Origin of the sequence: Cryobacterium sp. MDB1-18-1 (genome assembly GCF_004402735.1) — a bacterium.
GTDB lineage: Bacteria > Actinomycetota > Actinomycetes > Actinomycetales > Microbacteriaceae > Cryobacterium > Cryobacterium glucosi.
This window is the reverse complement of the sequence record NZ_SOFR01000046.1, coordinates 1-56310: the sequence shown is the minus strand read 5'-3', so window position 1 is coordinate 56310 and position 56310 is coordinate 1. Positions and strand designations below refer to the sequence as shown.

Sequence of the window (56310 nt, the reverse complement as noted above, 5' to 3'; positions counted from 1 at the left end):
ATCTTTCGTTTCCAGCTAATGACAGGCAAACTTTCGTGACTTTCTCCGAACTCAATATCGACCAGGACCTGGTTGACGCTCTCGCCAGCAAAGGCATCCTCGAGCCGTTCCCGATCCAGCTCCAGACCATCCCGCTCGCGATGAGCGGGCAGGACATCATCGGCCAGGCCAAGACCGGCACCGGCAAGACCCTCGGCTTCGGCCTCCCCCTCATCCAGCGTCTCGGACTCGACCCCGAGCCCGGCGTGCAGGCGCTCGTGGTCGTCCCGACCCGCGAACTGTGTGTGCAGGTCAGCGAGGACCTCGAGATGGCCTCGCAGAACCGCAACACCAAGATCGTGTCCATCTACGGCGGCAAGGCGTACGAGGGCCAGATCGAGCAGCTCAAGGCCGGCGCCCAGATCGTCGTCGGCACCCCCGGCCGCCTGCTCGACCTCGCGAGCCAGCACCTGCTCAGCCTCGCCAACGTGCGCGAGATGGTCCTCGACGAGGCGGACAAGATGCTCGACCTCGGCTTCCTGTCCGACATCGAGCGGCTCTTCGCCCAGACGCCGTCGACCAGGCACACCATGCTCTTCTCCGCGACGATGCCCGGCCCGATCGTGGCCCTCGCCCGCCGGTTCATGAACCGGCCCATCCACATCCGCGCGCAGGAGCCCGACGAAGGCCTCATGCAGGCCAACATCCAGCACATCGTCTACCGTGCCCACAGCATGGACAAGGACGAGGTCATCGGCCGCATCCTGATGGCGGAGGGCCGCGGCAAGACCGTGATCTTCACCCGCACCAAGCGCGCGGCCGCCAAGCTCGTCGAGGAACTCGGCGACCGCGGCTTCAACGCGACCGCCGTCCACGGCGACCTCAACCAGGACCAGCGCGAACGCGCCATGGCCGCGTTCAAGGCAGGCAAGAAGGACATCCTGATCGCAACGGATGTCGCCGCTCGCGGAATCGACGTCGACGACGTCACCCACGTGATCAACCACACCATCCCCGAGGACGAGAAGGCGTACCTGCACCGCGTCGGGCGCACCGGGCGCGCGGGCAAGACCGGCATCGCGGTCACGTTCGTCGACTGGGACGACATGCACAAGTGGACGCTGATCAACACCGCACTCGACTTCGGCGTTCCGGTCCCCGTCGAAACGTACTCGTCCTCACCGCACCTGTACTCCGACCTCAACATCCCGGTCGGCTCGAAGGGGCGCCTGCGCATCTCGCCCGTGCGCGAGCACGCCGCGGGAAGCGGTCACTCCGACTCCGGCCGTTCGGACGGTCGCTCCGGTGGCGCCGGGCGCACCGGCGGCGCCGGCCGCTCCGGCGGATCGGGCCGCGGCGGAGACGGGGCACGCTCGGATTCGGGTCGCACCGCAGACGCCGGCCGTTCGGCTGCAGCACGCACCCGCACCCGTGTCAGCCAGTCCACCAACCCCGACGCCCCTGCTGTGACCCCCGCAGCGGGCACCCACGACGGCGGCGGAGCCCAGCACCACGACGGCAACAGCGCACCGCGCCGACGCAGCCGTTCGCGTCGCTCGGCTCCTGCGGCCGGCGGCGTCAACTAGCCGCTCCGGCCTCCAGCCGCCACTTTCGACAGAGAAGGGCGCGCCCGCTTCTGCGGGCGCGCCCTTCTGCGTGCCGCGACCGACAGCATCCGCGGCGGGTAGCTCGCTGAGGTGTCGCAGATCGAGGTTCCCGCAGCGCGCGAACCTCGATCTGCGACACCTCAGCGGGCCCTAGGCGAAGACGGGCTCCGAGCCGGTCGCCTGCTGCAGGATGCGGTCGAGCACCTCGGGCGTCGTGGTGTTCTCCCCGAGACGGTTCGGTTTGCCCTCGCCGTGGTAATCGCTCGACCCCGTGACGACGAGACCGTACTTGGTCGCGAGCGAATAGAGCCGCGCCTTCGCGGCCGTCTTGTTCTCGCGGTGCTCGAGTTCGAGCCCGAAAAGCCCCGCCTCGACGAGGCGGGCGAGCCTGGCCTCCGGGATGACGTCGCCCGCTCCGCGGGTCGCGGGGTGCGCTATGACCGGCACTCCCCCCGCCGCGACGACGAGGCCGACGGCGCGCAGCAGGTCGGGGGCGTAGTGCGGCTGGTAGTAGCCGGACTCCCAGTGCAGGATGCCCGCGAAGGCCTCGCTCCGAGTGAGGGCGAAGCCCCGGGCGACCAGGGCGTCGGCGATGTGCGGGCGGCCCACCGTCGCATCCGGTGTGGTCTGCGCGAGAACGTCATCCCAGGTGAGGGCGTAGTCGACACCGATCCTCTCGACCATCTCCTCGGCGCGGACGAGGCGGGCCTGCCGCACCCGCGCTGTCTCCGCGACGATTCCGGCATCCGAAGGGTCGAAAAGATATGCCAGCAGGTGCACGCTCGCAGACGACACCCGAGTACTGAATTCCATTCCGGGAATGAGCGTGATGCCGGCGGTGCGGGCAGTTGCGGCCGCCTCGTGCCAGCCTGCCGTGGAGTCGTGGTCGGTCAGCGCGACGGTGCCGAGACCAGCGGCGGAAGCGGCCCGCACCAGCTGGGAGGGGGTCTCCGTGCCGTCTGAAACGCTCGAGTGCGCGTGCAGGTCGATGGGACCCCTGAATTGCCGTTCGCCTGCCATGACCCCATGCTAGTTGCGCACGGACCGCCCACCGCCCGGTGCCCGCCCTCCCCTCGCCCCGGCGGCTCTCGCCGAAGATCCAGCGGGCAATGGGACAATGGGGCCATGGCCAATTCCACCGAAACCGTGCCCACCGTCACCGCCAAGCCCCGCCCGAACGAGAACCGTTCGACGACGCCGGGGTCGGACGGCTTCAAGTCCTACATCTCGAGCGGCTGGGCCGAGCGCGTCGACACGCTTCCGCCGGCCCGCGAGCAGGCGCCGTTCGCAGCGGCACGGCGTGCTCGCGTGTCCGCGATGTACCCGGGGCAGCGCCTCATCGTTCCGGCCGGCCGCCTCAAGCAGCGCTCGAACGACACCGATTACGCCTTCCGCGCCCACTCCGCCTTCTCGCACCTCACCGGCTGGGGCAGCGACGCCGAGCCCGGAGCCGTGCTCGTGCTCGAGCCGACGACGACCGGGCACGACGCGACGCTGTACTTCCGTGAGCGCGCCGGACGCGACTCCGACGAGTTCTACGCCAACGCGGACATCGGCGAGTTCTGGATCGGCCCGCGCCCCTCCATCGCCCAGGTGGCGAGCGACCTCGCCATCACCGTGCGCGGGATCGCCGACCTCGACTCTGTGCTCACGGTCGTCGACTCCGAGACGCTCGTCATCCGCGAGGCAGACCCGGCGTTCACCGTGGCCGTCGACGAGGGCCGCCTCCGCTTCGCCGCGGACAAGGTGCTCGGCGACAACGCCACGAACACTCCGTTCAGCCTCGAGGTCAACGGCGAGCACGAAACGGACGACCGTTTCGCCCGCGACCTGTCCGAGCTGCGCCTCGTGAAGGACTCCTACGAGATCGCCCAGATGCGCCTCGCGATCGCGGCCACCGGGCGGGGCTTCGAGGACGTCATTCGCGACCTGCCCCGGTCGAGCGCCCACGAACGCGGCGAACGCCTCGTCGAGGGCGTCTTCAACACCCGCGCCCGCTCCGACGGGAACGCGGTCGGGTACGACACGATCGCGGCCTCCGGCCCGCACGCGTGCATCCTGCACTGGACTCGCAACGACGGCCCGCTCAACCCGGGCGACCTGATCCTGCTCGATGCGGGTATCGAGGTCGACAGCTATTACACCGCTGACGTCACCCGCACCCTCCCCGTCGACGGCACCTTCTCCCCCGTGCAGCGTCGCGTGTATGAGGCCGTGCGCGAGGCAGCGGATGCCGCGTTCGCCGTGGCCAGGCCCGGCGCGATCTTCCGTGAGGTGCACGCCGCAGCCATGGCGGTCATCGCCCGCCGGACCGCGGAGTGGGGCATGCTCCCTGTCACCGCCGAGGAGGCGCTCAAGCCGGAGAACGGGCAGCACCGCCGGTACATGGTGCACGGCACGAGCCATCACCTCGGCATCGACGTGCACGACTGCGCCCAGGCCAGGCGCGACATGTACCTGGACGGCGTGATCGAGGCCGGGATGATCTTCACGATCGAACCGGGCCTGTACTTCCAGCCGGACGACCTCACCGTGCCGTTCGAGTTCCGCGGCATCGGTGTCCGCATCGAGGACGACGTGCTGATCACGGCGACGGGCGCCGAAAACCTGTCCGTCGGCATCCCCCGCACCGCCGACGACGTCGAGGCCTGGATCGCCTCTCTCACCGCCTGACCCGCCTCACCCGCCGCGAAAGCGGGTGAATCGTCGTTCTCACGAGGTCAAACCGACGATTCACCCGCCTTCGCGAGCCTGCGTGGGCTGTGGAGCTGCGGCTAGTCGGTGGATGCGGTGGGCGAGGCTTCCGGGGCGGGCGTGACCGCCGGAGGGGCGAACTGGCCGTACGGCGGGGCAGGCTGGTCCGGACGGGCCGCCGGGGCCGTGGGCTCCGGCTGGGCAGGCTCCGGATCGACGGACCTGACCGCGACGGGTTCCACTGTGCCGTGCAGGAGGTTGCGCGCCTTGTTCACGAGCGCGGCCTCGACGATGATCTGGTAGTTGCTCGCCATCACCTGCATCGTCGAGGTGAAGTCCCGGCGCCTGCGGTTGAGCGCGTAGCTCACAACACCGAACAGCATCCCGAATCCGGCGCCCATCAGCACCGCAGCGAGGACGAAGGGCAGTCCAGCCCCGGTCGGCGAGAAGATGAAGAACAACAGGCCGAAGAAGATTCCGAGCCAGGCGCCGGAGGCCGCACCGGCGAGGGCGACGCGTCCCCAGGTCAGTTTCCCGGTGACCCGCTCGACGGTCTTGAGGTCGTTGCCGACGATTGAGAGCTGCTTGACCGGGAAATCAGCCTTCGCCAGGGTGTCGACTGCGGCCTGCGCCTCGGCATACGTCTCATAGGTCGCGAGCACCTCGCCCTTGGGTAAAACGGGGAACAGGGCCGGACCGCGATTGCCAAAAGGGTTCTGATTGCTCATGCCGCCATTCTTCCACAGCACGCCGAAGGGCCGCAGGTGGCCTACATTTGTAACGTGACTGCCACCAGAGTCTTCGTCGCCCGATTGGCCGGGTGTTCCGTCTTCGACCCCGCGGGCGACCGCGTCGGCAAGGTCCGTGACGTGCTCGTGGTCTACCGAAAAGACGATCCGCCCCTCGCGGTCGGACTCATTGTGGAAATCCCGGGCAAGCGCCGCGTCTTCGTGTCGATGAGCCGGGTCACGAGCATCGGCTCCGGCCAGATCATCACGACCGGCCTGATCAACGTGCGCCGCTTCGAACAGCGCGGCGGCGAGGTCCGCGTCATTGCCGAGCTCCTGGGCCGCGAGGTCATCTTCAACGACGGCTCCGGCGAGGCGACCGTCGAGGACGTGTCGATCGAGGAGACCAAGCAGGGAGCCTGGGAGATCGCCCAGCTCTTCGTCCGCCGTCCCAAGGCGAGCGTGTCCCTCTTCGCGAAGGGCGCGACGACGTTCGCCACCTGGAGCGACGTCCGCGAGAAGACCACCGTCGGCCAGGCCCAGTCCGCCGAGCAGCTCATCGCGACCTATTCCGACCTCAAGCCCGCCGACCTCGCCAACACGATGCTCGACCTTCCGCCCGAGCGCATGCACGAGGTCGCGAGCGAGCTTCCCGACGGCCGCCTCGCCGACGTCCTCGAGGAGATGCCGGAGACCGAACAGGTCGCCATCCTCACCCGGCTCGGCGACGCCCGCGCCGCCGACGTGCTCGACCACATGCAACCGGACGACGCAGCCGACCTCATCGCCCAGCTGCCTGAGGAACACGGCGAGCAGCTGCTCGACCTGATGGAGCCGGAGGAAGCCGACGACGTGCGCTTCCTGCTCACCTACGCGCCGGACACGGCCGGTGGCCTGATGACGACGGAGCCCATCATCGTCTCCGCCGACGCGACCGTCGCAGAGGGCCTCGCCCTGATCCGCCGCCACGACCTCGCGCCAGCGCTCGGAGCTGCGATCTGCGTCACCCTCCCGCCGTACGAGCCGCCGACCGGCCGTTTCCTCGGCATGGTGCATTTCCAGCGGATGCTGCGCTACCCGCCGCACGAGCGCCTCGGCACGCTGCTCGACCAGGGTCTCGACCCCGTCACCGCAGACACCTCGGCCGCGGAGGTCACCCGGATCCTCGCGAGCTACGACCTCGTCTCCGTTCCCGTTGTCGACGACAACCACCGACTCGTCGGGGTGGTGACAATTGACGATGTCCTCGACTACCTGTTGCCAGACGACTGGCGAAGTCACGACGGCAATGACGATGTACGCCGCCGGGCAGCCGCCCGCAGCGAGCTGAAGACGGGAAGCATCCCGCTGCCACACGGACGGAGGACCGGCAATGGCCCGAAGTGATCGCTCGGATCAGCGCCTCGACTCGCCCAAGGGCCTGCGCGTCGCTCCCCTGTCGCGAACCAGGAACCGCAATCGCAACCGCGACCGGCCGTCGAGCGACCGTTTCGGCCGGCTGACAGAGGCCATCGCCCGCGGCATGGGCACCCCGTGGTTCCTGCTCGGGCTCACGCTTTTCGTTCTCTTCTGGATGGGCTGGAACACCCTCGCCCCCGTCGCATGGCGCTTCGACTCCGTCGCGCTCGGCTTCATCGCACTCACCCTCGTGCTCTCGATGCAGGCCTCCTATGCCGCCCCGATGATCCTGCTCGCGCAGAACCGTCAGGACGACCGCGACAGGGTCCAGTTCGAACAGGACCGGCAGCGCGCCGAACGCAACCTCGCCGACACCGAGTACCTCGCCCGCGAGGTCGTCGCCCTCCGCCTCGGCATGAAGGACCTCGCCTCCCGCGACTTCCTCCGCAGCGAACTCCGCGCCCTGCTCGAGAACCTCGAACAGCGTGAGGACGAGGAGAAGCGCAGCCGCAAACGCTCCCGCAAGGGCGACCGCGAGCGGGAAATCGACCACGACCACGACCACGACCGCGAGGCAGGCCAGGACAGGGCAACAGCCACGGCGCAGGCGACGGCACGGGGCGTCGAACCCACAACCGCACCAGCTGCGTCAGCCGTACCCGCACCATCAGCCGCACCGGCAACGCCCGCCTCACCCCCGGCATCCGCCAGGACCATCGAGGAGCGACCCCCGATTGGCCGCTGACTCGCCCCTGGCACCGGGTACGGCAACCGCCGACCCCGCCGGGATCGACGCCAGGGTCGGCGCTGCGCTCTCCCGGGTGATCGACCCGGAGATCCGCAAGCCGATCACCGAGCTCGGCATGGTCGCCGGGGTGCACACCGGGACCGGGCACACCACCGTCGACCTGCTGCTCACGATCGCCGGATGCCCCGCCGCACGCCAGATCGAACGGGACGTGCTCGAGACGGCAGAGTCCGTCGCCGGTCCAGGACACGTGACCGTGTCGGTCGGCGTGATGACCCGTGAGCAGCGCCGCACGATGACCGAGAAACTCCGCGGCGGCGCGGCCGCGCGCACGACGCAGTTCGGTGCGGGTTCCCTCACCCGGGTCTACCTCGTGACGAGCGGCAAGGGCGGCGTCGGCAAGTCGACGATCACGGCGAACCTCGCCGTCGCGCTCTCCGGCCGCGGCCTCAAGGTCGGCGTCGTCGACGCGGATGTCTACGGTTTCTCCATTCCCGGACTGCTCGGCCTCGTCACGCCCGGCGTCGACGGCGCCAAGGGGACAGCGGTCAAACCGACCAGGGTCGGCGACATGATCCTGCCGCCGATCAATTACGACGTGAAGGTCATCTCGATCGGCATGTTCGTGGAGGACGGCGGCGTCGCGGTCGCCTGGCGCGGGCCGATGCTGCACCGGACGATCACCCAGTTCCTCACCGAGGTCTACTTCGGCGACCTCGACGTGCTCCTGCTCGACCTCCCGCCAGGGACCGGCGACGTGGCGATCTCGATCGGTCAGCTGCTGCCCCAGGCCGAGGTCATCGTCGTGACGACCCCGCAGCCCGCCGCGGCGGACATCGCCGAACGCAGCGGCGTCGTCGCCCGCCAGACCGGGCAGACCATCTTCGGCGTGATCGAGAACATGTCCGGCGCCCTCCAGCCCGACGGCAGCCTGCTCGAGCTCTTCGGCGCCGGAGGCGGAGCCGAGGTCGCGCGGCGACTCTCGGCCGGCCAGGACACGCCGGTGCCGCTCCTGGCGAGCGTCCCTCTCAGCGTTCCGCTCCGCACCGGCGGCGACGACGGTCGCCCGGTCGTGCTGAGCGACCCGCTCGACCCGGCGGCCCTCGCGATCGACGCGGTCGCCGAGCGGCTGTTCTCCCGCGCCCGCGGCCTCTCCGGCCGCAGCCTCGGCGTCTCCCTCAAATAACGCCGGTCACCGCGCCGCGCGCCCGGGCGTGAGGTGTCGCATATCGACGTTCACACGGCCCGCGAACGTCGATGTGCGACACCTCAAGGTCGGGACGACGCTAGGGCTCGAGGTCGGCGAACAGCTCGGGCTGCGGGTCCGCGAACAGTTCGGGCTGCGAGGTCGGCGCGGCCGTACTCGTCGGCGGCTGCGGACGCCGCACGTGCACGGCCGCACCGGCGGCGAGGTACACCTCCCGCGGCTTGCCGGCATCGGACTGCTTGACCGAGGAGATCCAGATCGCCTCCGGGTGAACGTCACGGCCCGCACGGACGTCCTCCGCGGTCCGGAGCTTGGCCACGCGGTGGAGCACGCCGCCGAACCAGATCTTCGCGACGATGTCGGCGACGGTGAGCATGATCTGCATGACCACGACGAGCGTCCCACCGGAGCCGACGAGCGGCATCGCGTACACGATCGGGTACACCGCCCACGAGGACAGCAGCAGGATGGTCGCGGAGCGCAGCAGTGCGGCCGAATCCACCGTGAGCACGGGCAGGGAGCGCCGCACCACGCTCGCGAGCAGGGCCGTCGTCGCCAGCCAGAACACTCCGGCGGCGATCCCCCACCCGACGAGCGCGGCGGCATCCGTGCCCCCCGAGGCGACGATCGCGCCCAGGTACGCCAGGAACACCATGAAGAAACCGCCGGCCATCGCGATCAGGCGGATGCGCCGGGCCACGCCGCCGAGGACGACGCACACGGCGAGGAGCTCGATGACGACGAGGGGAACCGCAACCGACCACTCGACGTAGCGCACGCCGAAGGTGAGGAGCGCAAGCCCGTTGGGCACGAACTCCGCGCCTTCACGGGTATACCCGAAGAGAAGACCGGACAGGAGGACGAGGTAGGACAGGAACATGGCGCTCATGATGCCGAGCCGCGCGACAACGGCGGTCCGGTACCGGGCGCCGACCTCCCCCCGGGTCACCCAGGCCCGCAGGAAACCCACGAAGAAGCACAGGGCGCCCATCCCCACGAAATAGCAGATGAGCTGGTACTGGGCCGGGGAGAGTCCGGCCTCCCACGGGGCGGCCAGGGATCGGACTAACACGGATACCCTTCATCAGCGACGGTGTCTTCGAAACGTGAGTGCGTCAGGAACGAGCAGGAGAGCCAGGAGCGAACGGTCGTGGAACGAGTGTCAGGATCGTGATTTCAGGACAGGGACGACCGGCGGCGGTTCCACGGAGAAGAACAGGCCGCCCGCGCTGTTCGCCGACACCATCAGCCGCTCGATCCAGTCCCGGTTGATGTTCGGCACCCGGCTGACCGAATAGCGGTAATAGAGTGTGCTGCTGGCATCGAGCCAGATGGCGCTGCGCCCGCTCTCGGTCTCGTCATCGGCCGACTCCGTCCACGAAAAAATGAAGCCCTCCCTGCGCCGCAGTTTCGTCGTAATGACGATCTGCAGGTGCATCAGGGCACGATCCTCAAAACTGACCACAATTCCTGGACTGCCGTACAACAACGTACCCATGAGCTCCCCCTCCGGATGGCTTACTCTAACGGACGAATCCCCCGCCGCCTAGCAGCTGCTATCCGGACGCGTCACCGGCTCCACCGAGCGTAGCCGCATGGTCGGGGACGGTGCGGTTGAGTTCGCGCGGCGGACGCTCGTAGTCGGCGCCCTGCGGCCGATGCGGAATCGAGACCCGCGGCGGTTCACGGTGCTCGTACGGCACGATCGAGAGCAGATGGTTGATCATGTTGAGCCTGGCCGCGAGCTTGTCCTCGCTCTCGACGACCCACCAGGGCGCCTCGGCGATGTCGGTGTGCACGAACATCTCATCCTTGGCCTTGGAGTAGTCCACCCACTTCGTGATCGAGAGCAGGTCGGTCTCCGAGAGCTTCCAGCGACGCATCGGGTCCTTGAGCCTCGAGCGGAACCGGGCCTCCTGCTCGTGGTCGGATACGGAGAACCAATACTTGACGAGGAGGATCCCGTCCTCGACCAGCATCCGCTCGAAGAGGGGCGCCTGGTGCAGGAACCGGCGGTACTCGTCGGGGGTGCAGTACCCCATCACGCGTTCGACGCCGGCCCGGTTGTACCAGGAGCGGTCCATCAGCACCATCTCCCCCGTCGACGGCAGGTGCTCGATGTACCGCTGGAAATACCACTGGCCACGCTCACGGTCTGTCGGCACCGGCAGCGCGACGATCCGGGCGATCCGCGGATTCAGGTACTCCGTGACCCGCTTGATGGCCGAGCCCTTGCCCGCAGCATCGCGGCCCTCGAAGATCACGACGATGCGGGCGCCCGACTCGCGCACCCACTCCTGCATGGCGACGAGCTCCGTCTGCAGCCTGCGCAGCTCGGCGTTGTATTCGGCCTTGCGGATCCTGCCTGGTGTGGGTTTCTTCTTCGCCATCCCCGACCTTTCGTTCGCGTGATGACAGCCTAGGAGCCAGAACGACCCGGATGGCTCTATCCGGCGCGGGCGAGTCTGTCTATCCTGTTCCGAACAGTCGCGGGCGACAGGTTAGGAGCGGGATGGCGCTGGAACACCGCACCCTCATTTCCTCGGTCCAGCGCGCCCTGAGGATCGTTGACATCGTCTCGGGCGCCCCCCGGCCGATGCCCGTCAAGGCGGTCGCCCAGGCCTCGGGGCTCAGCCTCGGCACGGCGTACAACCTGACCAGGACCCTCGTGCACGAGGGCTATCTCGGCACGGAGCCCGACGGCCTCGTCCTCGGGCTCCGGTTCCCGAGCCTCCGCGACGCAGACGCCGGCGTCTTTCTCGCCCGGGTGCGCCACACCCTCCGCCAGGTTGCCGGGGAGAACGGCGCGACGGCGTACCTCGCGCGCTTCAGCGACGGGAGGGTGGGCCTCATCGACATCGTCGACGCCGCGGGCACCCCGAGATCCGAGCCGTGGACAGGGCTCAGCGCCAGCCCGTACGCCTCCGCACTCGGCCGCCAGATCCTCTCCCAGCTCAGCCGCGAGCAGCGCGCCGACTTCCTCGCCGCGCACGGCCGTCCGCCGGGGGCCCACGCCGCGCCGGGGGCGCCAGACGCCCGTGGCATCCCCGCCGCGCACGCTGCCCATGCCGCATACGCCGCAAACGGTTCGAACGCTGCGCACCTGGCAGGCCCGGCGAGCGTGACGAACGCGGGCACGGCCGCCGGCACACACACGGCAACGCACCTCTATGGCACGGTCACGCTCCCCCGCCCGGCGGATGCCCGCGGCACGCACCAGGGAGCGGCCCACGGCAACGCGTGCCTCGCGGTCCCGGTGCGGGCGCCCGGCGTGATCGCCGCCCTCGGTGTCGCCGTGATCGGGGAGTGGGGGACAGCCGAACTCGGCGCGCTCACGCTGCGGTTGCGCGCATCGGCGAACGCTCTCGCGGCGCAGCTCGGCGCCGAACGGCCCGTGCAGGCCCGTGCCTGAGCGGACGGCCGTTGTCGGGTGCTGCTACGTGGCCTCCGAGTCGAACGGAGCGGGTTCCGCCGGCGCGAGGGCGTTCTCCTTCGCCCGCTTCCTGGACAGGTATGCGCCGTTCGGGTTCGGCGACACCCGGGACACGACGGCGGACTGCTCCTTGACCGGTTCATCCTCGATGAGGGCCTCACGGATGATCCGGCGCGGGTCGTACTGGCGCGGGTCGAGCTTCTTCCAGTCGACGTCGTCGAATTCGGGGCCCATCTCGTCGCGCATGCGTTCCTTGGCGCCGTTGGCCAGGTCCCGGAGCTGCCGGACGAGCCGGGCGAGCTGGGCCGCGTAGTGGGGAAGCTTCTCGGGTCCGAGCAGGAAGACGGCGACGATCCCGACCAGGAGGAGCTTCTCGAACGTCAAACCAAGCATAGGTTGAGGATAACGCGCGGCGGGGCCTCCGCCGACCGGCGGGGAGCCCCCTTAAGCTGGACCCATACAAAACTGGAGTTGCACCGTGTCTGACAAAGATTTGAACTGGAAGTTTTCCGACGACTCTGTCGTTGAGAGCGAGGCCGTCATCCGGGCGCGCCAGCAGTCGCTCGAGCTCGGCATCGACGCGATCTCCCCGGCGGTCGGTGCCCAGTCGGCCGTGATCGCCGCAGCGACCGGAGCACGCAGCATCCTCGAGGTCGGCACGGGGGCCGGCGTCTCCGGCATCTGGCTCCTGACCGGGGCGCCAGGGGCTACCCTCACCTCGATCGACACCGAGGTCGACCACCAGCAGCACGCCCGCGCCCTGTTCACGGAGGCGAAGATCCCGGCGAACCGGGTACGGCTGATCACGGGCAAGGCAGCGGATGTCCTCCCCCGGATGAACGAGAACTCGTACGACATCGTCTTCATCGACGCCGACCCGCAGTCGGTCATCGAATACGTCGAGCACGGGCTGCGGCTGGCCCGGCCGGGCGGAACCGTGCTCGTGGCCCACGCCCTCTGGCGCGGCCGCGTCGCGAACCCGGCGCAGCGCGACGAGGTCGCCACCGGCTTCCGCACCCTGCTGAGCGAGATCAGCGGCTCGACCGCCGTGATCAGCGCCCTGTCGCCCGTCGGCGACGGCCTGCTGCAGATCACCAAGCTCCGCGCGTAGCGCAACGGCACGAAAAAGATCGGCCGTGCAGCAGGGCTGCACGGCCGATCCGTAATTCTCCTCGGTTACGAGGTGGAGACGTGATCTCCGACGCTAGGCAACCGGGCGTACTACGCCGGCGAGTGCATCGTGAAGCTCCTTGGCTTCCGCGTCGTTCACAGAGACGACGAGTCGTCCTCCGCCCTCGAGCGGAACACGCACAATGATCAGGCGCCCCTCCTTTACAGCCTCCATTGGCCCGTCTCCGGTCCGTGGCTTCATGGCCGCCATGAACTCCCCTTCCACTCATTCGTCTGAACTTCTATTATCGACCATCGCGGCCCGAGACGAAAATTCACGAGGTCCGGGCGGGTAACGAAGGCGGTCGCGCACGGTTAGGGCGGCGTCCAGTCCTTACCGTCGACGCCCCAGCAGATCAGCAGCCACCCCCACTGGCCGAGGACGCACAGCACCACGATCCCGATCCGGTACCAGAGCCGTTTCGGCTGCGCGATCGCGCCGAGCACCGGGAACATCGGCATCAGCAGCCGGAAGGTGCTCGATTGCGGGAAGAAGACCGCGAAGAGGTAGAGCCCGTATGCGGCGAGCCAGAATCTCAGGTCCACGCCGAGCCGGCGGACCGCGGGAGTGAACAGCAGGACGGCGAAGCCGACGACGAGCGCGAGCACCACGACGATGCCGAGCGGTGTGCCGAGCCACCAGATCCCGCCCTGGAACCAGGCTGTGAAGGGCACGAGTTCCTGGTAACCGATGTACGAGGACCGCCAGGCGAGCTCGGTGTCGGTGTATGCGGTCGCCGAGCCGGTCGCGATCCAGGCGATGAGCGGCCAGGCGAAGCCGCTGAGGGCGCTGAAGACGGTGACGGATGCAGCGGTGAGGCGTTCTGCCGCTGGGAACGGGTCGCTGCGACGGGTCAGCCAGCGATGCACGATGTGGAACCCGAGTGCGAGGGCGAAGGCGAGGCCGCTCGGCCGGGTGAACGCCATCACCGCGACCACGGGGAACAGCAGCACGTAGCGCCGTTCGAGGAGCAGCAGGAGGGCGAGGGTGAGGAAGAAGAGGTACATCGCCTCGGCGTAGCCGAACTGCAGGATCGGGGTCAGGGGCGCGACGCAGAACAGCACGACGGCGAACAGTGCGGTGCCGCGGCCCTGGACGCGCAGCATCAGCCGGTAGAAGACCAGGGTGGCCCCGAGGCTGAAGGCGAGCGAGACGACCACGGCGGCCGGCGCCCACGGCGCCCCGGTGAGGAACATCAGGACGCGCACGACGGCGGGGTAACCGGGCAGGAACGCCCACGCGTTCTCGCCGATGTGGCCGGTGCTCGTGACGGGCAGCACCGCCGGGTAGCCGGACACGGCGACGATGTTGTACCAGCGGGCGTCCCAGATGTTGGCGAAGTCGAAGTACCCCGGGCTGGCGCCGGTCCACGGGTTCGCGCCCTGGACGCGCGCCAGGATCAGGACGAGGGTGGTCGTCACAACGCGGGACAGCACCCAGATGCCGGCGACACCGGCCCACCATGGGGCCAGCCGGGCGCGGGCCCGCCAGCGGGCCGGCAGCATCCGCTGCAGCGCCTGGGACGGTGGGACCCGCGGCGTTGGCGACGTCCCGCGCAGCGAGCGCGGCGGTCTCCCCCTCGGAGGACGAGGCGGGGCCTCCGCGGCCACGGCTAGAGCTTCCGGCCCGGGGTGGCGGTCAGCCAGGACCGGAGGGCGACCTCGCAGTCCGTGATCTGGTGCACGGCGACGCGCTCGTCGTCGGCGTGGGCCTTGAGCGGGTCGCCGGGCCCGTAGTTGACGGCAGGGATGCCGAGGGCGGAGAACCGGGCGACGTCCGTCCAGCCGTACTTGGGCCGGGCTTCGGCTCCGACGAAGGCGAGGAATTCCTGCGCGAGCGGGGCGTCGAGTCCCGGGCGCGCGCCCTCCGCGCGGTCGACGACGGTGATCTCGTACCCGGCGAACAGTTCGCGCACGTGCTCGAGGGCCTCCGCGGAGCTGCGGCTCGGGGCGAAGCGGTAGTTGATGTGCACCATGCACTCGTCGGGGATGACGTTGCCGGCGATGCCGCCGCTGATCCCGACGGCGTTCAGGCCCTCCCGGTAGACGAGGCCCTCGACCTCGACGGCGCGAGGCTCGTAGCCGGCGAGGATGGCGAGGATCGGGGCGGCCTTGTGGATGGCGTTCTCGCCCACCCAGCTGCGGGCGGAGTGCGCGCGCAGCCCGTGGGTGCGCACCTCGAACCGCAGGTTGCCGTTGCAGCCGCCCTCGACCTGGCCGTTGCTGGGTTCGCCGAGGATGGCGAAGTCGCCCTCGAAGAGGTCGGGGCGGTTCCGGGCGAGCCGGCCGAGGCCGTTGAGCTCGTCGGAGACCTCCTCGTGGTCGTACCACATCCAGGTCACGTCGAGGCCGGGGTCTGTGAGCTCGGCGGCGAGCTTCAGCTGAACGGCGACGCCGGCCTTCATGTCCACCGTGCCGCGGCCCCACAGGTGCTCGACGCCGTCGACGGTCTCGAACCGGGTCGGCAGGTTGTCGTTGACCGGGACGGTGTCGAGGTGGCCGGCGATGATGACCCGCCGGTCGCGGCCGAGGCGGGTGCGCGCGACGACCGTGTCACCGTCGCGGATGACCTCGAGGTGCGCGAATCCGGTGAGCGCCTGCTCGACGGCGTCCGCAAGGGGGGTCTCATCACCGGAGACGGACTCGATGTCGCAGATCGCCTGCGTGATCGAAACGGAGGACGCGGCGAGGTCGAGCTGGCCGGCGCGGCGGGCGCCCGCTGCATCCGGTGCGGGGTTCACGTACGGGTTCACCGGCGGGGATGCGGGCACGGACACGGGCTGGGGGGTCGAAGGCACCCTACTAATCTAGAGGAATGACCGAGACAGAGTCCCCGCAGTCCGCCGTCCCCACCACCGCCTGGGGCTACGGCCTGGCCACCGTCGCCGAGGACGGCACGGTCCTCGACACCTGGTTCCCCGCTCCCCTGCTCGGCTCGCTGCCCGCCGGCCGCGACCGGTGGATCGTGCCCGCCTCGGTCACCGAACTCGCCGGGGCGGACCCGCGGCGTGCCGTGCGCCTCGAGACCGTGACGATCGAGATCGACCTCACCGCGCCGCCGGCCGGCACTGCGGATGCCTACCTGCGGCTGCACCTGCTCTCGCACCTGCTCGTCAGGCCCAACAGCATCAACCTCGAGGGCATCTTCGGCCACCTGCCCGTCGTGGTGTGGACGAACGCCGGCCCGATGCTGCCCGCCGACTTCGACCGGCTGCGCCCGGCCTTGCAGCGCGCGGGCATCCAGGCCAGCGGCGTTGACAAGTTCCCGCCGCTGCTGAACTACGTCACCCCCGACCGGGTGCGGATCGCGGACGCCTCGCGGGTCCGCCTCGGCGCCTACCTCTCCCCCGGCACCACGGTCATGCACGAGGGCTTCGTGAACTTCAACGCGGGCACCCTCGGCGTCTCCATGGTCGAGGGGCGCATTTCGCAGGGGGTCGTCGTCGGCAACGGCGCTGACATCGGCGGCGGCGCCTCGATCATGGGCACCCTGTCCGGCGGCGGCACCGAGCGCGTGCGCATCGGTGAACGCGCCCTGCTCGGCGCGAACTCCGGCATCGGCATCTCGATCGGCGACGATTCCGTCGTCGAGGCCGGCCTCTACGTCACGGCAGGCACGAAGGTATCCCTGCCCGACCAGCCGCGCACCGCGGACGGCCGCATGCAGACGATGAAGGCCGTCGAGCTGTCCGGGGTGCCGAACCTGCTCTTCCGACGCAACTCGATGTCGGGCGCCGTCGAGGTTCTCGCCCGCAGCGGGAACGGCATCGTCCTGAACGAGCAGTTGCACGCCTGACTCTGGTCCGACGAAAGCGGATGCCCGGCACGCGATCGCGTGCCGGGCATCCGTCGTTCTGCGGGTGTGCAGCTAGCGACGGGGGAAGTCCCTGGCCGGGGAGCCCGTGTACAACTGCTGTGGGCGGCCGATCTTCGTCGTCGGGTCCGCGTTCATCTCGCGCCAGTGCGCGACCCAGCCGGGAAGGCGGCCCACGGCGAAGAGGACCGTGAACATGCTCGTCGGGAAGCCCATCGCCTTGTAGATGACGCCGGTGTAGAAGTCGACGTTGGGGTAGAGCTTGCGCTCGCGGAAGTAGTCGTCGTTGAGGGCGATGTGCTCGAGCTCCTTGGCGATGTCGAGGAGGTCGTCCTTGACGCCGAGGGCGGCGAGCACCTCGTCGGCGCTCTCCTTGACGAGGGTCGCGCGCGGGTCGTAGTTCTTGTACACCCGGTGGCCGAAGCCCATCAGGCGCACGCCCTGCTCCTTGTTCTTGACCCGTTCGACGAACTTCTCCACGCTCTCGCCGGAGGCCCTGATCTCGCCGAGCATCTTGAGCACGGCCTCGTTCGCGCCGCCGTGCAGCGGACCGGAGAGAGCGCTGATGCCGGCGGACACGGAGGCGAAGAGGTTGGCCTCGGTGGAGCCGACGAGGCGCACGGTCGACGTCGAGGCGTTCTGCTCGTGGTCTTCGTGCAGCATCAGCAGGCGTTCGAGCGCCTTGCTCACCACGGGATCGACTTCGTACGGCTCCGCGAGGGTCCCGAAGATGAGCTTGAGGAAGTTGTCGACGTAGCCGAGGGAGTTGTCCGGGTAGAGGAAGGCCTGCCCGACGCTCTTCTTGTGGGCGTACGCCGCCATGACCGGAAGCTTGGCGAGCAGGTGGATCGTGGCGATTTCGACCTGGTCCGGGTCGTTCGGGTCGAGCGAGTCCTGGTAGTACGCGGCCATCGCGGAGACGCCGGAGGCGAGCACGGACATCGGGTGCGCGTTGAACGGCAGCACGTCGAAGAAGCGGCGCATGTCCTCGTGCAGCAGGGTGTGCTTGCGGATGCGCTTGTCGAAGGCCTCGAGCTCGCCTGCGCTCGGCAGTTCGCCGTAGATGAGCAGCCACGCGGTCTCAAGGAAGTTGGAGTTCTGGGCGATCTGTTCGATCGGGTAGCCGCGGTAGCGCAGGATGCCCTTGCCGCCGTCGATGTACGTGATCGCCGAACGGGTCGCCGCGGTGTTCACGAAGCCGGAGTCCAGGGTGACGAGCCCGGTCTGCCGGGTCAGTGTCGAGATATCGATGCCGGAGGGGCCCTCGGTCCCGTGGGCGATCGGGAACTCGGCGATGCCCCCTGGGAAGGCGAGCGTCGCCCCCAAGGGGTCGATGGACGGTGTTCGCTGTACGACGTCGCTCACGGCGCCTCCCTGAATATCACTGAGTGTCACTGAATCACTGCCTTACGGACTGGGGGTGGCCGCCATGGCACACCGGTGTGGCTAGAGACGTCCAAGCGGATACAGCCTAATCGGCCCCACCACCTACTGTTGCATCCGCCAAACTTTCGGCAGTTTCACCGGAGGAGTGCCACAAGAATGTCGATGTTACCCGCTCCGGGTACACCGTGGGCAGTTGCTACTCTAGCGACCGGAGCCGAGCGGCGGCTGCGTGGATGCGCTCATCCGTCGCCGTGAGCGAGAATCGAACGTGCTGCGGGTACCCGTCCCCGTAGAAGGATCCCGGTCCGGCGAGGATGCCGAGGCCGGCGAGTTCGGCGATCGACTGCCAGCAGTCGACCCCCTTCGTCGCCCACAGGTAGAGGCCGGCCTCGCTCCTGTCGATCCGGTACCCGGCGGCCTCGATCGCCGGCAGCAGCACGGCTCGCCTGCCCCGGTACCGTTCACGCTGGGCCGCAACGTGGGAGTCGTCGCCGAGGGCGGCCACCATCGCGGCCTGGAGCGGCTGCGGGAGCATCAGGCCGGCGTGCTTCCGCACGGTGAGCACGCGGGCGAGCACGTCGGCGCAGCCGGCCGCGAAGGCGCCGCGGTAGCCGGCCATGTTGGACTGCTTGCTGAGGGAGTAGATCGCGAGCACGTTGCGCCGGTCGGTGCCGATCACGCGCGGGTCGAGGATGCTGGGAATCGGCTCGGACGCCCAGGGTCCCGCCCAGCCGAGCTCGGCGTAACACTCATCGGACACGATGACGGCCCCGAGGTCCCGCGCGCGCGCGACGGCGGCACGCAACTCGGACACCGACAGCACGCGGCCGTCGGGGTTTCCCGGGCTGTTCAGCCAGATGAGCTTCGTCGTTGCCGGCCACGCGGCCGGGTCGTCGGAGGCGAACGCGTCGCATCCGGCCATCGCGGCGCCGATCGCATAGGTGGGGTATGCCGCGAGCGGGTGGACGACGGTGTCGCCCTCGCCGAGGCCGAGCATGAAGGGCAGGAGGGCGACGAGTTCCTTGGAACCGATCGTGGGGAGCACGTTGGCCGGCGTCAGCCCGGCGACCCCGCGACGGCGCGCATACCAGTCGACGATCGCGGCCTGCAGCTCAGGCGTGCCGACGGTCTGCGGGTACGCGTGGGCATCCGTTGCCGCGGCGAGGGCGGTGCGCACGACGTCCGGGGTCGGATCGACGGGCGAGCCGATCGACAGGTCGACGATGCCGTCGGCGTGCGCGCGGGCCTGGGCCGCGAACGGTGCCATCTGGTCCCACGGGTAGTCAGGGAGCGGCTTGAGCACGACCGGTCAGACCTGCGGGGGCAGGACGGCGATGATCGGGTGGTCCTTGTGGATCACGCCGACCTTCGCGGCGCCGCCGGGAGACCCGATGTCATCGAAGAATTCGACGTTGGCCTTGTAGTACTCGGCCCACTGCTCGGGGACGTCGTCCTCGTAGTAGATGGCCTCAACGGGGCAGACCGGTTCGCAGGCGCCGCAGTCGACGCATTCGTCCGGGTGGATGTAGAGGGAACGGTCGCCCTCGTAAATGCAGTCGACCGGGCATTCGTCCACGCAGGCGCGGTCTTTCACGTCGACACACGGCAGGGCAATGACATAGGTCACGAGCGGGGAGCTCCCTTCACGAGCTGAACGTCCAGTCTAGGTCAAGCGCCCCGGGTCAGGCGTCGTGGCTCAGGCGTCGTGGCTCAGGCGCCCTGGCCCGACCGGCCCCTTCGCTGCGGGAGCCGCGGCCAGGCCAGCACGAGCGAGGCGACGAGGGTCGGCAGCACCGTCCACAGCGTGCCGGCCAGTCCGGCGGGCACGAGCACGGAACCGCCCGTGCTCTTGAGCGACAACAGGAAGATCGATCCGACGAGGCCGATCGTGCACGCGAGCACGACCACCCGGTCGTCGAGCACGAGCCGGAGGCCGACGAGGAGGGCGCTCGCAGCCAGTGTCGCGAGAACGAGGCCGACGGGCAGGGTCACGGGGCCGAGCACGAGTGTGGCCTGGTGCGCCACCGTGCCGAGCACCCCGAAGACCACGCCGGCGGCGAGAGCGAAGAGGCTCGCGACGGCGCGCAGCGCTCCGGTCGCGAAGGCGCCGGCCGGCGCCGGGTCCGCCGGGTCCGCCGGGTCTGTCGGGTCCGCCGGGGACGGCTGCTTCGCCGCGCCCTCCGGGTCCGCTCCGGGCTGCGGTGCCTGAACGGCGGATGCCGCGGCCCGGCCTGCGGGCGCGGCCGGCGGCGGTATGGCCCGCAGGTAGGTTTCGGTTCCCGTGACCGACCCGGCGGGGTCCCCGGGACGGACGGCCGTCACGACGCGTCCGTCAACGGTCCAGCGGTCCGGGTATGCGGAGAGGGCGGCGAGCTTCTGCTCGATGTGGTCGCTGACGTCGATCGCGACGATCCGCTGCCCGATGGCCTCGGTGACCCCGCGACTCACGAAGACCGGCACCCGGGAGGCGTGCGCGGCATCCACTGCAGCAGCCTGGAGCAGCTCGCTGCGGGCGCCGATCACGATCGCCGTCGCCCGGACCTCGTCGAGCACGGCGCGCACGGCCGCGGCGGGGTCTGTCGAAGGGGGCAGGACACGCCAGTCGCTGACGCCGAGTGCGGAGAGTGCCGCACGCACATCGGAGCTCGCCCCCGAGGTGCTGTCACCGGTGTCACCCGGCGCCCGGGCGCCGAAGAGCACGACGACCCCTGCGTCATCGCCGCGCAGGCGGGCAATGGTCCCGCCGGTGAACCAGGCCTCGTCGCCGGGACGGTCGTGCACGAAGACGATGCGTTCTGCACTGCCGGACATGACCATCGATGAGCTCCCCAGGGTCGGATTGGCGGACACCCACCTCAGAATAATAACTGGACATTCGCGGCCGACCGCCGGTAGAGTCGCTCGAGTAAGGATAGCCTTACCAAACTCAACCGCTCCCGAAGACCAGGAAACCGTGCTCGCAAACTATCTGATCGGCCTCCGTGAGGGCCTCGAAGCCGCACTCATCGTGACGATCCTCGTCGCCTATGTCGTCAAGATCGGGCGGAAGGACGTTCTGCCGCGAATCTGGGCGGGCGTCGGACTCGCCGTGCTCCTCGCGCTCGCCATCGGCGCCCTGCTCACCTACGGCACATACGGCCTCTCGTTCGCGGCCCAGGAGACGATCGGCGGACTGCTCTCGATCGCCGCAACCGGGCTCGTGACCTGGATGGTGTTCTGGATGCTCCGCACCGCGCGCACCCTCTCGAGCCACCTCCGCGGCAGCATCGACAAGTCCCTGCTCGGCTCCGGCATCGGGCTCGTCGTCGTCGCCTTCATCGCCGTCGGCCGGGAGGGCATCGAAACGGCGCTGTTCCTCTGGGCCGCCGTGCAGGCGACCGGGGAGACCACCCTGCCGCTCCTCGGCGCCTTCCTCGGCATCGTCACGGCTGCCGGCCTCGGCTGGCTGATCTACTCGGGGATGCTGCGGATCAACCTCACGAAATTCTTCACCTGGACCGGCGGCATCCTCATCGTCGTCGCGGCCGGCGTGCTCTCCTACGGCGTGCACGATCTGCAGGAGGCCGGCGTCCTGCCGGGCCTGCACAGCATCGCCTTCGACGTGAGCGCCGCCATCCCGCCGGACAGCTGGTACGGCACCCTGCTCAAGGGAACGCTCAACTTCTCCCCCGCGACGACCTGGCTCGAACTCCTGGTCTGGGTCGCCTACGTCGGAACCACGCTCACCTTCTTCGCCCGCGCAGTCCACCGCGGCCGCACCCGAACCACCTCGACGGAGGATCTGCCCGACACCGTGCTGGCAAGCGCCTGATCGCTCCGCAACCCGAAAACTCCCGTCGGCTCGGTTCGAATCGGCTCGGTTCGAATCGGCTCGGTTCGAATCGGCTCGGTNTCGGCTCGGTTCGAATCGGCTCGGTTCGAATCGGCTCGGTTCGAATCGGCTCGGTTCGAATCGGCTCGGTTCGAATCGGCTCGGTTCGAATCGGCTCGGTTCGAATCGGTTCGGGCTCCCTCGCTCGCCCGTCGCACACCGGGCGCGCCCGGCATCCGCGCCGCGGACCATGTTCCCGCCCCACCACCCCTAAGGACTCCATGCAGCCCCGAATCCTCCCCCTCGCCGGGAGCGTCACCCTCGGCCTCGTCTCCCTGCTCGCCCTCACCGGCTGCGTCCCGAACGCCTCGGCGCCCGGCGCCGCGCACGCCGCCCTGACCGTCGACAGCAGCGCGACGGCGTGCACCGTGTCCGGAGCGGAGGCCCCGGCCGGCAACGTCACCTTCACCGTCTCGAACTCCGGAGACCAGGTCACCGAGTTCTACCTCCTCGGCGACGACCAGCTCCGCATCGTGGGTGAGGCGGAGAACATCGGCCCCGGCCTCAGCCGTACCCTCGTCGTCGACCTGAGCGCCGGCAGCTACTTCACGGCGTGCAAGCCCGGCATGACCGGTGCGGGCATCGGCCAGGCCCCGTTCACCGTGACTCCGGCGAGCGCTGCGGATGCCGCGACGAACGCCCCCGGCGACGCCGAACTCAGCGCGCGCATCGACACCGCGAACGCCAACTATGCGTCCTACGTGAAAGACCAGATCGGCCAGCTCGTCACCGGGACCGCCGCGTTCGCCGCCGCATACACCGCCAGCGACGACGACACCGCCCGCGGACTCTACGCGGCCACCCGCGCGCACTGGGAGCGGGTCGAGACCGTCGCGGAATCCTTCGGCGACCTGGATCCGAAGCTCGACCTCCGCGAGGCCGACCTCGAAGAGGGCCAGGACTGGACCGGCTGGCACGCCATCGAGAAGGACCTCTGGCCGACCGAGGCCGAAGCTGGCTTCGCCGCATACCCGGCCGCCGAGCGCGCTCGCCTTGCCGGACTGCTCGTCACGGACACGGCGACCCTGAACGAGAAGGTGCAGCCGCTCACGTTCACTCTTTCCCAGCAGACCAACGGCGCGATCGGTCTCCTCGACGAGGTCGCGAGCGGCAAGGTCACCGGCGAGGAGGAGGTCTGGTCACACACCGACCTCTGGGACTTCCAGGCCAACGTCGACGGCGCCCGGGTGCTCTACGCCGGGGTGCGGGAGGTCCTCGTGCAGAAGGATGCCGCCCTCGCTGCAACCCTCGACACCCGCTTCACCGCCCTGCAGAGCCTCCTCGACGCCCAGCGAGTCGGCGACGGCTTCGTCCTGTACACCGACCTGTCCACCGGCACCGTCAAGGGCCTCGCCGACCAGGTCAACGCCCTCGCCGAACCCCTCGGCCGGCTCACCGCGGCTCTCGTCCTATGATGAAGGGCGGCGATTCGCGAGAGCGGAAAAATGGCCCCTTCCCGCGCGCCGAAGGGGCCGAAACTCCGCTCTCGCGGGAGGAAGGGGACGACCAGGCGGATGCCGGCGCGAGCGCGTCGGGGACGGCGCCCGCCGTCGGGGCGCCAGCGAAAGCCCCGCGCGGCATCTCCCGGCGCGGCCTCCTCGGCCTCGCCGGGGCAGGCGTCGCGGGCCTCGGCATCGGTATCGCCGCTGACCGCGGGGTCCAGGCCCTCGCAGCGGCGGGCGCCCCGGCAGCGGGCAGCACCGTCTACCCGTTCTACCAGGATCACCAGGCCGGCATCGTGACGCCCGCCCAGGACCGGCTGCACTTCGCGGCGTTCGATCTGACCCCAGGAGCCAGCCGCGCCGACCTGGTCTCCCTGCTGCAGGACTGGACGACCGCGGCCGCAGCCCTGACCGCCGGTCACGACATCGGCCGGTACGGGGCCGTCGACGGGCCGTACGATGCCCCGCCAGAGGACACCGGCGAGGCGTTCGGGCTGCCTCCGGCCGGCCTGACGATCACGGTCGGCTTCGGCCCGACGCTCTTTGCGACGAGCGCAGGCGAGGACAGGTTCGGCCTCGCATCCGCTCGCCCGGACGCCCTCGTCGACCTGCCGCACTTTCCAGGAGACCAGCTCGATGCCGCGCGCAGCGGCGGCGACCTCTGCGTCCAGGCCTGCGCCGACGACCCGCAGGTCGCGGTGCACGCGATCCGCAACCTGTCCAGGATCGCCTTCGGTCGCGCGGCGATCCGCTGGTCGCAGCTCGGCTTCGGTCGCACCTCGTCGACGAGCACGAGCCAGGCCACCCCGCGCAACCTCTTCGGGTTCAAGGACGGCACCGCCAACATCAAGGCCGAACAGCCGGCCGTCGTCGACGACCAGGTCTGGGTCGGCGCGGGCGACGGCCCCGCGTGGCTCACCGGGGGCTCCTACCTCGTCGCCCGGCGGATCCGGATGACGATCGAGACCTGGGACCGCACCGCACTGCGCGAACAGGAAACCGTGTTCGGCCGCACCAAGGGCGAAGGCGCCCCGCTCTCCGGCGGCACCGAATTCACCGAGCCCGACTTCGCCGGCACCGGCAAGGACGGCGCCCCGCTGATCGACCCGGCCTCACACGTGCGCCTCGCCCACCCCGCCCAGAACAAGGGGGTGCAGATGCTGCGGCGCGGTTACAACTTCGTGGACGGCAACGACGACCTCGGCCGGCTCGAGGCCGGGCTGTTCTTCATCAGCTACCAGCGCCGCCCCTCGCAGTTCACGACCGTGCAGCTCGCCCTCGCGCGGCACGACGCCATGAACGAGTACGTCCGGCACGTCGGTTCAGCCCTTTTCGCCGTCCCGCCCGGCGCCGCCCGCGGCAGCTACCTCGGCGCCGCCCTCTTCGCCTGACCGCCGCCGCGGCGCATCCGCCCGCGCTTCCTGCCGCGAGAGCGCACTTGTGGCCCTGAAAACGCGGTGAGAAGGGCCACAAGTGCGTTCTCGCGGACCGTCCGGGGGTCTCGGAGCAACCCTCGCGGATTCTCAGGATCGTGGAGCGATCGGTAAGGGTAGGCTAACCATCCCCGTGCTATCGTGATGCTGCATCAGTATCCAGACCAGAACCGGAGTGCCGTGCTCGCCAACTACCTGATCGGACTCCGAGAGGGGCTCGAAGGTGCCCTCATCGTCACCATTCTCGTCGCCTACCTCGTGAAGATCGCCCGCCGCGACCTGCTCGGCCGTCTCTGGACGGGCGTCGGCCTCGCCGTGCTCCTCGCCCTCACGATCGGCGCCGTGCTCACCTTCGGCACCGCGAGCCTTCCGGAATCGGCCGAACCGGCCATCGCCGGCACGCTCTCCATCGCCGCGACCGGCCTGGTCACCTGGATGGTGTTCTGGATGCTGCGCACGGCCCGCGACCTGAGCGGCCACCTCCGCGGCACGATCGACCGCTCCCTCGTCGGCACCGGCGTCGGCCTCGTCCTGATCGCCTTCCTCGCCGTCGGGCGGGAGGGCATCGAAACGGCCCTGTTCATCTGGGCCGCCGTGCAGTCCACCGGCGAGACCACGCTGCCGCTCATCGGGGCCGCGCTCGGCATCCTCAGTGCGGTCGGCCTCGGAGCGCTCATCTACTTCGGCATGCTCAAGATCAACCTCGCGCGGTTCTTCACCTGGAGCGGGGCGATCCTGATCGTCGTCGCGGCCGGGGTACTCTCCTACGGTGTGCACGACCTGCAGGAGTCCGGGATCCTCCCCGGCGAGCACAACCTCGCCTTCGACGTGAGCGCCGCCATCCCGCCGGAGAGCTGGTACGGCACGCTGCTGAAGGGCACCCTGAACTTCTCGCCGGAGACCACCTGGCTCTCGCTGCTGGTCTGGCTCGCATACGCCGGAACGGTGCTCACGATCTTCCTCGTGTCGAGCGCCCGCAACCGGGCCGGGCGTCCGGTCGTCGCCCCCCGCGTCGATGCCGTGAAGATGGCCGCCACCGCCCGCTGAGCCCGCTGAACGCGCTGAACCCGCCGCACCGCCGCACCGTCGCCAAAGGAGACCACAGATGCCCGAATTCGTCCGGTCGGCCGATGGCACTCGGATCGCGTACGATTGCCTCGGTTCCGGGGACCCGGTCATCGTCGTCGGCGGTGCCTTCAACACCCGGTCCTCCCCGTATCCGCTCGTGACCCTGCTCGCCGAGCACGTCACGGCGTACACCTTCGACCGGCGCGGCAAGGGCGAGAGCCCGGAATCCGGGCCGTACGCGGTCGAACGCGAAATCGAGGACCTGGCCGCCCTCGTCGCCGTGGCCGGAGGCGCAGCCGGCGTGTACGGCCATTCCTCCGGAGCGATCCTGGCGATCGAGGCCGCCGCCGCCGGCGTGCACATCACCCGGCTCGCAGTCTACGAGCCGCCATACACCGCCGATCCGGAGCACCCGGCCCCGGCGGACGACCTCGGCCTCCAGGCCGCCCTCGACGCCGGAGACCCCGCTGCCGCAGCGGCGCTCTTCCTCCGCATCACCGGAATGGACGACGCGGCCGTGCGCTCCATCACGTCCGCACCGTTCTGGCCTGGACTCGTCCACCTCGCCCCCACCCTGCCGCACGAACTCGCCCTGACGGGCGACGGCCTGCCCCCTCGTGAACGCCTGGCCGCGATCACGGCACCCACGCTGGCACTCGCCGGTGGCAGGAGCCCGGCCTGGGCAGCCCGTGCAGCCGTGGCCGTGGCGTCCTGCGTCGCCGACGGTACGGTGCTGACCGTGCCCGGCCAGGGTCACGACGTCGACCAGGCCGTGCTGGCCCCGCTGCTCGCCGACTTCTTCCTGGGCCGCTGACCTCGTTCCGCCGATTCCGTGCCGCCGCGGGAACCTTTTCCGCCGCCGGGGCGTTGGAACCTGCATGAGAGCAATCGTCTACAGCGAAACCGGCACCCCCGACGTCCTCCGTCTCGTCGAACGCGATCTTCCGCAACCCGGACCCGGCGAGGTACGGGTGCGCATCCTCGTCTCGGGCGTGAACCCCACCGACTGGAAGTCGCGCGCGGGCAGCCGGCCCGGCGAAGCGCTCTTGTTCCCCGAGGTCGTGCCGAACCAGGACGGCGCCGGCATCGTCGACGCCGTCGGCGCGGGCGTCGAGCGCCTGGACGTCGGCGACCGGGTCTGGACGGCCATCGCCGCGTACGGACTCGCCTCCGGCGGCACCGCCCAGGACTTCACCGTGCTCCCGGCCGAACGGGTGTACCCGCTGCCGGACTCGGCGAGCTTCGACCTCGGCGCGACCCTCGGCGTTCCGGCCATGACAGCGCACCGCGCGCTCACCGTCGCCGAAGACGGACCCCGGCGCCTCTCCCCCGGTGCACTCACCGGACGGACTGTGCTCGTCGCCGGTGGCGCAGGCGCGGTCGGCCACGCGGCCATCGAGCTGGCCCGCTGGGCAGGGGCGACCGTCATCACGACGGTGAGCAGCGCGGAGAAGGGCGCACTCGCATCCGCCGCCGGCGCGCACCACGTCGTGAACTACCGCGAGGCGGATGCCGCCCGCGCCATCCGGGCGCTGGCGCCCGAAGGCGTCGACCTTGTCGTCGAAGTCGCTCCCGCGCAGAATGCGGTCCTCAACACGGCCGTGATCCGCACCCGCGGCTCGATCGCGGTGTACGCGACGACGGGAAAGCCGCTCGCGCTCGACATCCGTTCCCAGATGACCCTCAACGTGCGCTACCAGTTCCAGTTGCTCTACACGCTCGGCCAGGACCTCCTCGACGCCGCAGCCGCCGACATCGGTTCGGCCATCGGTGACGGCGCCCTCCACGTCGGTGCCGAAGCCGGCCTGCCCCTGCACCGCTTCCCCCTCGAGAGCACCGCGGGCGCGCACGCCGCCGTCGAGGCCGGCCTGGTCGGCAAGGTCCTCATCGACGTCGCCCCCTGAGGAATTCGGCGGGCAGGCGCCGTTCGGGGCCCGGCGGTCAGGAGACCGGCGTGACCGTATAGAGCAGGCCGTCCGTGTTTCCAGCGACGAGCACCGCGTAGTGGTCGTTCTTCATCGAGACGAGACCTGCGGAGCCCACCGTCGCCGAGACGTCGCTCCCGGCCACGAAACCGGCGGCCGTCAGGGTCCGGGTGGCCTCGGCTACGGGATCGGCGGCGGTTGCCTTGACGGTCACGGTCCAGCCGGGCTTGTCACCCTTCTGGGCCGACGCGAACAGGATTTCGCCGTCGACGATGGGCACCTCGGACGGCCAGCCGGCCGGGAGCGCGCCGCCCAGGCTCACGTCTCCGTTTGTCGCACCCTGCACGGCCCCGTTCACGGCCTTCTGCGCGGCGTCGGCGCTGCATCCGGTCAGCAGCGTGCCGCCGACCAGGGCAAGCGCGATCGTCGCCAGGACGCGGGCGTGCAGGAGGGGTGTCGTCATCTTCTTCTCTTCCTCAGTCGTGGGGCAAAACAAACGGCGCCGGCGGTGCCGCTCTGGTCTACCAGAGCGTAACCGCCGGCGCCGCCGACAAGCTGGGACTAGTTCGCGTCCTGCTTCTTGATGCGCGAGACGTTGCGTGCGCGAGCGGATGCCGCGAGCTCGACCTTGCGGATACGCACGATCGCGGGGGTCACCTCGACACACTCGTCTTCACGGGCGAATTCGAGGCACTCCTCGAGCGTCAGCTGACGCGACGGCGTCATCGACTCGAAGGTGTCGGAGGTGGACTGACGCATGTTGGTCAGTTTCTTCTCCTTGGTGATGTTGACGTCCATGTCGTCGGCGCGCGAGTTCTCGCCGATGACCATGCCTTCGTAGACCTCTTCGGTCGGGTTGACGAAGAAGGACATCCGCTCCTGCAGGGCGATGATCGCGAACGGCGTCACGACGCCGTTGCGGTCGGCGACGATCGAGCCGTTGTTGCGGGTGATGATCGGGCCGGCCCAGGCCTCGTAGCCGTGGAAGATCGCGTTGGCGATACCGGTACCGCGGGTGTCGGTGAGGAACTGGGTGCGGAAGCCGATCAGGCCGCGGGACGGAACGATGAATTCCATCCGGACCCAGCCGGTGCCGTGGTTCGCCATGTTCTCCATGCGGCCCTTGCGCGCGGCGAGGAGCTGGGTGATCGCGCCGAGGTACTCTTCGGGCGAGTCGATGGTGAGGTGTTCGTACGGCTCGTGGATCTTGCCGTCGACGCGGTGCACGACGACCTGCGGCTTGCCGACGGTGAGCTCGAAGCCTTCGCGGCGCATCTGCTCGACGAGGATGGCGAGGGCGAGTTCGCCACGGCCCTGGACCTCCCAGGCGTCCGGGCGTCCGATGTCGACGACCTTCAGGGAGACGTTACCGACGAGTTCGCGGTCGAGACGGTCCTTGACCATGCGGGCGGTGAGCTTGTGGCCCTTGACCTTGCCCATGATGGGCGAGGTGTTGGTGCCGATCGTCATCGAGATGGCGGGCTCGTCGACCGTGATGGTCGGCAGCGCGCGGGGGTCGTCGGGGTCCGCGAGGGTCTCACCGATGGTGATGTCCTCGAAGCCGGCGACGGCGACGATGTCGCCGGGGCCCGCGCTCTCGGTCGGGTAGCGGTCGAGAGCCTTGGTGATCAGGAGCTCGGTGACGCGCACGTTGTGCACCGAACCGTCGTGCTTGATCCAGGCGACGGTCTGGCCCTTGCGGATCGTGCCGTGGAAGACGCGGAGCAGCGCGAGGCGGCCGAGGAACGGCGAGGCGTCGAGGTTGGTGACGTGGGCCTGCAGCGGGTGCTCGTCGTCGTAGACGGGGGCCGGGATGTGCTCGAGGATCGCTTCGAAGAGCGGCTCGAGGTCGGCGTTGTCGGGCAGCTGGCCGTTCTCGGGCTGGTTGCGGCTCGCGGCACCGTTACGGCCGGACGCGTAGACGACGGGGACGTCGAGAATGGCGTCGAGGTCGAGGTCGGGGTGCGTGTCGGCCATGTCGCTCGCGAGGCCGATGAGCAGGTCCTGGCTCTCCGCGACGACCTCTTCGATGCGCGCGTCCGGGCGGTCGGTCTTGTTGACCAGAAGGATCACGGGCAGGTGGGCCTCGAGCGCCTTGCGCAGCACGAAGCGGGTCTGCGGCAGCGGGCCCTCGCTCGCGTCGACGAGGAGAACGACACCATCGACCATGGACAGGCCGCGCTCGACCTCGCCACCGAAGTCGGCGTGGCCGGGGGTGTCGATCACGTTGATCGTGATGGGGCCGTCGGTGGCGTGGATGCCCTTGTACGAGATCGCCGTGTTCTTGGCGAGGATGGTGATGCCCTTTTCGCGCTCGAGCTCGTTCGAGTCCATCGCGCGCTCGTCCACGTGCGAGTGGTCCGAGAACGAGTTGGTCTGCTGGAGCATCGCGTCAACCAGCGTGGTCTTGCCGTGGTCGACGTGGGCGACGATTGCGACATTTCGGAGGTTATTGCGCGTGGCAATCGCCATGAAGTGAATCCTTACGAAGAATGATGCCGCGGACAAACGGATGCGGCGAAGAATGGATGTATGTGGTCAAGGTCCGACCCAACGGATAATCCTACCGCACTCTCCCTGCCGGGAGGCTGGGAGCCCCGTTGCGGCCGCGTCTCCGGGGTGTTCCGGGCATCCGCTTGGACGACGAACGGGGCGGGGACCGCAGTCCCCGCCCCGTTTCCCGGCGCTGAAGCCGGTCGGTCCGGTCTAGCGCCCGAACTCGAAGTTGCCGCCAGGGATCGCGGCGAGCAGCTCCTGCGTGTAGGTCTGGCGGGGATTGTCGAAGACCTCGTCCGTCGTTGCGGCCTCGACGATCCGGCCCTGCTGCATGACGCAGACGTTGTCCGCGACGAGGCGGACCACGGCGAGGTCGTGGGTGATGAACAGGTAGGTCAGGTCGAGTTCCGTCTGCAGCTCGGTCAGGAGGTTGAGCACCTGGCCCTGCACGAGTACGTCGAGGGCGGAGACCGCCTCGTCGAGCACGAGCACGTCCGGCTTGAGCGCGAGCGCCCTTGCGATCGCGATGCGCTGCCGCTGGCCGCCCGAGAGTTCGCTCGGGTAACGGTGCCGGGAGGCCCAGGGCAGGGAGACCTGGTCGAGGAGCTCGCGCACCCGTTCCTGTCGTTCCTTCGCCGTGCCGACCTTGTGCGCGAGCAACGGCTCTGCGATCGTGTTGCCGACGTTGTACTGCGGGTCGAGCGAGCCGTAGGGGTCCTGGAAGACCGGTTGCACCCGGCGCCGGAACTTGAGCAGGTCCGCGCCCTTGAGGCCGGCGACGTCCTGGCCGTCGAACTCGATCCGGCCGCTCGTGATGGTCTCGAGCTGCAGGATGAGCTTGGCGACGGTGGACTTGCCGGAGCCGGACTCGCCGACGAGAGCGGTCGTGGTGCCCTTCTGAATGCCGAAGGACACATCGTTGACCGCGAGCAGGTCGTTGTACTTCAGGCCCTTGGTGCGGATCCGGTACATCTTGGAGATGCCCTCGACCGAGATGAGGTCCTTGGTCGGGGCGGCGTCTTCCCGCTCCCTGGCGCGCTTGATCAGGACATCGTCGTTCGCCCCTGCCACGGACGTGGCGGGAGCGGCGACGACGGGATGCTTGGCCGACTGGATCCGACGCGATGCGAGGCTCGGAGCCGCCGCAACGAGACGCTGCGTGTAGGGATGCTGCGGGTTGGCCAGGATCTCCTGCGAGGGCCCGGATTCGACGACCTTGCCCTTGTACATCACCACGAGCTGTTCCGCACGCTCGGCGGCGAGGCCGAGGTCGTGGGTGATGAACAGCACGGACGTGCCGTAGTCACGCGTGAGGGTGGCGAGGTGGTCGAGAATCTGGCGCTGGACGGTCACGTCGAGCGCGGACGTCGGCTCGTCGGCGATCAGCAGCTTCGGACGGGCCGAGAGGCCGATCCCGATCAGCACGCGCTGCCTCATTCCGCCGGAGAACTGGTGCGGGTACTGCTTGAGCCGGTCCTCTGCGTCGCTGAGCCCGGCCTCCTTGAGGACCTCGATCGTGCGGAGCTTCGCGGCCTTGCCCTGGGCGACGCCGTTGGCACGGATCGCCTCCTCGACCTGGAAGCCGATGTTCCAGACGGGGTTGAGGTTCGACATCGGGTCCTGGGGGACGTACCCGATCAGGCGCCCGCGGACGTCCTGCATCTCCTTGGCCTTGAGGGTGGTGAGGTCGCGGCCCTCGAACAGGATCTGGCCGGCGGTCACCTTGCCGGTGTTCGCGAGCAGGTTGATGATCGCCTGCGCCGTCGTGGTCTTGCCCGAACCGGACTCGCCCACGATCGCGAGGGTCTGGCCCGGGTACAGGGTGAGGTTGACGCCGCGAACGGCGGGAACGACTCCGTGCTGGGTCTGGAAGCCGACCTCGAGGTCGCGGATCTCGAGGAGCGGGGAATTCTCGTCGCGTACGGCGGTGGTCACTGGTTCGATCACGGTCTGGCTCATCGGCGTGCCCTCGATTCGGGGTCGAGTGCGTCGCGCACGGCGTCGCCGAGCATCAGGAAGGCGAGCACGGTCATGGACAGGGCGATGGCCGGGTAGATCAGCACCTGCGGGTTTGTCCGGATCGAGGTCTGGGCCGAGTTGATGTCATTGCCCCAGGACATGATCTGCGGGGGCAGGCCGATGCCGAGGAAGGACAGCGTCGCCTCGGCGACGATGAACGTGCCGAGGGAGACCGTCGCGATCACGATCACGGGGGCGATCGCGTTGGGAACGACGTGACGGACGAGGATCCGGAACTTCGAGACGCCGAGGGCGATGGACGCCGTGACGTAGTCGGAATTCCGGGCCGAGAGCACGGAACCGCGCATGATCCGCGCGATCTGGGGCCACGCGAAGATCGACAGCACCAGGGCGATCGTGACCGGGGTGCGGTCCGGGAGGACCGACATCAGGACGATGGCACCGAGGACGGTCGGGACGGCGAAGAAGATGTCGCCGATCCGGGAGACGATCGCGTCGAAGACGCCGCCGTAGTAGCCCGCGAGGGCTCCCACGACCACGCCGAAGAGCGTGACGATGACGGTTGCGAGCAAGCCCACGGTGACGGAGGCCTGGGTGCCGTGGATCATCCGCGAGTACACGTCACAGCCCTGGCGGGTGAAGCCGAGCAGGTGCCCCTCTTCCGGGCCCTTGTTGCTGTTGGCGAGCAGGCAGTTCTGGTCCGGCGGCACCTGCGTGAAGATGCCGGGGAAGAGCGCCACGATCACGATCAGCAGGATGAGGACGGAGGAGATCCAGAAGCTGGGCTTGCCGCGCAGCGACTCCCAGGCATCCGCCCAGGTGCTGCGGGCCTTCTCGGTCTCGTCCAGGCGGTCGACCGCCGCGACGGGGGTGTCGTCGAGAGCCGCGACGAAGTGCGGCTGCGTGTTCCGGTTACTTGGCATAACGAATCCTCGGGTCCAGGGCTGCGTACAGCAGGTCGACGAGCAGGTTCGCCAGCACGAAGATCACGACCATGACGGCGATGAACGACACCACGGTCGGTCCCTCGCCGAGTTTGATCGCCTTGTAGACGGTGCCGCCGACACCGTTGATGTTGAAGATGCCCTCTGTCACGATCGCGCCGACCATCAGGGAGCCGAGGTCGACGCCGAGGAAGGTGACGACCGGGACAAGCGAGTTCCGCAGCACGTGCACGGTGACGACGCGGCGTCGCGACAGCCCCTTCGCCGTCGCGGTGCGCACGAAGTCAGCACCGAGGTTCTCGGAGACGCTGGCCCGGGTGAGCCGCACGATGTACGCGAACGAGACGGATGCGAGCACGATGGCCGGCAGGACCAGCTCGGAGAGCGGCGCCTCGCTGCTGACCGTCGTACGGGCCCAGCCGAGCTTGACCGCGAACACGTACTGCAGGATGAAGCCGATCACGAACGTCGGCACGCTGATCAACAGCAGGCTGACCACGAGGGCGCTCGCGTCGAAGAGCTTGCCCTTGCGGAGTCCCGCGACGAGGCCGACGAGGATACCGGCGACGGACTCGAAGAACAGCGCGAGGAGCGCGAGCCGGGCGGTGATCGGGAAGGCGGCGGCCATCACGTCGGAAACGGCACGACCGGAGTACGTGGTGCCGAGGTCTCCGTGGAAGAACCCGCCGATGTAGATGAGGTACTGCACGATGAACGGCTGGTCCAGGTGGTACTGGATGCGGAGCTGTTCGATCACGCCGGGTGCCGGTTGCCGGTCACCGAAGAGTGCAGCGATGGGGTCTCCGGGGAGGGAGAACACCATGAAGTAGATGAGGAAGGTGGCGCCGAAGAATACCGGGATCATCTGGAGCAGGCGTTTGCCGGTGTACCAGAGCATCAGGTTCCCGCGCTGGAACGAACGGACATAAGGATCACAATCACTGGTCGAGTCTAGCGAGCGATGCCCGGGACTGAGTGCCCCGGGCATCGCTACGCATGAAACTGGGTCTTATTTTGTGGAGTTAGCCTTTGGTGATTTCGTTGTACAGCGGCACGGAATCCCAGCCGAAGACGACGTTCTCAACCTTGTCGGACCAGACGGCGGTCACGTTGGAGTACCAGAGCGGGATGGTCGGAAGGTCCTTGAGCAGGACTTCCTGGGCCGCCACGTACTTCGCGGTCGCGTCGTCGACGGACTTCGCTGCCGAACCCTCCTTGAGGAGGGTGTCGAACTCGGTGCTGCTGTACTGCTCGTAGTTCGAGCCGGCACCGGTCTGGTACAGCGGCGCGAGGAAGTTGTACATCGAGGGGTAGTCGCCCTGCCATCCGGCGCGGGTGGCACCGGTCAGCTTGTGCGCCTTGCGGTCGGCGAGAGCGGCCTTGAAGGTCGCGTACGGCTTGCCGACTGCGTCGATGCCGAGGGTGTTCTTGATGCTGTTGGCCACGGCGTCGACCCAGGCGGCGTGTCCGCCGTCCGCGTTGTACGCGATGTCGAAGGTGCCGGTGTACGGGGAGATCTTGTCAGCGGCAGCCCAGTCCTTGACGGCTTCTTCCTTGTTGAACTTCAGCACGTCGGACCCGTCGAGGGAGTCGGAGTAACCCGCGATGACCGGCGAGGTGAAGTCGGTCGCGGGGGTGCGGGTGCCCTGGAAGATGACGTCCGTGATTTCCTTGCGGTCGATGGCCATCGAGATGGCCGCGCGACGCAGCTTGCCCTCTTCGCCACTCCAGTGCTCGAGGTAGTACGGCATGTTGAACGCCTGGAAGATCGCGGCCGGCTGGTTCACGAATCGCTCCGGGAAGTCAGTCTGGTATGTCGCGAACGCGGAGTCGGGGACGGCGTCGAGGACGTCGAGGTTTCCGCCCTGCACGTCGGCGTATGCGGCATCCGTCGAGGAGTAGAAGACGATGCTCAGGCCGCCGTTTGCGGGGGTGCGCAGGCCCTTGTACTCCGGGTTCGTAATGAGGTCGATCTTGACGTTGTGCTCCCACGCGCCGGTCTTGGCCAGCATGTACGGGCCGTCGCCGATCGGGTTCTCACCGAATGCCGCCATGTCGGCGTATGCGACGGACGGCAGCGGCATGAAGGCCGTGTAGCCGAGGCGCAGCGGCCAGTCGGCCTCCGGCGAGGCGAGCGTGACGGTGAAGGTCGTGTCGTCGACGACCTTGAGCCCGGTGAGCTCGGTGTCGGCGTCGTAGCTGAAGCCCTCGATGTCGTCGAAGAAGTAGGAAGCGCTCTGCGTGTTACTGAACTTGGCACCATAGTTCCAGGCGTCGACGAACGACTTGGACGTGACGGCCTCACCGTTGGTGAACTTCCACCCGGTGTTGAGCGTGATGGTCCAGTGCTGTGCGTCGTCGGCCGAGATCGACTTGGCGACCTCGTTCTTGCCCTCGCCCTTGGCGTCGTAGGACACCAGTCCGGCATAGATCGAGGTCATAATCTTGCCGCCACCGGTTTCGGTGGTGTTCGTCGTGATCAACGGGTTCTGCGGTTCGCTGCCGTTGGTCGAGATGATGGCTTTCGCGTCACCCGTCTTCGCCGGCGTCGTCGAGCCGCTGGCACAACCGGAGAGCATGAGCGCTCCCGCTGTGGCCAGAGCGATGGGAATGCCCAGTCTCCTGATTTTCAATTTTCCTCCAGTGCGCAGGGAAACGCCGCGCGATTCGGGACCGCGAAGACGCCTCAGATACTTCTGACCCTAAGTATTCGTTGAGCCAAAAGCACAATCATGAGTCGAATCGTTACCTCGACGAAACATTCTGCGCAAACATGTTGCGCAGATGGGCGTTCTTTCGCCGAAACTCGCGCCGCTCTGCCGGGATCGCTCGCCGCCACGCCCTGCCGGCATCGATGCGAGGATAGGGGGATGACTGCTGGTATCCCCGCGCGCGCGACTGTGTTGATCTTCGACGGCGACTGCGCATTCTGCACGACCGCCGTCGGCTGGATGCGCCGCTTGTTGCCGGCAATGCCGGATGCGTCGCCGTACCAGTGGTCCGATCTTCCGGCGCTCGGCCTGACCGAGACGGATGCCCGCTCCCGGGTCTGGCTCGTCGATTCCGCTGGAGCGCGGTTCGGCGGTGCCGCCGCAGTGGCCGCCCTGCTCCGCCACCAGCCGGCTCCCGGCCTGCGTTTCCTCGGCTGGCTCGGCACCGTGCCGCCGTGGTCGTGGGCCGCTGAGGCCGGCTACCGGGTGGTGGCCCGCAACCGGCACCGCCTGCCCGGCGGGACCCCGGCCTGCCGGATGAAGCCGGCCGAGTAACCATCAGCGGAGGGAGCACCAGCGGGATGAGCACCAGCGGCAGGGATTCTTCCGGCGTGGTCCCCGCGGGGACCAGGGGCGTGAACCGGGCGCGACTGGCCTGGGAAGTCGTCATCGTCCTCGGGTTGTCGCTCGGGGCATCCGCCGTGTATTCGATCGTGTCGATCATCGCGCGCCTGACCGACACGACCCCGCTCGGCAACCAGTCGACGACCATCAACGGCTCGCAGTCGACCCGGGAATGGCTCGACTTCACCTACCAGTTCCTCGGCTTCTTCTTCGAGCTGTTCTCGGTCGCCCTCGTGCTCTACCTGCTCTGGCGGCCCGGGGCCAGCAGTTTCCGGCGGCTCGGCTTCGACCTGACCCAGCCGCGGCGGGACCTGGCGGGCGGTGTCCTGCTCGTGCTCGCCATCGGCATCCCCGGTCTCGGCCTCTACCTCGCGGGACGGGCGCTCGGGATCACGGTCGCGGTCGTCGCCTCCCCCATCGACACGTTCTGGTGGACGATCCCGATCCTGCTGTTCTCCGCGCTCCGCGCCGCGCTCAGCGAGGAGCTCATCGTCGTCGGGTACCTCTTCACCCGGCTCAGGGAGCTCGGCTGGTCGACCTGGACGATCATCACGGCATCCGCACTTCTCCGTGGCAGTTATCACCTGTACCAGGGCATCGGGCCGTTCGTCGGCAACGCGGCCATGGGCGTCGTCTTCGGGTGGTGCTACACCCGCTGGGGCCGCACGGCGCCGCTCGTCGTGGCGCACACGATCCTCGACGTGGTCTCCTTCGTCGGCTACCCCCTCGCGCTGTCCTGGTGGCCCGCCCTCCTGGCTCCCGCCACCTGAACCGCACGCTCCCCCGCGGCCCGTCCCCGTCCCGCCCCGTCCGTAGTACCGCCGATTTCCTTCCGCGAGAGTACAGTTTTGGCCCTTAAGCCGATGATTTAAGGGCCAAAACTGTACTCTCGCGGCCGGGCTACGGACGCGTCAGGGCGCAGCGGATGCTGCTAGTCGGCGAAGGCCTCTGGCGGCGGGCAGGCGCAGACCAGGTTCCGGTCTCCGAAGGCGTTGTCGATCCTGCGGACCGGCGGCCAGTACTTGCCCCGGATGAGGCTGCGCAGCGGGTAGACGGCGGTCGCGCGGTCGTAGGCGTGCTCCCACTCCCCCTCGATCACTGACTGCGCCGTGTGCGGGGCATTGTGCAGAGGGTTGTCGTCGGCCGGCCAGACGCCGGCGGCGACGGCATCCGCTTCGGCCTTGATCGCGATCATGGCCTCGATGAAGCGGTCGATTTCGCCGAGGTCCTCGCTCTCGGTCGGTTCGACCATGAGCGTGCCCGAGACCGGGAAGCTCATCGTGGGCGCGTGGAAGCCGTAGTCGACGAGGCGCTTGGCGACGTCGTCGACGGTCACGCCCGTCGCGGCGGTCAGCGGGCGCAGGTCGAGGATGCACTCGTGTGCGACGAGACCGTTCTCCCCGGAGTAGAGCAGAGGGTAGGCGCCCTCGAGCCCCTTCGCGACGTAGTTGGCGGCGAGCACCGCAGCGCCGGTGGCCTGTTTGAGGCCGGCCGCGCCCATCATGCGCACGTAGGCCCACGAGATCGGCAGGATGCCCGGGCTCCCGTACGGTGCGGCAGAGACCGGGCCGCCGCCGTGCACGACGGTTCCGACGGTGCCGGTCGCGATGCCCGTTGCGATTGCGCCCACGGTGGCGCCGCCGCGCAGGTAGTGCTCCGCGTCCTGGGCGAGCGGGTGGCCCGGCAGGAACGGCGCAAGGTGCGCCTTGGCCGCGACCGGGCCGACACCGGGTCCGCCGCCGCCGTGCGGGATGCAGAAGGTCTTGTGCAGGTTGAGGTGCGACACGTCGCCGCCGAAGTCGCCGTACCGGGCGAAGCCGAGCAGCGCGTTGAGGTTGGCGCCGTCGACGTAGACCTGCCCGCCGGCCGCGTGCACGGCCTGGCAGATGGTGCCGACCTCGTGCTCGTAGACGCCGTGCGTCGAGGGGTAGGTGATCATGAGCGCGGCGAGGCTGTCGGCGTGCTCGGCGATCTTCGCGCGCAGGTCGTCGAGGTCGACGTTCCCGAGGTCGTCGCACGCGACGACGACGACCTTCATGCCGGCGAGCACGGCGGATGCCGCGTTCGTGCCGTGCGCGCTCGACGGGATCAGGCAGATGGTGCGTTCAGCGTTGCCGTTGGCGAGGTGATAGCCGCGGATGGCGAGCAGCCCGGACAGTTCGCCCTGGCTCCCCGCGTTCGGCTGGAGCGACACGGAATCGTACCCCGTGACATCCGTCAGCCACGTCTCGAGCTGCCGGATGAGTTCGAGGTAGCCGTCGACGTCGTCGCGTGGGGCGAAGGGGTGGATTCCGCTGAATTCGGGCCAGCTGACGGCCTCCATCTCGGTCGCCGCATTGAGCTTCATGGTGCAGGAGCCGAGTGGGATCATGCCGCGGTCGAGCGCGTAGTCGTAGTCGGCGAGGCGCTTGAGGTAGCGCATCATGCTCGTCTCGGAGCGGTGCGTGTTGAAGACAGGGTGCTCGAGGTACGTCGTGGTGCGGGCGAGCTCCTCGGGGAGCCCGGTGACGGATGCCTCGAGGTCGACGTGTCCGAAGGCATCCGTTCCGCCGAACGCGCCGAGCACGGCGGCGAGGTCGCTCCGGGTGGTGGTCTCGTCGACACTGATGCCGATCGTGTCGCAGTCGACCTGGTAGAGGTTGACGCCGGCGCCCGAGGCGCGGGCGACGATCTCGGCGGCACGGGACGGCATCGAGACCCGCACGGTGTCGAAGAAGGTGTCGTTCAGCACCGTCACGTCCGCGGCGCGGAGTGCGGCGACGAGCCGGCCGGCGTTCTCGTGCACCCCGCGGGCGATCTGGCGGAGCCCGTCCGGGCCGTGGTAGACCGCGTACATGCCCGCCATGACGGCGAGGAGCACCTGGGCGGTGCAGATGTTCGAGGTTGCCTTGTCCCGGCGGATGTGCTGCTCGCGCACCTGGAGCGACAGGCGGTAGGCCGGGTGGCCGGCCGCGTCGACGCTCACGCCGACGAGGCGCCCGGGCATCTGGCGTTCGAGGCCCTTGCGGACGGCGAGGTAGCCGGCGTGCGGACCGCCGAAGCCCATCGGCACGCCGAAGCGCTGGCTCGTGCCGACGGCCACGTCAGCACCGAGTTCGCCGGGCGACATGATCAGGGTGAGCGCGAGCAGGTCGGCGGCGACGACGGCGAGAGCGCCCTGGGCGTGTGCTGCCTCGATCACGGCGGCAGGATTCCAGACCGTCCCGGTCGCGCCGGGGTACTGCACGAACACGCCGAAGTAGTCGCCGAGCCCGGCGGAGGCATCGGCGTCACCGGCGGCGGCGGGCTCCGCGTCGGCGCCGGGCGTGCCGAAGTCGGTCTCCACGAGCTCGATCCCGAGCGCGGCGGCCCGGTTCGCGAGCAGTGCCTTCGTCTGCGGGAGCGCGTCGGCGTCGACGAGGAACCGGTGCGACGGCGACTTCGAGCCGCGCCGGGCGAGGAGCATGCCCTCGACGACGGCTGTCGACTCGTCGAGCATCGACGCGTTCGCGGTGTGCAGACCGGTCAGGTCGGCGATCATCGTCTGGAAGTTGATCAGCGCCTCGAGCCGGCCCTGGGAGATCTCGGGCTGGTAGGGGGTGTACGCCGTGTACCAGCTCGGGTTCTCGAGGACATTGCGCTTGATCACGGCCGGCGTGATCGTGTCGTAGTAGCCGAGCCCGATCATCGAGCGCTGTACGGTGTTGCGGCCGGCGAGGGCGCGCAGCTCCGCGAGCGCCTCGCGCTCGCTCGCTGCGGGCGGAAGCAGGGTGTCCGACTCCGACCGGAACGCGTCGACGTGGATCGAGGCGGGAACGGCGGCGGCCACGAGGGCGTTGACGGAGTCGTAGCCGAGGCGGGCGAGCATCGTGGCCTGCGCCGCGGCATCCGTGCCGATGTGCCGCTCGGTGAACGGGCGCTCGGTGGCCTGGGCTGAGGCCTGGGCGGTCAGGGTGGGACTGAGGTGCTTGGTCATCTGGCGCTGCCTGCTTCCTGGGAGCTTATTCGCCGGTGAGGGCGGAGTATTCGGCGTGGCTGAGGAGGGGCGGCAGCTCGAGGAACGTGACCTTGATCAGCCAGCCCTCTCCGAACGGGTCGCTGTTGACGAGCTCGGGGCTGTCGACGACACCGTCGTTGGTGGCCGTGACCGTGCCACTGAGCGGCGCGAAGAGCTCGCCGACGGACTTGGTGGACTCGATCTCGCCGACGATCGAGCCGGCGATGACGCCTGTTCCGACGGCGGGCAGCTCGACGAAGACGACGTCACCGAGCTTCTCTGCCGCGTACGCCGTGATTCCGACGGTTGCGGTGTCGCCCTCGATGAGGACCCACTCGTGTTCTGCGGTGTACTGGAGGGTGGTCTGGTCGGTCATGGGGTGTCCTTTCGGCGGAACAACGGGCAGTGCGTGCTGGTCTGGAGGGGTGCCGGCGAGAATCGCCGCCGGGAGTGCGTGGGCGGATGCCCTCGGGGTCAGGGCTTGCGGGAGTAGAACGGGAGCGCGGTCACGGTCGCCGGGATGCGTGTGCCGCGCACGTCGACGAAGACCTCGGTGCCGAGCCGGGCGATCGACGGCGAGACGTACGCCATCATGACCGGATGTCCCAGGGTCGGGGAGAGGGCGCCGCTCGTGATCATCCCCTCCGGTGTGTGCGCGTCAGCGCTGCGGAAGACGTCGTAGGAGGCGCGGCCGGCGCGCTTGCCCGCGGACACGAGTCCGACGAGCACGGCGGACCCCGCCTGCGGCCCCTCTTCGCTCGCGGCGCGGCCGATGAAGTCGGTCTCCTTGGCGAGGTTGACGACCCGGCCGAGTCCGGCCTGGGCCGGGTAGGTCGCCTCGCTCAGTTCGTGGCCGTAGAGCGGCATGCCGGCCTCGAGGCGCAGGGTGTCGCGGCTCGCGAGTCCGGCGGGCACGAGGCCGTGGTCGGCGCCGGCCGCGGTGAGCGCATTCCAGAGGGCGAGGGCCCGATCGATGGGCACGTACAGTTCGAAGCCGTCCTCCCCGGTGTACCCGGTGCGGGCGATCAGCACCGGGACGTCGGTGAAGGTGCCCGTCATGGCCCGGTAGTAGCGGAGGGCGCCGAGGTCGTCGGTGGCCGTGAGACCGGCGGTCGCCTGGAGGATGGCGAGGGAGTTCGGGCCCTGGACGGCGATGAGCGCGGTGTCGTCGCTCTCGTCGGTCACGGTCACGTCGAAACGGGCAGCGCGCTTGGTGAGGGCCTCGAGCGCCGGGAAGTGGTTGCCGGCGTTGGCGATCACGAGGAACTCGGTCTCCCCGGTGCGGTAGACGACGATGTCGTCGACGATGCCGCCTGCCGCGTTCAGGATCAGGCTGTACTTCGCCTGGAAGAGGGCGATCGCGGAGAGCTTTCCGGCGAGGGCGTAGTCGAGGTACGCAGCGGCATCCGCCCCGCTCACCCGGATCTCGGCCATGTGGGAGAGGTCGAACAGGCCGGCGGCGGTACGCACCGCGTGGTGCTCGGCGAGATCGCTCGAGTAGCGCACCGGCATCTGCCAGCCGGCGAAGTCGGTGAAGCTGGCTCCGGCGTCGACGTGCGCCTGGTGCAGCGGGGAATACCGTTCGGTCAGATCCGGGGTCATGAGTTCTCCAGGCAGGTCGGCCGCGGCCGAGCGAGATTCTCGGGGTCGTGGCGACCCCGTGGGAACTCCCCCTCTGTCGTCAGGCCTGAGAGCTTCGCCGCGTCCTGGTCGGGACGTGACTTTCACCATGGGCGAGCCGCATTGTGCTGCGACTACTTTTCAGAGTGGCCAGTCCGATGCGGTACGAGTACCTGAGAGATTGTCGGGGAGGATTGCTCCTTCGGTGTCCGGCCGCCGAGGCGCCGGACTCTCCCGCATCGGCCGTGTCGGCCCGGTATTCAGTTGGACGGCGCGCCTGGTCGGGCTCAACCGCTTCGCGAGCAGCTTAGCAGCCGGAGTTCCACTGGGACCGGCTCCGGCCTGCCCGATCGCGCAGCACGCCGGCGCCGGATCCTGCCTCGCCGGGCACCCCGGTCAGGCGCCGAAGGAGTCGGCGACCGCGTCGGTGACCTCGACCAGCCGGGTGAGCAGGGCCTCCATCGACTCCGACCGCAGCAGCTCGATCTGGTCGAGGGGGCCGACCGGCGCGATCGCCGCGAGCTGCCAGGCCGCGACAGCCGGGTCGCCGGAGAGTTCGACGTCGGGCGCCCAGGGCTGCTCGGTGAATTCGCTCGCGAGCGCAAGCGCCCGGCGCACCACCCGTTCGGCCCGCTCCCGCAGAGGGAACAGCTCGTCGTCCCACTCCAGCTCGGGGAGCTCGCGCACGCTCGCCTGCGGATACGGGTCGTCGTCGAGCCACTCGAGCACCTCGATGCGCCGCTCGCCGTGGGCGACCACGCCGACGAACCCCTCTGGGGCCTCGATCTGCGTGATCCTGGCCACCGTCCCGATCCCGAACCGGTGCTCACCGCCGCCGACTTCCTGGCCGCGCTCGATCAGCACGACGCCGAAGACCGCGGTCTCGGCGTCGAGCACCCGCGCCATCATCACCAGGTAGCGCTGTTCGAACACGCGCAGGTGCAGTGGCATGTGCGGAAACAGCACCGCGCCCAGCGGGAACATCGGCAGAGTGGTCACCCGCCCACCCAACCACGCTCGAGCCCGCGGACCAAGCCCCTCCCCTCCCGGAGCGCGAGGGTCAGGATTCGGTGACGGTGCCTGCGACGACCTTCCAGTGCCGGTCGGTGTGGACCGTGGCAAGCATCCGCCGGTCGTGGGTGACCAGGAGGAGCGTGCCGGTGTACCCCGCGAGCGCCTGCTCGAGCTGCTCGATCGCGGCGAGGTCGAGGTGGTTCGTCGGTTCGTCGAGCACGAGCAGGTTGACGCCGCGGGCCTGGAGCAGGGCGAGGGCCGCGCGGGTGCGCTCCCCCGGCGACAACTCGCCGGCCGGCCGGGTGACGTGATCGGCCTTGAGCCCGAACTTGGCGAGCAGGGTGCGTACCTCCGCCGTCGAGAGGTCGGGCACAAGCTCCTCGAAGCCCTCGGCGAGCGGCCGGGAACCCAGCAGCAATGACCTGGCCTGGTCGATCTCGCCGATCCGTACGCTCGCGCCAACGCTCGCGGTGCCGCTGTCCGGAACCGAGCGGCCGAGGAGGGCGCCCAGCAGGGTGGTCTTACCCGCGCCGTTCGGCCCGGTGATGCCGATCCGTTCGCCCGCGTTGACCTGGAGCGACACCGGCCCGAGGGTGAACCCGCCCCGGCGGAAGACGGCCTCGTTGAGGGTCGCGACGACCGCGCCCGACCGCGGCGCCTCGCCGATCGTGAAGTCGAGCTGCCATTCCTTGCGCGGTTCCTCGACCTCGTCGAGGCGTTTGATCCGGCTCTCCATCTGCCGCACCTTCTGCGCCTGCTTCTCGCTCGATTCAGCGGATGCCTTCCGCCGGATCTTGTCGTTGTCCGGCGACTTCTTCATCGCGTTGCGCACGCCCTGGCTCGACCACTCCCGCTGGACGCGGGCCCGGCCGACGAGGTCGGCCTTCTTCTCGGCGAACTCCTCATAGTGTTCGCGCTTGTGCCTCCTGTCGGTTTCGCGCTCCTCGAGGTAGGAGTCGTAGCCGCCGCCGAAGACCCGGTTGGCGCCCTGGGCGAGATCGAGTTCGAGCACCCGGGTGACGCAGCGGGCCAGGAATTCCCGGTCGTGGCTGACGAGCACGACCCCGCCCCTGAGTCCGTGCACGAAGGCCTCGAGCCGTTCGAGTCCGTCGAGGTCGAGGTCGTTCGTGGGCTCGTCGAGCAGCACGACGTCGAAGCGGCTGAGCAGCAGGGCCGCCAGGCCCACCCGGGCGGCCTGACCGCCGGAGAGCGAGGTCATCGCCGCGTCGGCGGCGAGGCTGAGCCCGAGGTCGGCGAGCTGGGCGGGCATCCGCTCGTCGAGGTCGGCGGCGCCGCTCGCGAGCCAGCGATCGAGGGCAGCGGAGTAGACGTCGCCGGGATCGCATCCGTCGGGGCCACCGCCGGCGCCGCCATCGCCGACGGTCGCCTCACCCGCGAGCAGGGCGGCGGCGGCATCGAGCTCGCGGCTCGCGTCGGCGCAGCCCGTGCGGCGGCCGATGTAGTCCGCGATCGATTCGCCCGGCCTGCGGTCCGGCTCCTGCGGCAACCAGCCGACGAAGGCATCCGCCGGGGAGAGTCCGACGCTGCCGGCCTGCGGGGCGAGCCGGCCGGCGAGCAGCCGCAGCAGCGTCGACTTGCCGGAGCCGTTGACCCCGACCACCCCGACGACGTCGCCGGGCGCGACGGTGAGGTCGAGTGAATCGAAAAGGGTACGGTGCGCGTACCCGCCGGCGAGGCCCTTGGCCACGAGCGTTGCGGTCATTACTCCATGGTCTCATTGCACCTGTTCTCCCGGCACCGCGTAGCCTGTTACTGTCCCGTGACCGGCACGGCGGCAGTTCGAAGGGCTTTCTTGTGGACACCACCCTGCTCCGGCGTTTCGTCACGACCGCCGAAGCCACTAACTGGGGTGCCGCGGCGAAGACCCTCAACATGACCCGCGCCACCCTCCTGATCTCCATCAGGAAGCTCGAGGAGGAGGTCGGCGGCGAACTGTTCGTCACCGTCGACGACGTGCCCACCCTGACGAGCGCCGGACTCGAGCTGCTCGAGGTCGCGCGTCCCGTGGTGCGGAAGCCCGCTGCAGCAGCAGCCCCGCAGAAGCCGGCGAAGGCCGGCGGCAAGGCGAAAGCCTCCAAGGGCCAGGGCCGGGCACCCGCGGTCAAGGGCGCGCCGAAGCCCAAGGGGCGCCGCCAGTCCCGCTGAGCGGCGTGACCGGCCCGCCCGATAGGGTGGTCTCGTCCACCCCGAGGAAGGGCACGATCATCAGAGAACCACGGCGAATCGATTCAGAGTCCGTCCAGCGGATGGCTTCCGCATGAACTGGGTGATCGCCGGGCTTCCCCTGCACCCACTTCTCGTGCACGCGAGCGTGATCCTGATCCCTCTTGCCGCCCTGTGCACGATCCTGACTCTGGTCTGGCCGGCCGCCCGGCGGCGGCTCGGCATCGTCACGCCGCTGCTCGCGTTCGCCGCGCTCGGCGCGACCCTGCTGACCGTGCAAGCCGGGGAGGCCCTGGCGCAGATCATCACCCCGACCGCGCTGAGCGGGGCGCACGTCGCCATCGGCGAGACCGTGCGGCCGTGGGTCTTCGGGCTGTTTCTCGTGGCTGCGGCCCAGTGGCTGTGGTTCCGGTATTTCGGGACCGGGCAGAAGTACGGCGCCCGGATCCCCTCCCCGGGAACCCGCACGGCCCTGACAGTCGTACTCGCTGTCGCAGTGGCCCTGACGAGCGTCGGATCCGTCGTTTCGGTCGTCGTCGTGGGCGATTCCGGCGCCAGGGCCGTGTGGTCGCCGGTCGTCGACGGCACGAAGTAGGGACGGCCGACGGGCCTGATTCCCACCCTCCTGCGGTGCCTTGACCACGGCCCGCGATGGGTGTACTACGGACGCCGTGAGGGCCCGGACCGGTTCCGGGCATGCCGTCCAAAGGAGGAATCATGGCACCCTTCACCCTTGACTCTCTGCGTGAACGAGTCCGCGGATCCGTGATCGGACCTGACGACCCGGGGTACGACGACGCGAGAGCCGTCTACAACGGGATGATCAACAAACGTCCGGCCGTCGTCGTCAGGCCCTCGCAGGTCGCCGACGTGATGACGAGCGTCGCGTTCGCCAGGGAACACGAACTCCCCGTCGCCGTTCGCGGCGGCGGGCACAGCGCCCCCGGGTTCGGCACGGTCGACGGCGGCCTCGTCATCGACTTCGTCGCGCAGACCGGTGTTCGGGTCGATCCGGCCGCGGAAACGGCACGTTCCGGGCCCGGGGCGACCTGGGCGGACTTCAACCACGCGACCCACGCCTTCGGCCTCGCAACGACCGGCGGGATCATCGGCTCGACGGGCGTGTCCGGGCTCACCCTCGGCGGCGGAATCGGGTACCTCTCGCGGCAATTCGGATTGTCGTGTGACAACCTGCTCTCCGCCGATGTCGTGACCGCGGACGGACGGTTCCTCGTGGCGAGTGAAACCGAGAACGCGGACCTGTTCTGGGCGCTGCGCGGCGGGGGCGGTAACTTCGGAGTGGTCACCTCGCTCGAGTTCCGGCTGCACCCGGTCTCCACCATCTACGGGGGCCTGGTGATCTACCCCGCGGCGGAGGCAGACACCGTCGGCCGCTTCTACCGGGATTTCATCGCGAACGCCCCGGAGGAGTTCGGCGTGTTCCTCGGGTTCCACCAGGGACCGCCGGTGCCGTTCCTGCCCGAGCAGTGGCACGGTCAACCCGTCTGCGTCATCGTCGGCGCCTGGACCGGACCCCTCGACGAGGGCGAGAAGCGCTGGCAGCCGATCCTCGACGCCGCGCCCGTCGCCGGTTCGTTTGTCGGGCCGCTCCCGTACCCCGTGCTGAACGGTCTGTTCGACCCGATGCTGCCGAAGGGCATGCAGGCGTACTGGAAGGCGGACTTCCTCGCCTCCCTGAGCGATGACGCGCTGCGGGTCGCCGTCGACTTCGGCAGCCGGATCCCGAGCATGGAGTCCGCGAACCATTACTACCCGATCGACGGGGCGGTGCAGCGGGTCGCACCGGGGGCGACGGCATTCCCCTACCGGAACGTGGACTTCGCGCCGGTCATCGCCGGGATGTGGCACGACCCCGCGGACAATGCGGCGAACATCCGCTGGGTTCGGGACTACTGGGAGGCGCTGCACCCCTTTGCCGAGCCCGGCGGCTACATCAATTTCATGGACGCCGACGATCAGGGCAGGATCGCGCAGAACTACGGGCCGAACTACGAGCGGCTCGCGGAGGTGAAGGCCGTCTACGACCCGGACAACGTGTTCCGCGTCAATCAAAACATCAGTCCGCGCGTCAGTGCCCCGTCCGCCGGCACCCAGGCTCCGGGGGTCCAGGAGGGAGGCGTCACGAGCGTCGAGGACTGACCGGTCGTCGCGTGACCTTGCGTGGCCTCGGGTCAGGCCTTCTTGACCACGCTCGACTTCAGCTGCATCGCTCCGACGCCGTCGATCTTGCAGTCGATGTCGTGGTCGCCGACGCCGTCGACCAGGCGGATGCCGCGCACCTTCGTGCCGACCTTCACCACGGTCGAGCTGCCCTTGACCTTGAGGTCCTTGATCACGGTGACGGTGTCGCCGTCCGCGAGGACGGTTCCGAAGGCATCCGTGATCACGCGCTCGGCGGATGCGTCACCCGGGTCGGCCGTCAGGCTCACGTCGGCCGCGGCCCACTCGTGCCCGCACAGCGGGCAGACGAGCAGTGCGCCCATCTCGTAGGCGAGGTCGCTGGAACATTCGGGGCACGGGGGCAGGGTATCGGTCACTTCCCCACCGTAGTCGAGGGGTCGAGCATCAGGCGGTTAGCGCCAGCTCCCGATGATCAGGCCCATGATGGTGAGATTGAGCACGTCGCTCGAGACCTCGATCAGCCAGACCCGGAATCCGGCCCCGGCGAAGAGCCGGTGCGAGAGCGACGAGGCAGCGGCGAGCCCGATGCCGAGCAGGAAGCCGGTGAGTGCGCCCTGGAGCGGGCCGAAACCGGGAGTGGCGGGCGCGACGAACGAGATCACGACCGCGACGCTGACGGCTTCGACGAACGCGGCGACGGCCGTCGCACCGAAGACGACGGCCATGTTGCTGGCGGCGCCCGGCACCGCCGCCGGGTCCTTGCCCATCAGTTTCCACCAGAGCGGGAAGAACGTCTTCGGGCCGAACCAGATGCCGCCCGCGATGAAGGCGGCGACGGTGGCGGCCAGAATCGCCAGCCAGTTGAGGTGGGTCAGGTCCACAATCGTTCCTATCGGTCGTCCGGCGCGAAGAACTCGACTGTATCGACAAGCGGATGTCCGCGGCTACCGGTACTGGGCTTCCGTTCGCCGTCGGCGATCGTGGCGACCGGCAGCAGGCGCCGCGTGTTTCGATCCCGGAATTGGTCCTTCCCACCGGTCCGGGCTGGATCCCTCACAGTGACAGGAGAGGGAAGACGTGCGAAGCTTCTGGTCAGGGGTGATTTTCGTCGTCCCTGTGATGGGGGATGCACGATGAGACGTCCGGTCCTGTTCCTTGCTGCGGCTTGTGCCGCCGCGCTCCTGCTGAGCGGATGCGCCGGGCCGGCCACGGGGGGCACCGCAGCCGATTCGTCCCCGCTCGCAACCCCGTCCCCCTCCCCTGCGCTGGTCTCGCCTGCGCCCACAGCCACGGCGAGCGCCGCCCGCCTCTCGATCGGCGCGCTCACCGTCAGCACCATCGACGCGACCGGCGCGACGATCGCGACAACCCCGTACTCCGACGGCGCCCCGGCCATGGTCGCCTTCCTCTCCGCGGCGATCGGGGTCGCGCCGACCGTGGCCCGCGCCGACCCCGAGACCGGCTGCTCGGGGGCGGCAACCACGTACTCCTGGGCCGCCGGGTTCCTCGTGAACGTTCCAGACACCGAGAGCCCGCCGCTCTACACCTGGACAGTCCAGGCCCGCTCCGCGCAGGTGGGCGCCGCCGGGGTGACCGTGCAGTCCAGCACGGGGCTCGTCGTCGGCACGGATGTCTCCGCGAGCGCCGCAAACCTCCCCGCCGACCAGAAGATCGACGAGTACAACGACGGCACCGGTCCCCTCGTCTTCGAGGTCGCCGGCCGGAACGCGGAGGGCAAGCCGTACGGCGGCGCTGCCCTCGTCGGGCAGGGGGGCGTGTTGTCCGCGATCGCGGCCCCCGCCGGCCTCGGCCAGTTCTACTGCTGACACGGACTCAGCCGGGCACCGGCATCCGCCTCCTGCAATGGCCGTAACGGCGTAACGACGAGATTAGGCCGTCGTCTTCGCGGCCGCCTTGGCCGCCCGCTTGGTCTCCCGTACCCGCGCGAGCGACTCGGCATCGACGATGTCGGCAACGGATGCGTGCGAGCCGTCCTGCCCGTACGGCGCAGACGCCTCCCGCCAGCCCGGCGCGGCGAGAGCGAATCGCTTCCCGAGGATGGCCAGGAAGATCTTCGCCTTCTGCTCGCCGAAACCGGGCAGCGCCCTGAGTCGACGGAGCACCTCTGCGCCGTCGGGGGCCCCGGAGGTCCAGATCGCGGAGGCGTCGCTGTTCCAGTCCCGCGCGACGACTTCGGCGAGCGCTTGCACCCGTCCGGCCATCGAGCCGGGAAAACGGTGCACGGCCGGCGTCGTTCGGAAGACTTCGACAAAGGAATCGGCGTCGAACGCCGCAATCCTCGCGGGATCCAGGGTGCCGATCCGGTCCCGGATCTTGGCCGGCCCGGCGAATGCCGTCTCCATCGGTACCTGCTGGTCCAGGAGCATCCCGACCAGGAGGGCGAACGGGTCTTCGCTGAGCAGGGCGTCTGAGGCGTCGTCGCCGGTGATGTGCAGCGTCATGCCGCCATTGTGCCACCGGCGGGACAGGGCCGCGCGGTCGACGCCGCGAGAAACCAGCGGCAGCGACAGCGCCTGCCGGAGTGATCAGCGTGCCCGCTTCGGCAGCCCGCGCCCGAAACGGCTGGCGCGGTTTGCCGATCAGGGTGCATCGGCGACGGTACCCCGCCTTCGGGGTATGCGGGGCGAGCCGACCGGAGCGGATGCCTCCTGGTTCACGCGCGCGTGTCATACTCCGCGGGTGACGCTCTTCGAATCCGGCCAGGACTGGGCCCCGCGCCCGGCGCGGCGACCGCCCCGGTGGCGACTGCGGGGCACCGTCTTCGGAATCGTGCTCGGGACCGTCGCCGGTGTGACGCTGGCCGCCACCTACCTCCCGTCGAGCCCGCTCGCTGGTGCCGCAGCGTACTCGCTCTCGGCGGATCTCTCGCCGATCGCCGACCGGATCGGCTTCAGTGACGAAGGCAGGGATATCTTCCTGACCACACGTCCGCAGCTCCTCGACAGCGGTGATTTTCGCAAGGCCTGCGAAGGGACACCGGATGGGACCGTCCACGGGGACTTCGCGACCGTCGGTTGCTTCTACGGTCTCGGGGAACACTTCGGACGGATAGCGATCTTCCGCCCCACCGACGCCAGGCTGGCCGACCAGATCGTGGTGACGGCTGCCCACGAGTTCCTGCACGCCGCGTACGCCCGGCTCACGTCCGGCGAGCAGGCGCGCCTCGACGCGCTCCTCGACAAGCGCTGGTCCACCATTGCGGCGGACGACCCGATTCAGGCCAGCGTCGATTCCTCGGTGGGGTCGGCGGCCGAGAACCGGTCTACCGAGGAATTCGCGTATTTCGGGACCGAGATCGCCGATGCGGTCGACCCGGCGCTCGAGGCGTACTACGCCCGCTATTTCCGCGACCGGGGTGCGCTCGTCGCGATCCACGACGCCGACCGCGCCCTCCGCGACGGCCTGGAGGCCGACTACAGCGCGAAGGCCGATGCCCTCGCCATCCGGGAACAGGCGAACGCGGACGCGGGCGCGCAGTTGCAGGCCGACCGTGCGCAACTGGCCGCCGACCGCGCCTGGTACAACCGGCAGGCCGATGAGTACAACGCTCTCTCCCCGGAGGTCCGCGCCCGCACCTACGTTGCAGACTCCGGCGGCACCGCGGGCGGTGAGCCGTATGGCAGCTATCTGGCCGGCAGACTGGCCGAATTCGCGACGAGGGAGGCAGACCAGTCGCAGCGTCAGAGCGAACTCGACGCGGCCGAAGCCGCAGCCCCGGCGGCGCGCACGGAGGTGGAACGACTCTATGCGGACATCGAGGCGCTCAATGTCGCCGCCGTGCCCGCCACGTGACGCGGCGCCGTTGTTGCCGAAAGCCGGCCGAGGTGCTCTGATGAGCGAATGAGCGAATCGCCCCTGCCCGTTCTGGCCACGAAGCTCTTCATCCCGTCGCCCCGACCGAACGCCGTCTCCCGCCCCCGCCTCATCGCGCGTTTGCGGGAGGGGCTCCGCGCCGGTCACCGGGCGACTCTTCTGTCGGCGCCGGCCGGATTCGGTAAGACCACGGTGGCGAGCCAGTGGATCGCCGACACCGTGGCCGGTGAACCCGGCGCTCGTGTCGCCTGGCTCTCGCTCGACGCGAGCGATAACGACCCCTCACGGTTCCTCACGTACCTCGTAGCGGCCCTGCACCGAGCCGATCCCGCGGTCGCCGCGGATGCACACGCACTTCCGCTTTCGTCGATCGAGGGCACGATGGCCGCGCTCATCAATGACGTCGCGGCAGCACAGCACCCGATGGTCCTGGTGCTCGACGACTTCCACCTCATCGAGGACGGCACGATCCGCGACGGGCTCGTGTTCCTGATCGATCACCTGCCGCCGAACCTGCACCTGGCCATCCTGAGTCGCTCCGACCCGCTCCTGCCGCTGGCCAGGCTGCGCGCGCGGGGCGAGTTGACCGAGTTGCGTGCCGCGGACCTGCGCTTCACTCCCGATGAGGCCGCAGCGTTCCTGAACGAGGTCATGCACCTTGGGCTCTCCCCCGCGCACGTCGCCGCCCTCGACACCCGGACGGAGGGCTGGATCGCAGGCCTCCAGCTTGCGGCACTGTCCATGCGGGACCGCTCGGACGTGGGCGGTTTCATCCAGGGCTTCACCGGCAGTCACCGGTTCGTGATCGACTACCTCGCCGAAGAGGTGCTGCACCGCCAGCCCGATCACGTCCGCGCCTTCCTCTTCGACACCGCGATCCTCGGCCGACTGAGCGCTCCCCTGTGCGACGCGGTCACCGGTCGCTCCGACAGCGGCGAGATGCTCGCGGCCCTCGAGCGGGACAACCTCTTCGTCGTCCCCCTCGACGACCGGCGCGAGTGGTATCGCTATCACCACCTCTTCGCCGACGTGCTGACGGCTCGCGTGCTTGCGGACGGTCCCGACCGGGTACCGGACCTGCACCGGCGCGCCAGCGAGTGGTTCGAACGGAATGGGCTGCCGGAAGATGCAGTCGCTCAGGCCCTGGCCGCCGGGGATTTCGGGCGGGCCGCCAGGGTGATCGAGTCGACGGTGCCCGGCGTGCGCAAGAGCAGGCAGGATGCGACCCTGCTCGGCTGGCTCGCGCTGCTTCCGGGCGACGTCATCAGGCGCAGGCCCGTTCTGGGCGTCTACCGCGCCTGGTCATTGCTCGTGTCCGGTGATGTGGATGCCGTCGAACCGTTGCTGGCGGACGCCGAGCGGGCGCTCGGCGCACCAACGGACGACGGCACGCCGACCCATGATTCGGCAGCAGGCGCGGAACTGCGGATACTCCCCGTCACGATCGCCCTGTACCGTGCCGCGGTCGCACAGGCGCGCGGCGACGTCGCGGGAACCCAGGTGCAGGCGCGCCGGGCCCTCGACCTCACCGGCCCCGACGACCACTTCGGGCGCGGCGCAGCATCCGGTTTTCTCGGGCTGGCGTCCTGGGCCGTCGGCGACCTCGGCGCCGCGGTCGACGCGTTCGGCGAGGTCGCGACGAGCCTTCGGCGATCCGGCAACCTGGCCGACATGCTCGGCACCACGATCGTCATGGCCGACCTCCTCATCCAGCAGGGGCGGCTGCGAGACGCCCAGCGCGCCTGCGAGGATGCCCTGCGCCTCGCGGCGGAACAGGGAGAGCCGGTTCCCCAGTCGACGGCAGACCTCCACGTCGCCGTCAGTGAGCTCCTTCGTGAACGCTCCGACCTGCCCGCCGCCCGGGAGCAATTACTGATCGGCCAGGCACTCGGCGAGCGGGCGTCCCTGCCCGAAAACCGGTATCGCTGGTTCGCCGCGATGTCCCGGATCGACGAGGCGGAGGGACGACTCGACGACGCCCTTGACGCGCTCGGCGCCGCGGAGCGCCTGTACCGGCCCGGGTTCTTCCCGGAGGTGCGGCCTCTTGCCGCGATGAAGGCCCGGCTCTGGGTCAAGCAGGGACGGCTCGGTGATGCCCAGGGCTGGGCAGACAGCCAGGGGCTCGCGACAACGGATGCGCCGGGTTACCTGCGCGAGTTCGACCACCTCACGCTGGCGAGGCTCTCGATCGCACGGCACACGTCCGATCCACAGGCCGGCTCCCTCGACGCGACAGCGGCCCTGCTCGACCGCTTGCTCGAAGCGGCGGATGCCGGTGGCCGCGCCGGCCGGGTGAACGAGATCCTGGTCCTGCAGGCGTTGGCGCACGCGGCAGCCGGCAACACCGACCTGGCGCTCCGCCCGCTCGCGCGCGCCCTCGCGCAGGCGGAACCAGAGGGGTACGTACGGCTCTTCCTGGACGAGGGCGAGCCGATGGCCGCGCTTCTCCGAACGGCAGCCGACGAGGGAATCGCCCCCGACTATGCTCGCGGCCTCAGCGCGGCGTTCGTGCGCGAGGACGATCCGGGGGCATCCGCCCGGCCGCTCGCCGAAACGCTGAGCGAACGCGAACTGCACGTGCTCAGGCTTCTGGCGACAGAGTTGAGCGGGCCCGAGATCGCCCGCGAACTGTACGTCTCCGTGAACACCCTCCGCACCCACACCCGGCATATCTTCGGCAAACTCGAGGTCACCAACCGGGCGGATGCGATCCGTCGCGCTGAAAAGCTCGGCCTCGTCTGACAATCACCACAGGGATCACCACGTGGAGTGATGCCCCGTCATCACATGTCTCCCTAGATTCAGGGTGTCTTCAGGCAACCGCCTGGGTCACGCAGAACATCGGAGCCTCTCATGAGCATCACGACATCCACCCTCACCCGCGCGGCCGCCGGAGCGGCCGCACTCTCCGGGCTCATCTACATCATCATCCAGTTCATCCACCCGGCCGACGTGGTCGCCTCGCTCTCCACTCAGATGTGGATCACGGTGCACGTCCTCAGCTTCGGCATGGCCGTTCTGGCCATGATCGGTCTCACCGGAATCTACCTGCGGCAGGTGCAGAAGTTCGGGCTGCTCGGCCTGATCGCCTACCTGATGTTCGGATTCTTCTTCATCCTGCAGGCATCCTTCAACTTCACCGAAGCCCTCATCGCGCCGCTGGTCGCGACCGCAGCCCCCCAGCTCGCCGTGGACATCGTCGGACTGTTCGGCCGCTACCCGGCCGTGAACGACCTCGGCCCCCTCGCGGCGCTCCCCCAGGTCGGCGGTCTGCTCTACGTCGTCGGCGCCCTGCTGTTCGGCATCTCCATCCTCCGCGCCCGTGTCCTGTCACGCGGGGCCGGCATCCTTCTGATCGTCGCAGCGGCCGTGACGCCCATCGCGGGCGCACTGCTCCCGCACACCCTCGAACGGATGGCCGCCATCCCCATGGGCCTGGCCCTGATCTGGCTCGGATACTCCCTGTGGACGAACTCGCGCACAACTGCGGCACCCGCGACGGTCACCAACACCGGCGCACGCCTCGACGCGACACCGACGGTCTGACCCGGGTTCGCCGGACGACCGAGGAGGACGGACATGACAAGTGGACACGTGGCGCCCCTCGGGCGCGGTGGCATCGACACGTACGAGATCCGGCTCCAGGGGCAACTGGATGCCGGTTGGACCGACTGGTTCGACGGCTTCCGGCTGAAAGAAGAGAACGACGGGACAACGACCCTGACCGGCCCGGTCGTGGACCAGTCGGCTCTGCACGGACTACTGAGACGGGTCGGGGACCTGGGCGCCACGTTGATCTCGGTCAACGTCCTGACGAGGAGCGACCGATGACGAGGGACAGAATCACCCGAGACATGGTGACACGAGACAGCACGGCACGAGACAACGGGACACGAAACCGCGGGACACGAGACAGTGGGACACAAGACAGCGGGACACGAAACCGCGGGTCACGAGGGACCGCGACCACCGCGGTTCCCGGCGCTGATCGCGTCCAGCCCCGGACGCGGACGCATGCTCCCCGGTCGCCGTGGCTCGCACCGGCCGGACTGATCCTCCTCAGTCTCATTACCATTCTCGCCGGGGCTGCGCGCCTCACCGAGCTGACGGGGGGCTCCACCGCCACCGAGCACAACGTCCGGTTCCTCGACTCCCCCATGCCCGTCGTCACGCACATCGTCAGCGTGACCGTCTTCTGCCTCCTCGGCGCCCTCCAGTTCGTTCCCGCCCTGCGGCGCCGGGCGAGCAGGTGGCACCGCATCGCGGGAGTCATCCTCATCCCCGCCGGCCTGCTCTCCGCGCTGTCCGGCCTGTGGATGGTGGTGTTCTACCCGCACCCGCCGGGTGACGGCATCGCCCTCGGCGTGATTCGGCTCTTCTTCGGGTCGGCGATGGCCGTGAGCCTCGTTCTCGGTATCCGCGCGATCCTGCGCCGCGATTTCGTCAGGCACGGCGAGTGGATGACTCGGGCCTACGCGATAGCCGTCGCCGCGGGCACGCAGGCGCTGCTGCTGATCCCGGGGGCGATCCTTTTCGGGGCGCAGGACGAGCCCTCCCGCGCGGTCCTGATGGGTGGCGCCTGGGTCCTGAACCTGACGGTCGCCGAGTACCTCATCCGCAGTCGGCGCCGTCGCCGTCGCTAGACGGCGTCGGCCCAGGTCCGTTCTAGAACGGTGTCGGGTCGTCGGGGTCGTCGGGTGTGGGGTCAAGGTTCCAGACGTCCACGAACGGGACCGGTGGTTTCGGTGCGGGTTTCGGTTTCCGGGGTGGTCTCATATCGGCCGAGGGTTCGACGATGTAGCTGTACCCGGCCGGGGAGGTCCATTCGATGCGGCCGTCGCCGAGGTGTCTCGGCGTCCACCGGGTGTAGCTCTTCACCGCG

The 56310-nt window shown here is 69.2% G+C and carries 52 protein-coding genes, 1 pseudogene and 1 riboswitch; of the genes and pseudogenes, 25 read left to right on the top strand and 28 right to left on the bottom strand.

Annotation, left to right across the window (positions count from 1 at the left end; all coding sequences use genetic code 11):
- Positions 1-35 precede the first annotated feature (35 nt).
- Positions 36-1565, top strand: coding sequence for a DEAD/DEAH box helicase (locus E3O50_RS12005; protein WP_134559125.1), 1530 nt, complete (start codon positions 36-38; stop codon positions 1563-1565).
- A 171-nt stretch (positions 1566-1736) separates the two neighbouring features.
- On the opposite strand, the gene E3O50_RS12000 is transcribed toward E3O50_RS12005, so the two are convergent.
- Positions 1737-2606: a PHP domain-containing protein gene (locus tag E3O50_RS12000; protein ID WP_134559123.1), complete on the bottom strand. Its 870-nt coding sequence runs from the start codon at positions 2604-2606 to the stop codon at positions 1737-1739.
- Between the two features lie 105 nt (positions 2607-2711).
- Between E3O50_RS12000 and E3O50_RS11995 the strand changes: the two genes are divergently transcribed.
- On the top strand, positions 2712-4259 hold the full coding sequence (locus E3O50_RS11995; RefSeq protein ID WP_174774611.1) for an aminopeptidase P family protein: 1548 nt from the start codon (positions 2712-2714) through the stop codon (positions 4257-4259).
- A 101-nt stretch (positions 4260-4360) separates the two neighbouring features.
- Here E3O50_RS11995 and E3O50_RS11990 read toward each other — a convergent pair whose 3' ends face one another.
- Entirely contained in the window at positions 4361-5008 is a 648-nt protein-coding gene (locus tag E3O50_RS11990; protein WP_134449549.1) for a general stress protein, read from the bottom strand.
- A 54-nt stretch (positions 5009-5062) separates the two neighbouring features.
- Between E3O50_RS11990 and E3O50_RS11985 the strand changes: the two genes are divergently transcribed.
- From E3O50_RS11985 to E3O50_RS11975, 3 genes are read left to right on the top strand one after another with little or no spacing between them, the layout of a single operon-like run.
- Complete coding sequence (locus E3O50_RS11985) at positions 5063-6394, top strand: CBS domain-containing protein (RefSeq protein WP_134449548.1); 1332 nt, start codon at positions 5063-5065, stop codon at positions 6392-6394.
- Positions 6381-7151 (top strand): DUF1003 domain-containing protein, encoded by a 771-nt coding sequence (locus tag E3O50_RS11980; protein WP_134559120.1) that lies wholly within the window; start codon positions 6381-6383, stop codon positions 7149-7151. Before E3O50_RS11985 ends, E3O50_RS11980 begins: the two co-directional genes overlap by 14 nt.
- The gene (locus E3O50_RS11975; protein ID WP_134559118.1) at positions 7141-8340 is read left to right on the top strand and encodes a P-loop NTPase; all 1200 of its coding nucleotides are present in this window, start codon (positions 7141-7143) and stop codon (positions 8338-8340) included. Before E3O50_RS11980 ends, E3O50_RS11975 begins: the two co-directional genes overlap by 11 nt.
- Positions 8341-8440: 100 nt before the next feature.
- On the opposite strand, the gene E3O50_RS11970 is transcribed toward E3O50_RS11975, so the two are convergent.
- From E3O50_RS11970 to ppk2, 3 genes are all read right to left on the bottom strand, one after another.
- Positions 8441-9433, bottom strand: coding sequence for a bacteriorhodopsin (locus E3O50_RS11970; RefSeq protein WP_134559116.1), 993 nt, complete (start codon positions 9431-9433; stop codon positions 8441-8443).
- Between the two features lie 90 nt (positions 9434-9523).
- Entirely contained in the window at positions 9524-9799 is a 276-nt protein-coding gene (locus tag E3O50_RS11965) for an ATP-dependent DNA ligase (RefSeq protein WP_241975346.1), read from the bottom strand.
- A 118-nt stretch (positions 9800-9917) separates the two neighbouring features.
- Positions 9918-10751, bottom strand: a complete 834-nt coding sequence (ppk2, locus tag E3O50_RS11960; protein WP_174774610.1) for a polyphosphate kinase 2 — start codon at positions 10749-10751, stop codon at positions 9918-9920.
- A gap of 122 nt (positions 10752-10873) precedes the next feature.
- On the opposite strand from ppk2, the gene E3O50_RS11955 reads away from it, so the two are divergent.
- Positions 10874-11773, top strand: a complete 900-nt coding sequence (locus E3O50_RS11955; protein WP_134559114.1) for a helix-turn-helix domain-containing protein — start codon at positions 10874-10876, stop codon at positions 11771-11773.
- 24 nt (positions 11774-11797) lie between these two features.
- Here E3O50_RS11955 and E3O50_RS11950 read toward each other — a convergent pair whose 3' ends face one another.
- Positions 11798-12187, bottom strand: a complete 390-nt coding sequence (locus E3O50_RS11950) for a Sec-independent protein translocase TatB (RefSeq protein WP_134449542.1) — start codon at positions 12185-12187, stop codon at positions 11798-11800.
- A gap of 85 nt (positions 12188-12272) precedes the next feature.
- On the opposite strand from E3O50_RS11950, the gene E3O50_RS11945 reads away from it, so the two are divergent.
- On the top strand, positions 12273-12905 hold the full coding sequence (locus E3O50_RS11945; RefSeq protein ID WP_134449541.1) for an O-methyltransferase: 633 nt from the start codon (positions 12273-12275) through the stop codon (positions 12903-12905).
- A 93-nt stretch (positions 12906-12998) separates the two neighbouring features.
- On the opposite strand, the gene E3O50_RS11940 is transcribed toward E3O50_RS11945, so the two are convergent.
- The 3 genes from E3O50_RS11940 to dapE all read right to left on the bottom strand — a co-directional run bounded on the left by E3O50_RS11940 (position 12999) and on the right by dapE (position 15705).
- Positions 12999-13175, bottom strand: coding sequence for a DUF3117 domain-containing protein (locus E3O50_RS11940; protein ID WP_134449540.1), 177 nt, complete (start codon positions 13173-13175; stop codon positions 12999-13001).
- A gap of 104 nt (positions 13176-13279) precedes the next feature.
- Entirely contained in the window at positions 13280-14470 is a 1191-nt protein-coding gene (locus E3O50_RS11935) for a hypothetical protein (protein ID WP_134449539.1), read from the bottom strand.
- A gap of 107 nt (positions 14471-14577) precedes the next feature.
- On the bottom strand, positions 14578-15705 hold the full coding sequence (gene dapE, locus E3O50_RS11930) for a succinyl-diaminopimelate desuccinylase (protein ID WP_134559145.1): 1128 nt from the start codon (positions 15703-15705) through the stop codon (positions 14578-14580).
- A 74-nt stretch (positions 15706-15779) separates the two neighbouring features.
- Here dapE and dapD point away from each other — a divergent pair, with 74 nt between their 5' ends.
- Positions 15780-16760 carry a 2,3,4,5-tetrahydropyridine-2,6-dicarboxylate N-succinyltransferase gene (gene dapD / locus E3O50_RS11925; protein WP_134559112.1) on the top strand — a complete coding sequence of 327 codons (981 nt, stop codon included), beginning with the start codon at positions 15780-15782 and terminating at the stop codon, positions 16758-16760.
- 72 nt (positions 16761-16832) lie between these two features.
- Here dapD and E3O50_RS11920 read toward each other — a convergent pair whose 3' ends face one another.
- The 4 genes from E3O50_RS11920 to E3O50_RS11905 form a co-directional block, all read right to left on the bottom strand.
- Complete coding sequence (locus E3O50_RS11920) at positions 16833-18143, bottom strand: citrate synthase (protein WP_198413359.1); 1311 nt, start codon at positions 18141-18143, stop codon at positions 16833-16835.
- 217 nt (positions 18144-18360) lie between these two features.
- A complete protein-coding gene (dapC, locus tag E3O50_RS11915; protein WP_255454132.1) occupies positions 18361-19467 on the bottom strand; it encodes a succinyldiaminopimelate transaminase in 1107 nt (368 codons plus the stop codon).
- 6 nt (positions 19468-19473) lie between these two features.
- The gene (gene fdxA, locus E3O50_RS11910) at positions 19474-19791 is read right to left on the bottom strand and encodes a ferredoxin (RefSeq protein ID WP_104099174.1); all 318 of its coding nucleotides are present in this window, start codon (positions 19789-19791) and stop codon (positions 19474-19476) included.
- A gap of 83 nt (positions 19792-19874) precedes the next feature.
- Entirely contained in the window at positions 19875-21014 is a 1140-nt protein-coding gene (locus E3O50_RS11905) for a hypothetical protein (RefSeq protein WP_134559110.1), read from the bottom strand.
- Between the two features lie 103 nt (positions 21015-21117).
- Here E3O50_RS11905 and efeU (E3O50_RS11900) point away from each other — a divergent pair, with 103 nt between their 5' ends.
- From efeU (E3O50_RS11900) to E3O50_RS11870, 6 genes are all read left to right on the top strand, one after another.
- Positions 21118-21975, top strand: a complete 858-nt coding sequence (gene efeU / locus E3O50_RS11900; protein WP_134559108.1) for an iron uptake transporter permease EfeU — start codon at positions 21118-21120, stop codon at positions 21973-21975.
- A gap of 281 nt (positions 21976-22256) precedes the next feature.
- Entirely contained in the window at positions 22257-23450 is a 1194-nt protein-coding gene (gene efeO / locus E3O50_RS11890) for an iron uptake system protein EfeO (protein ID WP_134559107.1), read from the top strand.
- Entirely contained in the window at positions 23447-24868 is a 1422-nt protein-coding gene (gene efeB, locus E3O50_RS11885) for an iron uptake transporter deferrochelatase/peroxidase subunit (RefSeq protein ID WP_241975345.1), read from the top strand. The genes efeO and efeB overlap by 4 nt, the downstream gene beginning before the upstream one ends.
- Positions 24869-25090: 222 nt before the next feature.
- Complete coding sequence (efeU, locus tag E3O50_RS11880; protein WP_134559141.1) at positions 25091-25957, top strand: iron uptake transporter permease EfeU; 867 nt, start codon at positions 25091-25093, stop codon at positions 25955-25957.
- 58 nt (positions 25958-26015) lie between these two features.
- Entirely contained in the window at positions 26016-26792 is a 777-nt protein-coding gene (locus E3O50_RS11875; protein WP_134559105.1) for an alpha/beta hydrolase, read from the top strand.
- A 64-nt stretch (positions 26793-26856) separates the two neighbouring features.
- Entirely contained in the window at positions 26857-27882 is a 1026-nt protein-coding gene (locus tag E3O50_RS11870) for an NADPH:quinone reductase (RefSeq protein ID WP_134449532.1), read from the top strand.
- Between the two features lie 37 nt (positions 27883-27919).
- Here the strand turns inward: E3O50_RS11870 and E3O50_RS11865 are convergent, their stop codons facing one another.
- The 6 genes from E3O50_RS11865 to E3O50_RS11840 form a co-directional block, all read right to left on the bottom strand.
- Positions 27920-28366, bottom strand: coding sequence for a hypothetical protein (locus tag E3O50_RS11865; RefSeq protein ID WP_134449531.1), 447 nt, complete (start codon positions 28364-28366; stop codon positions 27920-27922).
- Positions 28367-28464: 98 nt separating this feature from the next.
- Positions 28465-30375: a translational GTPase TypA gene (gene typA, locus E3O50_RS11860; RefSeq protein ID WP_134449530.1), complete on the bottom strand. Its 1911-nt coding sequence runs from the start codon at positions 30373-30375 to the stop codon at positions 28465-28467.
- A gap of 234 nt (positions 30376-30609) precedes the next feature.
- A complete protein-coding gene (locus E3O50_RS11855) occupies positions 30610-32358 on the bottom strand; it encodes an ABC transporter ATP-binding protein (protein WP_134449529.1) in 1749 nt (582 codons plus the stop codon).
- A complete protein-coding gene (locus E3O50_RS11850) occupies positions 32355-33302 on the bottom strand; it encodes an ABC transporter permease (RefSeq protein WP_134559103.1) in 948 nt (315 codons plus the stop codon). Before E3O50_RS11850 ends, E3O50_RS11855 begins: the two co-directional genes overlap by 4 nt.
- Positions 33292-34221 carry an ABC transporter permease gene (locus tag E3O50_RS11845; RefSeq protein ID WP_134449527.1) on the bottom strand — a complete coding sequence of 310 codons (930 nt, stop codon included), beginning with the start codon at positions 34219-34221 and terminating at the stop codon, positions 33292-33294. The genes E3O50_RS11850 and E3O50_RS11845 overlap by 11 nt, the downstream gene beginning before the upstream one ends.
- 124 nt (positions 34222-34345) lie before the next feature.
- Positions 34346-35956, bottom strand: coding sequence for an ABC transporter substrate-binding protein (locus E3O50_RS11840; RefSeq protein ID WP_134449526.1), 1611 nt, complete (start codon positions 35954-35956; stop codon positions 34346-34348).
- Positions 35957-36193: 237 nt separating this feature from the next.
- Here E3O50_RS11840 and E3O50_RS11835 point away from each other — a divergent pair, with 237 nt between their 5' ends.
- Together E3O50_RS11835 and E3O50_RS11830 are read left to right on the top strand one after the other, a co-directional pair.
- Entirely contained in the window at positions 36194-36589 is a 396-nt protein-coding gene (locus E3O50_RS11835; RefSeq protein WP_134449525.1) for a DCC1-like thiol-disulfide oxidoreductase family protein, read from the top strand.
- Positions 36590-36615: 26 nt separating this feature from the next.
- A complete protein-coding gene (locus E3O50_RS11830; RefSeq protein ID WP_134559101.1) occupies positions 36616-37428 on the top strand; it encodes a CPBP family intramembrane glutamic endopeptidase in 813 nt (270 codons plus the stop codon).
- Positions 37429-37589: 161 nt separating this feature from the next.
- On the opposite strand, the gene gcvP is transcribed toward E3O50_RS11830, so the two are convergent.
- From gcvP to E3O50_RS11805, 5 genes are all read right to left on the bottom strand, one after another.
- On the bottom strand, positions 37590-40613 hold the full coding sequence (gcvP, locus tag E3O50_RS11825) for an aminomethyl-transferring glycine dehydrogenase (RefSeq protein WP_134559099.1): 3024 nt from the start codon (positions 40611-40613) through the stop codon (positions 37590-37592).
- Positions 40614-40638: 25 nt separating this feature from the next.
- Positions 40639-41010, bottom strand: coding sequence for a glycine cleavage system protein GcvH (gene gcvH, locus E3O50_RS11820; protein WP_134559097.1), 372 nt, complete (start codon positions 41008-41010; stop codon positions 40639-40641).
- A 98-nt stretch (positions 41011-41108) separates the two neighbouring features.
- The gene (gene gcvT / locus E3O50_RS11815; protein WP_134449522.1) at positions 41109-42236 is read right to left on the bottom strand and encodes a glycine cleavage system aminomethyltransferase GcvT; all 1128 of its coding nucleotides are present in this window, start codon (positions 42234-42236) and stop codon (positions 41109-41111) included.
- Positions 42237-42405: 169 nt separating this feature from the next.
- A riboswitch (glycine riboswitch) is annotated at positions 42406-42501 on the bottom strand.
- A 149-nt stretch (positions 42502-42650) separates the two neighbouring features.
- Positions 42651-43253, bottom strand: coding sequence for an LON peptidase substrate-binding domain-containing protein (locus tag E3O50_RS11810; RefSeq protein WP_134449521.1), 603 nt, complete (start codon positions 43251-43253; stop codon positions 42651-42653).
- Between the two features lie 61 nt (positions 43254-43314).
- Positions 43315-44991, bottom strand: a complete 1677-nt coding sequence (locus E3O50_RS11805) for an ABC-F family ATP-binding cassette domain-containing protein (RefSeq protein ID WP_134559095.1) — start codon at positions 44989-44991, stop codon at positions 43315-43317.
- Positions 44992-45083: 92 nt separating this feature from the next.
- Between E3O50_RS11805 and E3O50_RS11800 the strand changes: the two genes are divergently transcribed.
- From E3O50_RS11800 to E3O50_RS11790, 3 genes are all read left to right on the top strand, one after another.
- Positions 45084-45434, top strand: a complete 351-nt coding sequence (locus E3O50_RS11800; protein ID WP_134449519.1) for a LysR family transcriptional regulator — start codon at positions 45084-45086, stop codon at positions 45432-45434.
- A gap of 112 nt (positions 45435-45546) precedes the next feature.
- Positions 45547-46047, top strand: a complete 501-nt coding sequence (locus E3O50_RS11795; protein WP_134449518.1) for a DUF2231 domain-containing protein — start codon at positions 45547-45549, stop codon at positions 46045-46047.
- Between the two features lie 122 nt (positions 46048-46169).
- The gene (locus E3O50_RS11790) at positions 46170-47612 is read left to right on the top strand and encodes an FAD-binding oxidoreductase (RefSeq protein WP_134559093.1); all 1443 of its coding nucleotides are present in this window, start codon (positions 46170-46172) and stop codon (positions 47610-47612) included.
- 32 nt (positions 47613-47644) lie between these two features.
- On the opposite strand, the gene E3O50_RS11785 is transcribed toward E3O50_RS11790, so the two are convergent.
- The gene (locus E3O50_RS11785) at positions 47645-48010 is read right to left on the bottom strand and encodes a zinc ribbon domain-containing protein YjdM (RefSeq protein ID WP_134449516.1); all 366 of its coding nucleotides are present in this window, start codon (positions 48008-48010) and stop codon (positions 47645-47647) included.
- A 36-nt stretch (positions 48011-48046) separates the two neighbouring features.
- The gene (locus E3O50_RS11780) at positions 48047-48475 is read right to left on the bottom strand and encodes a DUF1761 domain-containing protein (RefSeq protein WP_166787384.1); all 429 of its coding nucleotides are present in this window, start codon (positions 48473-48475) and stop codon (positions 48047-48049) included.
- A 252-nt stretch (positions 48476-48727) separates the two neighbouring features.
- On the opposite strand from E3O50_RS11780, the gene E3O50_RS11775 reads away from it, so the two are divergent.
- Entirely contained in the window at positions 48728-49420 is a 693-nt protein-coding gene (locus E3O50_RS11775) for a hypothetical protein (RefSeq protein ID WP_134559091.1), read from the top strand.
- 63 nt (positions 49421-49483) lie between these two features.
- Here E3O50_RS11775 and E3O50_RS11770 read toward each other — a convergent pair whose 3' ends face one another.
- Positions 49484-50056 (bottom strand): HhH-GPD-type base excision DNA repair protein, encoded by a 573-nt coding sequence (locus E3O50_RS11770; protein WP_134559089.1) that lies wholly within the window; start codon positions 50054-50056, stop codon positions 49484-49486.
- Positions 50057-50294: 238 nt separating this feature from the next.
- Between E3O50_RS11770 and E3O50_RS11765 the strand changes: the two genes are divergently transcribed.
- The 5 genes from E3O50_RS11765 (at position 50295) to E3O50_RS19660 (ending at position 56071) form a co-directional block, all read left to right on the top strand.
- Positions 50295-51407 (top strand): hypothetical protein, encoded by a 1113-nt coding sequence (locus tag E3O50_RS11765; RefSeq protein WP_134559087.1) that lies wholly within the window; start codon positions 50295-50297, stop codon positions 51405-51407.
- 48 nt (positions 51408-51455) lie between these two features.
- Positions 51456-54170, top strand: a complete 2715-nt coding sequence (locus tag E3O50_RS11760) for a LuxR C-terminal-related transcriptional regulator (RefSeq protein WP_134559085.1) — start codon at positions 51456-51458, stop codon at positions 54168-54170.
- Positions 54171-54281: 111 nt separating this feature from the next.
- Complete coding sequence (locus E3O50_RS11755; RefSeq protein WP_134559083.1) at positions 54282-54974, top strand: hypothetical protein; 693 nt, start codon at positions 54282-54284, stop codon at positions 54972-54974.
- Between the two features lie 33 nt (positions 54975-55007).
- Entirely contained in the window at positions 55008-55259 is a 252-nt protein-coding gene (locus E3O50_RS11750; protein WP_134559081.1) for a hypothetical protein, read from the top strand.
- Positions 55260-55585: 326 nt separating this feature from the next.
- Positions 55586-56071, top strand: a complete 486-nt coding sequence (locus tag E3O50_RS19660; RefSeq protein ID WP_241975344.1) for a DUF2306 domain-containing protein — start codon at positions 55586-55588, stop codon at positions 56069-56071.
- Positions 56072-56093: 22 nt separating this feature from the next.
- Here E3O50_RS19660 and E3O50_RS19160 read toward each other — a convergent pair.
- Positions 56094-56310 (bottom strand): annotated as a pseudogene (locus E3O50_RS19160) (hypothetical protein); the annotation flags it as partial.

Coding starts and splice junctions, on each gene's coding strand:
- E3O50_RS12000 (WP_134559123.1), bottom strand. CDS start 2,606: ATGGCAGGCGAACGGCAATTCAGGGGTCCCATCGACCTGCACGCGCAC.
- E3O50_RS11995 (WP_174774611.1), top strand. CDS start 2,712: ATGGCCAATTCCACCGAAACCGTGCCCACCGTCACCGCCAAGCCCCGC.
- E3O50_RS11990 (WP_134449549.1), bottom strand. CDS start 5,008: ATGAGCAATCAGAACCCTTTTGGCAATCGCGGTCCGGCCCTGTTCCCC.
- E3O50_RS11980 (WP_134559120.1), top strand. CDS start 6,381: ATGGCCCGAAGTGATCGCTCGGATCAGCGCCTCGACTCGCCCAAGGGC.
- E3O50_RS11965 (WP_241975346.1), bottom strand. CDS start 9,799: ATGCACCTGCAGATCGTCATTACGACGAAACTGCGGCGCAGGGAGGGC.
- ppk2 (WP_174774610.1), bottom strand. CDS start 10,751: ATGGCGAAGAAGAAACCCACACCAGGCAGGATCCGCAAGGCCGAATAC.
- E3O50_RS11955 (WP_134559114.1), top strand. CDS start 10,874: ATGGCGCTGGAACACCGCACCCTCATTTCCTCGGTCCAGCGCGCCCTG.
- E3O50_RS11950 (WP_134449542.1), bottom strand. CDS start 12,187: ATGCTTGGTTTGACGTTCGAGAAGCTCCTCCTGGTCGGGATCGTCGCC.
- E3O50_RS11940 (WP_134449540.1), bottom strand. CDS start 13,175: ATGGCGGCCATGAAGCCACGGACCGGAGACGGGCCAATGGAGGCTGTA.
- E3O50_RS11935 (WP_134449539.1), bottom strand. CDS start 14,470: ATGCTGCCGGCCCGCTGGCGGGCCCGCGCCCGGCTGGCCCCATGGTGG.
- dapD (WP_134559112.1), top strand. CDS start 15,780: ATGACCGAGACAGAGTCCCCGCAGTCCGCCGTCCCCACCACCGCCTGG.
- efeO (WP_134559107.1), top strand. CDS start 22,257: ATGCAGCCCCGAATCCTCCCCCTCGCCGGGAGCGTCACCCTCGGCCTC.
- efeB (WP_241975345.1), top strand. CDS start 23,447: ATGATGAAGGGCGGCGATTCGCGAGAGCGGAAAAATGGCCCCTTCCCG.
- E3O50_RS11875 (WP_134559105.1), top strand. CDS start 26,016: ATGCCCGAATTCGTCCGGTCGGCCGATGGCACTCGGATCGCGTACGAT.
- E3O50_RS11870 (WP_134449532.1), top strand. CDS start 26,857: ATGAGAGCAATCGTCTACAGCGAAACCGGCACCCCCGACGTCCTCCGT.
- E3O50_RS11865 (WP_134449531.1), bottom strand. CDS start 28,366: ATGACGACACCCCTCCTGCACGCCCGCGTCCTGGCGACGATCGCGCTT.
- typA (WP_134449530.1), bottom strand. CDS start 30,375: ATGGCGATTGCCACGCGCAATAACCTCCGAAATGTCGCAATCGTCGCC.
- E3O50_RS11855 (WP_134449529.1), bottom strand. CDS start 32,358: ATGAGCCAGACCGTGATCGAACCAGTGACCACCGCCGTACGCGACGAG.
- E3O50_RS11850 (WP_134559103.1), bottom strand. CDS start 33,302: ATGCCAAGTAACCGGAACACGCAGCCGCACTTCGTCGCGGCTCTCGAC.
- E3O50_RS11845 (WP_134449527.1), bottom strand. CDS start 34,221: ATGCTCTGGTACACCGGCAAACGCCTGCTCCAGATGATCCCGGTATTC.
- E3O50_RS11835 (WP_134449525.1), top strand. CDS start 36,194: ATGACTGCTGGTATCCCCGCGCGCGCGACTGTGTTGATCTTCGACGGC.
- E3O50_RS11830 (WP_134559101.1), top strand. CDS start 36,616: ATGAGCACCAGCGGCAGGGATTCTTCCGGCGTGGTCCCCGCGGGGACC.
- gcvP (WP_134559099.1), bottom strand. CDS start 40,613: ATGACCAAGCACCTCAGTCCCACCCTGACCGCCCAGGCCTCAGCCCAG.
- gcvH (WP_134559097.1), bottom strand. CDS start 41,010: ATGACCGACCAGACCACCCTCCAGTACACCGCAGAACACGAGTGGGTC.
- gcvT (WP_134449522.1), bottom strand. CDS start 42,236: ATGACCCCGGATCTGACCGAACGGTATTCCCCGCTGCACCAGGCGCAC.
- E3O50_RS11805 (WP_134559095.1), bottom strand. CDS start 44,991: ATGACCGCAACGCTCGTGGCCAAGGGCCTCGCCGGCGGGTACGCGCAC.
- E3O50_RS11795 (WP_134449518.1), top strand. CDS start 45,547: ATGAACTGGGTGATCGCCGGGCTTCCCCTGCACCCACTTCTCGTGCAC.
- E3O50_RS11790 (WP_134559093.1), top strand. CDS start 46,170: ATGGCACCCTTCACCCTTGACTCTCTGCGTGAACGAGTCCGCGGATCC.
- E3O50_RS11775 (WP_134559091.1), top strand. CDS start 48,728: ATGAGACGTCCGGTCCTGTTCCTTGCTGCGGCTTGTGCCGCCGCGCTC.
- E3O50_RS11770 (WP_134559089.1), bottom strand. CDS start 50,056: ATGACGCTGCACATCACCGGCGACGACGCCTCAGACGCCCTGCTCAGC.
- E3O50_RS11760 (WP_134559085.1), top strand. CDS start 51,456: ATGAGCGAATCGCCCCTGCCCGTTCTGGCCACGAAGCTCTTCATCCCG.
- E3O50_RS11755 (WP_134559083.1), top strand. CDS start 54,282: ATGAGCATCACGACATCCACCCTCACCCGCGCGGCCGCCGGAGCGGCC.
- E3O50_RS11750 (WP_134559081.1), top strand. CDS start 55,008: ATGACAAGTGGACACGTGGCGCCCCTCGGGCGCGGTGGCATCGACACG.
- E3O50_RS19660 (WP_241975344.1), top strand. CDS start 55,586: ATGCCCGTCGTCACGCACATCGTCAGCGTGACCGTCTTCTGCCTCCTC.